The following is a 56,436-nucleotide window of genomic DNA, read 5'->3' on the forward strand; positions in this document are numbered from 1 at the left end:
GGAAAACGACGGCGCGCGCCGCGCCTTCCTGCTTTCTTCCGGCGAAGAAGTGAAGATCGGCTCCATCGAGAAGATGTCGAAGTCGAAGAAGAACGTGGTCGACCCTGACGATATCATCGCATCCTACGGGGCGGATACCGCGCGCTTCTTCGTTCTCTCGGATTCGCCACCTGATCGCGACGTCATCTGGTCTGAAGCCGGCGTGGAAGGTGCAAACCGATTCGTCCAGCGCGTCTGGCGCATCATCGGCGAAGCAGCCGAACAGCTGAAGGGCGTGAAGCCGAAGCCGGCAACCGAAGGCGAAGGGCTGGCGGCCTCCAAGGCGGCCCACAAGACACTGAAGGCTGTCCAGGAAGATCTGGACAAGCTCGCCTTCAACAAGGCCATCGCCCGCATCTACGAACTGGTCAATGCGCTGGCCGGTCCGCTCGCCGATGTCGCTTCCGGCGGTAAGTCTGACGACGTCAAGGCAGCAGCGCGCGACGCCGTCGAAATCCTCATCCGCATCATCGCCCCGATGACGCCGCATCTGGCGGAAGAATGCTGGTCGGCGCTGGGTAATACCGGCCTCGTGGCCCAGACGCCGTGGCCAAGCTTCGTCGCTTCGCTGGTGGAGGAAAACGACGTGGTCATGCCCGTGCAGGTCAATGGCAAGAAGCGTGGCGAATTGACAATCGCGCGCGATGCGGATCAAGATGCGGTCCGAACGGCCGCCCTTGCGCTGGACGCCGTCAAATCCATTCTTGCCGGTGGCGAGCCCAAAAAAGTCATCGTGGTTCCGCAGAGGATTGTGAACATTGTTGTCTGACGTTTTTTCAAGATGGAGCCGCGCCGCGGCAGCGATTTCCGTCGTGACGATGGCTGGTCTTCTGGCAGGCTGCCAGGTGCGCCCGCTTTATGGCGAGGCCTCCGGAACCAAGGAGAGGCTGGCGGCCGTCAGCGTCTCCGAGACCGGTGGCAGGGTCGGGCAGGAAGTCCGCAATCAGCTGATCTTTCTGATGGCCGGCGGCGCGGGCCAACCAGCCACGGCGCAATATAACGTCAAAGTTTTTGTAAGCTCGAGCGCCACGTCAACGGAAGTGCAGAATTACGACCTGACGACCCGCGCGAACAACAATTACGATGGCCCCTATCCCGGCCGTGTCGTGATGAGCGGTCAATATGTGCTGACGCGCATTTCCGACGGTCAGATCCTGCGCTCCGCACGCCGCAGCGTGACGGCGCAGGTGGACCTGCCGCAGCAGGAATTCGCCAAGATCCGTGCAACTCGCGACGCCGAGAACCGTGCCGCCCGGGAACTGGCTGAAATCATCCGCACCGATATCGCCGCCACACTCGGCCGCTGAGAGCGGCGGCCGTGACGGAGATAAAGTCCCATGAATTCGAGCGCTTCGCCGAAAATCCGGCGGAGCGCTTTCGCGTTTTCGTACTCTACGGCCCGGATCGCGGTCTCGTATCGGAACGGGCGACCCTTATCGCCAAAAAGACCGGTATCGATCCCGACGACGCTTTCGCATCGCTGAAGCTGACCGCATCCGATCTGCAGGGCGACCCTGGCCGCCTGCTCGATGAAGTAAACGCCATCGGTCTTTTCGGTGGTGAAAAACTTGTCTGGATCAAGGGCGCCTCGGCCGAAAAGGCGCTGGTGGACGCCCTCCAGATTCTGGCGGAAACGCCGCCGGAAGCGAGTTTCCTGATCATCGAAGCGGGCGATGTCAAAAAAGGTACCGGACTGCGCAAGATCGCGGAGCCGGCACGCTCCATCGCCGCGATCCCCTGTTATGCCGACGATGCCCGCTCGCTGAATGCGCTGATCGATCAGGAACTATCCGCAGACAATCTGCGCATCGCGCCTGCTGCCCGGCAGAGACTGATAGAATCGCTCGGCGGCGACCGTATCGCTTCGCGCAACGAAATCCGTAAGCTCGCGCTCTATTGCCGTGGCGCAGACGTGATCGAAGAAGACGACGTTCTCTCCATTATCGGCGATGCCAGCACGGTTTCCGCTGACGATGCTGTCGACGCCATCCTGAAAGGCGACAGAAACGCCTTTTTCCACGCGACCCAGAAGATCGTTTCTTCGAAAACGCCAATCTTCCTTGTGCTCCAGGGATGCCTCAAGCAATTCCAGCTGCTTGACCAGATGCGGGCCGAAATGGATGAGAAAAAACTGCAGGCCGGTCAGGTCATGCAGACGCTTGGACGCCACATCCACTTCCGCAGAAAACCCATCATCGAAAGAGCGCTGCGAACATGGCAGCCAGCGGCGATCGCCCGCGAGATGAACCGTTTGCAGGCAGCCATCCTGCAAAGCCGTCAGCGGCAAAGCCTGGAGGAAAGCGTGGCCCTTCTGACATTGCTCTCCACCACGCTGCAGTCCGGCCGCGGCGGATAAACAAAAAGCCCTCGTGCTGGGTGCAACGAGGGCTTTTCAAATATTTGTACAGGATCTTCGTAAATCTGAGTTCAGTCGCCCTTGCCGGGCTCAGCAGAGAAATAAAGCTCCAGCTTGCCTTCAACGCCGTCCATTTCCTTGGCTTCCGGCATCGGATCCCGCTTGATTGTGATGTTCGGCCAGATTGCCGCATATTCGGCATTGAGCGTCAGCCACTTGTCGAGACCCGGCTCCGTATCGGGCTTGATAGCCTCGGCGGGACATTCCGGTTCGCACACACCACAATCGATGCATTCATCGGGATTGATCGCGAGGAAATTTTCACCCTCGTAAAAGCAGTCGACGGGGCAGACCTCAACGCAATCGGTATATTTGCAGCGGATGCAATTGTCGGTCACGACATATGTCATGATGAACTCCAGAATATGCAGGCCGGGTCTTTGGGCTTCGGAACACAAGCCGTCGCCCGGAATTCAGACAGGGCAATTTCGCAAGTGACGTAATGCCTTTGACTACAGATAGCAAGGATAAACAATTCTGAAAAACGGGTGTGACTTGGAGGTTTATTCTAATCTTTGCTTCCGTCACTGTCAGACAGAAACCTGTCGAGCGCCCTGCGCTCCTTTTTGGTGGGACGCCCGCTGCCTGGCTGGCGCAACGCCTGCTCGAGAGGCGTCAGCCTGTCTGAAGGTTCCCGTGGCGGTGTTTGGTCGTCATAGAGAAGTCTGGCTTCCTCATAGGGCCCACGCCGTGTTCCGCCGGACTTGACGACGAGCACCTTGTCCATGCGCTCAAAACCGATATCGAGCTTGTCACCCGCCTTCACCGCATGGCTGGGCTGGCGGATGGTAACCCCATTGACCTTGACGTGGCCCGACTGAATGTAGCCCTGAGCCAGCGAACGGGACTTGGCCATACGGGCAAAGAACAGCCACTTGTCCAGACGCTGTCGCGTGCTTTCCAGTGGCTGTTCGCTGCTTCCCATAGGCTTACTTCTTCAGCTGCTCCTTGAGAGCAGCGAGCTTTGCGAAAGGTGAATCCGGATCGAGCGGCTTCTCCTTGCGCGGCGGCTTGGCTTCGAAACGCTGCTGACCCTGCGGCTTTCCGCCACGGTCATTGCGTTCCGGCCGATCCTTGCGCTCCCCGCGATCATGACGATCATTGTTGCGGTTGTTGCCACGGTCGGGACGTCCGCCATCACGCTTGCGCTCTCCGTCGCCACTGCGATTGGCAGCTTCTCGGTTTCCACCGTCACGATTGCCGGGACGGCCTTCACCGCGACGCTCACCCTGTTCGCGGGCTCCCTCACCACGGCCTTGACCGCGATTGCCGGGACGACGGTTTTCGCCACGCTGATTTTCGTTGCGACCACCCGGACGCCACAGAAGGACGGGCTTGGGCTCGGCGGCTTCGGCGTTTTCCGGCGCGGCCTCGGCTGTGGCAGCCTCTTCGCTGGCAGCTTCCGCAACCGGCGCCTCGGCAGCTTCGCCTTCCGCAACAGCCGCCGTTTCGGACACCTGTTCTTCGGAAGCCGGCTCGTGCTCCTCGGTCTCGACGCTTTCCTCTTCAGTAGCAGCCGCTTCTGCGGCAACCGGGGCAGAGGCACCGGCGTGGCTGGCGAGGAAGGCCTGCGCCTCTTCCGCCGTCACCTGATCGGCGCGGTAACCAAGGCCCTTCAGAATTTCTTCCATGTCGTCGAGCGTTGCGCCGAGGATGGAAAGCATGGCCGTCGTTGTCGTGAAACGGCGACCGTCATAGGCGCCTTCCGGACGCGGCTGCTGGCCGGGCTTCCACTGCAACAACGGGCGGATGAGATCGGCCAGGCGCTCGAGAATGTCGATACGCACGGCGCGCTTTCCGAGGAAACGGAAACCGGCGAGCTTATAGAACATGCGCTCGAAGCTGGCATCGGTGACGACCGAGGTGCGGCCGGCGGCAAGCACCGGAATGAGATCTCCGTAACCCGGCTTGCCGAGGCCATCATTCTTCAAAGCCCAGAGCAGCGTGACAAGCTCCGCCGGAGCGGGCTTGAGAAGCGCGGGCAGGAAAACATGGTAGGCGCCGAAACGCACGCCGTAACGGCGCATGGAGGCGCGCGCGTCCTGATCCAGCGACTTCACGTCTTCGGCAACGTCGCGGCGGAACAGCACGCCAAGATTTTCGACCAGCTGGAACGCCAGGCCCTTCGCCAGACCCTGAAGGTCTTCGGCGCGGGAAATATCGTCCAGCGGCTTCAGCACGGTCGCAATCTGATGATTGACGAAACGCTCGACGCGCGCCAGCGCGTGATCACGGGCATTGCCGCTCAACTGCTCGTCGGCAAGCAGGATCACCCGCGGCTTCATGATGTTGTCGCCGGCCGAAAGGCGGGCTACCGGCTCGCCCAACCAGCGAACCAGACCATCGGAGCTCAAAGCGAGATCGCCGTTTCCACTGGCGTGCAGACGCGCGGCACGCGCCTCGTATTCGAGCGCGAGCGCCTTCTGCGCCGCAGCCTGCACGGCCTTCTGATCCGGCCCTTCCATTCCCGGCACCGGCGTGAACCGGAACCCGGCCAACTGGCCGACGTGATGTCCTTCTACAAAGACATCACCATTTACACTGATTTCAGCTTCAAGCATCGCATTCTCTCTCAGGCGCCTCATGAGCACAGATGTCCTGCGATCAACAAAGCGTTTCGTCAACCTTTCATGTAGCGCATCGGACAATCGATCCTCGATTTCCCGAGTCTTTTCTTGCCAGTGTGTCGGATCGGCAAGCCATCCTGGGCGGTTCGATACATAAGTCCATGTTCTGATCTGCGCAATCCTCGCAGACAAGGTATCGATTTCTCCATCCGTCCGGTCGGCGCGACGCACCTGCTCGGCCATGAAATCCTCGTTCACCGCCCCGCGTTTGACGAGGTCGAAATAGAGCGTGGAGATCAGGTCGGCATGCTGTGCGGGAGCGATGCGGCGATAGTCGGGCAGCGCGCAGGCTTCCCAGAGTTTTTCCACCCGCGAATCGGTGGTCGTCACATCGATGATCTCGGGATAACGCGACAGATATTCCAGCGCCTGCTGGTCGATTGCCGGCAGGGCGCGCGAAAGTCCCTGGATCGCCGGCGCGGCATCAAGGCTCAGGCGAAGATTGGCGATTGAGGAAAAATCAAAATTTTTCGTCCGCCACTGCAGCACCTTCACCGCGTCGAACTGATGGGTTTCGATCCGCTCCACCAGTTCGTCATCGAACGGATCGACACGCCCTGTCACGCCGAATGTGCCATCGCGAAGATGGCGGCCGGCGCGGCCGGCAATCTGGCCGATCTCGCCCGGATTGAGATTGCGGAACTGATAACCGTCGAATTTGCGATCCTGCGCGAAGGCGACATGATCGACATCGAGGTTGAGACCCATGCCGATGGCGTCCGTCGCGACAAGATATTCGACATCACCGGACTGGTAGAGACCCACCTGCGCATTGCGCGTGCGTGGCGAAAGCGCACCCAGCACCACGGCAGCACCACCGCGCTGGCGGCGCACCAGTTCGGCAATGGCATAGACCTCATCGGCGGAAAAAGCGACGATCGCCGTGCGCTGTGGCAAGCGTGTTATCTTCTTCTGACCCGCGTAGAAAAGCTGCGACAGGCGCGGACGTTCCACCACGGTAATTCCGGGCAGCAGCTTTTCGAGGATAGGGCGCATCGTGCCCGCGCCGAGCAGCAGCGTTTCCTCCCGCCCGCGCAGATGCAGCACCCGGTCGGTGAAGATATGCCCGCGCTCAAGATCGCCCGCCAGCTGCACCTCGTCGATCGCGACGAAGGCGGCCGTCGTCTCGCGCGGCATGGCTTCAACCGTGCAGACGGAATATTTGGCTTTGGGAGGTGAAATCTTTTCTTCGCCGGTAATCAGCGCCACATTCGGCGCACCCACCTTTTCAACGAGGCGGGTATAGACCTCCCGCGCCAGAAGACGCAGCGGCAGGCCGATGACACCGCTGCCATGCGCGACCATCCGCTCGATCGCGTAGTGGGTCTTGCCGGTATTGGTGGGGCCGAGAACGGCCGTGACACCGCGGCCGCTCAGGATCATGGGGCGAAAATTCAACGTACTATCCGCGAATCGACTTCAACTGCTTGCCGTGCCGCTCACCATTGCTGATGCTGGCCGCACGCACCACACATGGCAACGCCCGCTGACAAAGGCAATAGGCCTTGCCCGCAAAGTGGCGCAAGGCGACCGATCGACGGAATTTTCCGTGCAGATTCAGCAGGTTGAAGAAACAAAAAGAATCCGGCGAAAATGGAATCGATTCGGCTGCGGAACAGTCTGCGAACGAATCGAATACGAATCGCTGACTCCGCAAGATTCAGCTTTTGTTCTCCGCAATATCTGGTTGGCGAGCGCGCGGCCCATACCAGATTATGAATCCGGATAAGTCCTTGCCCGGATTCATCTTTACGGCAGGGCGTCGGGCCAGAAAATACCGGGATAGGCTGTCAAGCGACAATCCCGGAAAAGCCGATCCGAAGCATATGCGAAGGGCCGGATCAAAGCGCCTCGCCGGCAAGCAGACGCGGGGCATTCGCATCCGTCGTGCCGGCGGCCTGACCGATGAAATAGGATTTCAGACCCGGCAAACGATCCACGACGCCGAGACCGAAATCACGCATGACGCGGATAGGACCAATATCATTGGAAAAAAGCCGGTTCAGCACATCGGTCGTCACGCCCATCCGCAATGTATCGAAACGCCGCCAGGACTGGTAACGCTCCAGAACATTGAGAGAGCCAATATCGAGGCCCAGACGGTCTGCCTCGACGACCGTTTCCGCGAGCGCCGCCACATCCTTGAAGCCAAGATTGAGGCCCTGCCCGGAAATCGGGTGAATGCCATGCGCCGCGTCACCCGCAAGCGCAAACCGTGGCGCGACGAAGGAGCGCGCCAGCGTCAGACCCAACGGGAAGGCGCGGCGGGGACCGACGGGACGCAGAGGACCAAGCTTGTGACCGAACCGGCGCTCCAGCTCTTCTTCAAACACCAGATCGTCGGAGGCCACCAGCCTGTCGGCATCGGCCGTGCGTTCGGTCCAGACGAGCGAAGACCGGTTTCCTTTCAAGGGCAGGATGGCGAAGGGGCCCGATGGCAGGAAATGCTCCTCGGCGCAGCCCTCATGCGGTCGCTCATGTTCAACGGTCGTCACGATACCGGACTGATCATAAGCCCAGTGCACGGTCTTGATACCAGCCATGTCCCTGAGTGCCGAGCGAACCCCGTCACAGGCAATCAGCAATCGCGATTCGAGCGTCGACCCGTCGGAAAGGCTGATGGCCGTCGATTGCGGCCCCGCGGCGAAATCGGAAACACTGAGACCGTGGCGGATTTCTATGCCAAGGCGTTCGCACAGGCCCCGCAACGCACCCACCAGAGCGACATTCGGAACCATATGGGCAAACGGCCTGCCCTCCTCTACGGCACCGTCGAACGTCAGGAACACGGGGCGCACCGGATCGGCGGTCTTCGAATCGGTGACGATCATCTTGTGGATCGGCTGGGCTTCCGGCTCGATCTCGGTCCATATGCCGAAAACATCGAGCATCCGGGTGGCCGCGGCGATGATGGCAGACGCACGCACATCCTTTACCCAGACATCCTCGGGAGCGGCCTCGACCACCTGCACATTCAGATGCCGGGCCGCCTGCTTGATTGCAACAGCAACGGAAAGACCGACATATCCGCCGCCTGCCACCACTACGTCCAGCATCACGCTTCTCCTCAAATCTTGTGCACGCATCATCGGCGCACTATAGACCATGTGACGTCTTCCTACAGCCGGAGCAGGCCGAAAAAATGTCGCATCCCTCGCAAACGTCAGACCCGATGGCCAATCTCATCGCCACGCTCGATCTCGAGAAGCTGGAGGAGAACCTGTTCCGGGGCGAAAGCCCGCAAATCGGCTGGCAGCGGGTTTTTGGCGGTCAGGTCATCGCGCAGGCCCTGATTGCCGCCCAAAGGACCGTGGATGACGACCGTTTCGTGCACTCGCTGCATGCCTATTTCATGCGCCCGGGCGATCCGCTGGTGCCCATCGTATACCAGGTAGAACGCATTCGTGACGGCGCGAGTTTCTGCACCCGCCGTGTCGTCGCCATTCAGCATGGCAAAGCGATTTTTTCCATGTCGGCTTCGTTTCAGATTTTTGAGGATGGTTTCGACCATCAGATCAAGATGCCGGATGTGACGCAGCCCGAAAAGCTGATGAGCGAAGAGCAGATGCAGGCGGCCTTCCTCGCCAAGGCGCCCGCTTCAATTCGCAAATACTGGAGCAACAAGCGCCCAATCGAGATAAGGCCTGCTTCGCTGACCCACTATATCTCGAAAGAAAAGCTGGAACCGCAGCAGGATATCTGGGTCCGCGCCGTCGGCGACGTGCCGGATGATCCGCGCCTGCAATCGGCCATTCTCGCTTATCTCTCAGATATGACCCTGCTCGACACCTCGCTCTATGCTCATGGAACGACGATCTTCGATCCCTCCATTCAGGTGGCGAGCCTCGATCACGCCATGTGGTTCCACCGCCCATGCCGGCTGGACGACTGGCTGCTCTACACACAGGATAGCCCCAGCGCATCAGGCGCGCGCGGTTTGACCCGTGGCAATATTTTCACCAGACAGGGTGAACTGGTCGCGTCAGTGGCGCAGGAGGGTTTGATCCGCAAAAGGGCAAATGATTAAATAATGTGCTTTTTCTCAAAATCGCACATTTAATAGACGCAAATTTTGGCGACAAATGCCCCTTTTTCAGACGCCTTTCATATAAGTTTTATATTTCAATACGTTAGATACACACTCAAAACTGGCACGCCCTTTGAATGTATGTCCTCAGTCGCTGTTACTGATCTGCCAGCGGCAGGAGAGTCGGCTCCGTGCCGAGGACAAAACAAAGGATGGGAAACCAGATGAAAATTGTGATGGCCATTATCAAGCCGTTCAAGCTGGATGAAGTGCGCGAAGCGCTCACCGGCGTCGGCATCCAGGGCCTGACCGTGACCGAGGTAAAGGGTTACGGACGCCAGAAGGGGCATACCGAGATTTATCGCGGCACGGAATATGCGGTGAGCTTCCTTCCCAAGCTGAAGATCGAGATCGCAGTTCCATCCGACGTCGTCGACAAGGCCGTCGAGGCGATCGCGTCTGCGGCAAAGACCGGGCAGATCGGTGACGGCAAGATCTTCGTCTACTCTATCGAACAGGCCGTGCGCATCCGTACCGGCGAAACCAACACAGAAGCGCTTTGAAGCACGGCTGACAGGGGAGTTTTCCAACTATGCAACTCAACAAGTTTTCAACGCTCGGCAAGCTGGGCGCCGCAGCGGCGGCCCTGATGGCCCCGGCCATCGCCTTTGCCCAGGATGCCGCGCCGGCAGCAGCCGCAGCGCCCGTTCCTGAAAAAGCCGACACAGCATTCATGTATGTCGCGACAATCCTCGTGCTGTTCATGATCCTTCCGGGTCTGGCGCTGTTTTACGGCGGCCTCGTCCGCACGAAGAACATGCTCTCCGTTCTCATGCAGTGCACCGTCATCACCGCGGTCATGATGCTCATCTGGGTCATCTACGGCTACTCTTTTGCCTTTGGCGGCGGCACCGGCCCCTATTTCGGCGGTTTCGGCAAGCTGTTCCTGTCGGGCGTTTCGCTTGACAGTACCTCGGCAACCTTCTCTGAGGGCGTAGTGATCTACGAATACACCTTCATCGCCTTCCAGATGACCTTTGCGGCCATCACGCCTGCGCTGATCATCGGCGCCTTCGCAGAACGCGTGAAGTTCTCCGCCGTCATTCTCTTCACCATCCTGTGGGCCACCTTCGTTTATTTCCCGATCGCTCACATGGTCTGGGATGCGAACGGCCTGATCTTCGGCATGGGCGCTCTCGACTTCGCCGGCGGCACGGTCGTTCACATCAATGCCGGTGTTGCGGGCCTGATCGGCGCGATCATGGTCGGCAAGCGTACCGGCTTCGGCAAGGACATGATGGCTCCGCACTCCATGACGCTGACGCTCGTCGGCGCAGCCATGCTGTGGTTCGGCTGGTTCGGCTTCAACGCCGGCTCCAACCTCGAGGCATCGGGTGGCGCGGTTCTCGCAACCATGAACACCTTCCTCGCAACAGCAGCCGCCATCGTTTCCTGGTCGCTGGTTGAAAGCTTCACCCGCGGCAAGGCTTCCATGCTGGGCGCCGCTTCGGGCATGATCGCCGGCCTCGTCGCCGTAACACCTGCGGCCGGTTCTGTCGGACCGATGGGCGCGATCGTTCTCGGCCTCGTCGTCTCGCCGATCTGCTACTTCTTCGTCTCCGTGGTGAAGAACAAGTTCGGTTATGACGACACCGCCGACGTCTTCGGCGTCCACGGCATTGGCGGCATCATCGGCGCGCTCGGCACCGGCATCTTCACCTCGCCGCTGCTCGGTGGCACCGGCAAGGCCGATTTCTCCATCGCTTCGCAGGTCTGGACGCAGTTCGTCGCCGTCGCCATCACCATCGTCTGGTGCGCCGTCGTCTCGGCGATCCTCTACAAGATCGTCGACGTGATCGTTGGTCTCAGGGTTCCGGTCGAAGCCGAGCGCGAAGGTCTCGACCTCGCAACCCACGGCGAAGCCGCCTACCACTCCTGATATCAGGGAAAAGGGGTTCTCCATCCCCGCTCCCGAAAGAAGGCCCGCTTCGGCGGGCCTTTTTCTTTGAGGCAACCCATAAACGCTCAAAAAACCGCATGGTTAATACGACATTAACCAGCAAGCGGTTAGTTTTCCCTGTCAATCCGGGATTTGGTCACCAGCCGAATCTTGCCGAAACCAAGAAAAGCGACGGGTTCAGGGACATGGGCAGAATGCATTCTCCGACATTCGATGGTCGTCACACACGCTTCGTGCTGACGGCGTTTTTCGTGCGTCAGATCATGGCACTGGCCGGTTTCGCTCTGCTGGCCACGATCGCGCTAGGCATTGCCGCACTCGCCACATGGAATGTGGCGGATCCAAGCCTCTCCTATGCGACGGGAAACCAGCCTACCAATCTTCTGGGTTACGGTGGTGCGATTTTCGCCGATATCGTGATGCAGTTCCTCGGGCTTTCCGCAATCATCTCACTCCTGCCGGTTATCGCCTGGGCGATCGCACTGATCGCCGGTCGAAAATTCCACCGCATACCCGTCCGCCTTGTGGCCTGGATCGCTGGCGCCATTGTCTGCGCCGCCTCGCTGGGCTGTTTTCCTGCTCCCGTCACCTGGCCGCTTCCGAACGGCATCGGCGGCGTCATCGGTGACATGATCCTTCGTTTTCCGGCCCTTTTCATCGGCGCTTACCCCACCGGCACGATCGCCACGGTACTGGGTGTCATATTCGCGGCACCGGCTGCCTGGCTTATGTTGTTTGCCGCCGGCATTGTGGGCGGCCTGGACGATGAACTGGAGCGGGAAGAAGCTGCTCCTGTCGCCACCAGCAAGGCCCGCGCAGCCCGTGAGGCCGAAGAGGATGACGAAGACGACGGCGAAGGCTTTTTCGCCAATATGCTCGCCTTCGGCGCGCTGGCGCATTACTGGTACATCACCCAGGCGCGCTTGCGCCGCATGTTCGGCCTGAAGTCGAAGTCCCTGCACGATGAATTCGAACATCCCTATGACTTCAACGAATATGAATTCGGCACGCTGAACGAACCCTCTCGCCTCAAGACCGCAATCAACCGCCTCGACCAGCGCGCAGAGCCGTCTTTCGAAGAACGCGCCGCATCGCGTCGCCAGATGTCACCTCCATCCATCGCGCTCGATCATGACGAGGACATGGATGACGAACCGCCCTTCGACGCGGACGGACGCCGCCTGCCGGACGGCATTCTCTCCGACGACGAGGCCGACCAGAAATTCACCGCCAGACAGGCGACGGGACGCGGACAGCCCAGAATAACAGCGCCTTCCGCGCGCCCGAAGCCCAGCGAACGCGTGGCAAGGGAGGCGCAGGCCTCCTTCATCGCCGCCGACGGTTTCCAGCTGCCAACCGTTCACCTTCTGGCGGAGCCGAAAAATGTCGTGCGCGACAATATGCTGAGCGAGGAAGTGCTGGAACAGAACGCCCGCCTTCTGGAAGGCGTTCTCGAGGATTTCGGGGTCAAGGGCGAAATCATCCATGTCCGCCCCGGCCCGGTCGTCACGCTTTACGAACTGGAACCGGCGCCCGGCATCAAATCCTCGCGCGTCATCGGTCTTGCTGATGACATTGCCCGCTCCATGAGCGCGATTGCCGCCCGCGTCGCCGTCGTCCCCGGCCGCAACGCCATCGGCATCGAACTGCCGAACCAGACGCGCGAAACCGTGTTCCTGCGCGAACTGATCGGCAGCCGCGATTTCGAAAACAGCAAGGCCAAGCTCGCCATGGCGCTCGGCAAGACCATCGGCGGCGAACCCGTCATCGCCGATCTTGCCAAGATGCCGCATCTGCTGGTCGCCGGCACCACCGGTTCGGGCAAGTCCGTCGCCATCAACACCATGATCCTTTCGCTGCTCTACCGCATGTCGCCGGAACAGTGCCGCCTGATCATGATCGATCCGAAAATGCTCGAACTGTCGATCTATGACGGCATTCCGCATCTGCTTTCCCCGGTCGTTACCGATCCCAAAAAGGCCGTAGTGGCTTTGAAGTGGACGGTGCGCGAGATGGAAGAGCGCTACAAGAAAATGTCGAAGATCGGCGTGCGCAACATTGACGGCTTCAACAGCCGCGTGCAGCAGGCGCTCGACAAGGGTGAAATCCTTACCCGCACTGTCCAGACCGGTTTCGACCGTCAGACCGGTGAGGCGATCTACGAAACGGAAGAATTCGACCTGAAGCCCCTGCCCTATATCGTCGTCATCATCGACGAGATGGCCGACCTGATGATGGTTGCCGGCAAGGACATCGAAGGCGCCGTGCAGCGCCTGGCGCAGATGGCGCGCGCCGCCGGTATCCATGTCATCATGGCCACCCAGCGGCCATCGGTCGACGTCATCACCGGCACGATCAAGGCCAACTTCCCGACCCGCATCTCCTTCCAGGTGACGTCGAAGATCGACAGCCGCACCATCCTTGGCGAACAGGGCGCCGAACAGCTGCTCGGCATGGGTGACATGCTCTATATGGCGGGCGGCGGGCGCATCCAGCGCGTGCACGGTCCCTTCGTTTCCGACAATGAAGTCGAAGAAATCGTCGCCTATCTGAAGACACAAGGGTCGCCGGAATATCTGGAAGCGATTACCGAGGAAGACGACGAGGAAGGCAATGGCGGCGGCACGGCCGGCGCCGGTAATTTCTCCGATTCCGAGGATCCCTACGATCAGGCCGTGGCCGTCGTGCTTCGCGATGGCAAAGCCTCCACCTCCTACGTGCAGCGGCGTCTCGGCATCGGCTACAACCGCGCCGCCTCGCTGATTGAACGCATGGAGCAGGAAGGCATCATCGGTCCCGCCAATCATGCCGGAAAACGCGAAATCCTCGTGCCAACGGAAGCAGACATCATCGAGCGATAACGTCCGCAACCAAGCGGGGCGGAGAAGCGTTATTCCACGCTTTCAACGTCATGAAGCCGCCGCCTTTTATGCGGACAATCGCTGCGATGAAGGAGAATAGAATGAACGACCTCACCACCGGCGAAACGGCCAACGCAAACGCAACGCAAAATGGCGTGACGCGACGTGGCGTGCTGACGGCATTTTCCATGGCTGCGGTGATCGCCGGCCTGTCGCCGCTTGACGCCTTTGCCCAGGCGGCCGGCAATAGCGCGACCGCACAGAAAATCGCCAATCACTTCTCGTCGGTCAAAACCATGATGGGGGAGTTCGTCCAGTTCGGCCCGCGCGGTGAGCAGACCGGCGGCAAGTTTTACATCGAACGGCCGGGCAAGCTTCGTTTCAACTACGAGGACCCTTCGCCCATGCGCGTCATTGCCGACGGCAAGAACGTCGTCATCGGCAATATGAAGCTGAAGACATGGGATCTTTATCCCCTCTCCAAGACGCCGCTCAGCCTGCTTCTGTCCGACAAGATCGATCTCGGTAACCAGAAGGTCCGGAACGTGAAGGAAGAATCGGACCTGACGACCATCGTACTGGGTGACAAGAGCGTTTTCGGCGATTCCACCATTACCCTGATGTTTGATCCGAAGACGTTCGACCTGAGGCAATGGACGACGACCGATGCCCAGAACAAGGACACGACCGTCATGATCTTCAACGTCCAGACCGGCGTAAACCTCGATGAACGCGTCTTCAGCATCAATTACGAGGAAGTCCGCAAAGGCGGCTGAGGCGTCAAGCCTTGGGGAAAATCTTCGAAAGGCGGCCCTGTGGTCGCCTTTTGCGTTTTACCGCTAAAATACATTCCCGTTTTCATCGCGATGTTATAAGCCTGCGCCCCGGAAACATGTCACGGGCCATGCGGTTCGCGGCGATAAAAGCGGAGCACATGCATGTCGTTTTCGATAACCACCTGGAACATCAACTCGGTCAGGCTCAGAATGCCGATCGTTGAGCAGTTTCTGGTGCGTTACAAGCCCGACATTCTCTGCCTTCAGGAAACGAAATGCCCGAATGGCGAGTTTCCGATGAAGCCGCTGAAGGCGCTGGGGTATGAGCACGTTATCATCCATGGCCAGAAGGGCTATCACGGCGTCGCCATCGCCTCGAAGATTCCGCTGACCGAAGATCATCGACAGGACTATTGCGGTATCGGCGACGCGCGACACATTTCCGCGATTTTCCAGGTTGGATCGCGCCGCGTGCGTCTGCATAATTTTTATGTACCGGCAGGCGGTGACGAGCCTGATCGCTCAATCAATCCGAAATTCGGCCACAAGCTCGATTTCATCGAGGAAATGAAGGCGCTGCGTGCCGATGGCGTGCCCGGCACCTCGTCCATTCTCGTCGGTGATCTCAACATCGCACCGCTCGAAAATGACGTCTGGTCCCACAAGCAGCTTCTGAAGATCGTCAGCCACACGCCCGTCGAAACCGAGGGGATGCTTGATATCATGAAGCAGGGTAACTGGCTCGATCTGATGCGTCTGAACGTGCCGGAGACGGAAAAGATCTATACCTGGTGGAGCTACCGCGCCAAGGATTGGGAAGCGGCTGATCGCGGCCGCCGTCTTGACCATATCTGGTCTTCGCAGGATCTTGGCCCCTCGCTTGAAAAAATCGACATATTGCGCGAGGCCCGTGGCTGGAACCGGCCGTCGGACCACGTTCCGGTCACCGCCAAGTTCCGGTTCTGAACCGGCGCGTTTGACTTGGCGTCAGACGAAGCGGTTCTGCAAGCGGGCCGCACCTGCCGCCAAAGACGCGATATTGTCGCGAATGCGCGCCGATACGATATCGGCCACTTCCGGAAACTCCTCCACCAGCCGGTGAAAGAGGATGCGCGTTATGCGGATGACTTCGGAATCCTCAGCCGCGACGGCAGTGAACTTTCTTTCGCAAAGCGTGAAAAGCGCCAGCTCCGATAGCAGCGCCCCTTTGCCCGGCGTCGCCTGCAGCACGGGCTTGCCATCCCGCCCGGCCGTGAAAAGCTCGAACTGGCCCGATGTCACCGCAAAGGCGCATTCTGCCGGTGAGTGTTCCCGGAACAATGTCTGTCCGGCGGATACACGGCGGCGTTCCGCACCGAAGGCGATGAGCCGCAGCTGGTCATCGCTGAACCCAGCAAACAACGGCACTTGCCCCAGCAGCATGATATCGTCCGTCAAGGCCATGTTGATCGTTACTCCGGAAAACGCCTGCATCACTATAGCGGTTTTCCAATATCAGCCCTCAAAATACAAGATGTTAGAACGCCGCGCGCCTTTCGGACGCGCGGCGTGAGCTTTAAACGACGAGATGAAAGTCGCAACGAGGTCCCTGCTCAGGGAACGATCTTGTATCCGCCGTTCTCGGTGACCAGAATTTCAGCGTTGGACGGGTCGCGTTCGATCTTCTGGCGCAGACGATAGACATGCGTTTCGAGCGTGTGTGTCGTCACCCCGGAATTGTAACCCCAGACCTCCTCCAGCAGGACGTCGCGTGTCACGACAGTGCTGCCGGCACGGTAGAGATAACGGATGATCGCCGCCTCCTTTTCCGTCAGCCGGATTTTCTTGCCGTCCTCCGTCGTCAGCAGCTTCTGGCTGGGCTTGAACTGATAGGGCCCGACGGTGAAAACCGCATCCTCGCTCTGCTCGTATTGGCGAAGCTGCGCCCGGATACGGGCCAGAAGCACGGCGAAACGGAAGGGTTTCGTCACATAGTCATTCGCGCCAGCTTCCAACCCAAGGATAGTATCGGAATCGGTGTCGTGCCCGGTCAGCATGATGATCGGCGCCTTGAAGCCGCCCTTGCGCAACAGCTTTACCGCCTCGCGGCCGTCCATGTCCGGAAGGCCGACATCCATGATCAAAAGATCGACCTGGGCGGTCTTGGCGGTCTGCATCGCCTGTGCGGCGTTTGCGCCGCTCAAAAGCGAGAATTCCTCATAGGGAGACAATTGCTCGGTCAGCGTCTCCCGAAGATCGTCGTCATCGTCCACCAGAAGGATAGTGCGAGCCGTCATTCGGATTCTCAGCCTTTCTTACTTTAGCGCATCAGCCCAAAAATCAGGTTCGATTTTCGAGAGGCACGATACGTAGTTTAAAAGAGTTAGAGCGTCCCTTGGGCGTCCGAAAAGACGCCTGGCGCTCTAATTATCAGCCAATTCAGCGGTTTGCCGATAAAAGGTCAACCCATTGCCTTGATATAACGAAGTGCTATGACTTCACGTTAAATAACCTGCAAAGCAAAATCTCGTGAAAAACATGAGCATACAGCCCGCAAGACAACGTAAACGCGCATCGACGCTCATGGTTCGGCCAGCCCCTTCGAAAATCAGCCGCGCCATCGTCCAGCTCGGACACCTCACTTTTCCAGCCGCGATCGGTCGTAATGGCCGCACCGTGCTGAAACGTGAGGGAGACGGAAAATCCCCCATTTCCACTATGCGCCTGCTTCACGGGTTCTATCGCGGCGACCGTCTTCCCGGCATCACCACGGCATTGCCGATGCAGCGAACACGGAAGTCCATGCTATGGTGCGACGAGCCACGCAACGCCAATTATAACAGGCTGGTCAAGGCGCCCTTCACCCCGAGCCATGAAGAGATGATGCGCAAGGATGGCCTCTACGACGTGTGCCTGGTGCTTGACTGGAACATCACCGCGAGAAGCCGCAACCGCGGCTCGGCGATCTTCATGCATCTGATCCGGCCGGGATATGAACCGACCGCAGGCTGCGTCGCCCTGCACCCCCGAGACATGCACCGCATTCTACCGCATCTGCGCAAGGACACAAAGATCCGGATCCTGTAACGTCGAGCCTACAGGCAGCCAACAAAAAACCCGCCATTAAGGCGGGTTTTTTTAGAAGGAAAAAGCCTGATATTAAGCGGCTTCGTCCTGAGAATCGTCCTCTTCAACAGTCTTGCCACGCTTGGGGCCCTTGGCAAGGTTGACCTCCACCAGGCGAACAGCCTCGGTTTCGGACATCTTGTTGACGGCGGCAATTTCGCGCGCCATGCGATCGAGAGCAGCTTCGTAAAGCTGACGCTCGGAATAGGACTGCTCCGGCTGGTTTTCCGCACGGTAGAGATCGCGCACAACTTCCGCAATCGCGATGAGATCGCCGGAATTGATCTTCGCATCATATTCCTGCGCACGGCGCGACCACATGGTACGCTTCACACGCGCCTTGCCCTGCACCACTTTCAGCGCCCGCTCGACAAAATCGCCTTCGGAAAGCTTACGCATGCCGATGCTGACGGCTTTGGCGACGGGAACTTTAAGACGCATCTTGTCTTTTTCGAAATCAATGACAAAAAGCTCAAGCTTCATGCCGGCGACTTCTTGTTCCTCGATTGCAGAGATGGTACCGACACCATGAGCGGGATACACAATCGCTTCACCGGTTTTAAAGCCGTGATGTGCTGGAGATTTCTTCTGCTGGGTCGTCATTCGTTCTAAAAACTCCCTGTTACATACCCGGGGATGCCGGGGTTGGGTCGGTCAGGCCCTGATGAGACGGGGGAACCGTCAGGTGACTCCGCACTGGTCCAGCCGTGCACGCAAAAACACACCTTCCCGTCTTGCGGGGTTCGATAACGTAAACGCTCGATATGTCACGGAAACCGCGTGCAAAAGAGGTGTTGCTTTCGTGGTGTTTTTGGGCACACAAATGCCACGCTGTGGATCAGTGTCGTTGGTGTACCACAAAAATAGGCGCAAATCAATAATTTGCTTCGACCGTGGCCGCAACATCACATGGCGGCCAAAGAACCGCCTAAAAATTAGCCGCAGAAATACTGTCAAAATGCTTCGTGACAGGCCTCATGGCAAAGGGAGCAAAAAAATTTCGTTTCCAAACTGCAGAAACACGAAAGCCTCTTAAACTCTTCGTAATTACACGCCAATATCCGATTCGACTGAAAAGGCAAAATCCGCAAATTGGCGATGCTTTTTTTAAATTAAAGTGTGATTTTTGGAGGAATCCACGTCAAATGGGCTACAGAAACAATCCAAAACGCGAAAAACAGATCGAAAAAGCGCGCCAGCAGGCAATTGCCGAAAATGTCCAATTTCTTGATCCAGGTATTCTTTATGGAAGGGCAAGTGCGGACGATATAGAATATTATTCCGCAGAGATGCTGGCGGCAAGCGCGGCCCACAGTTTCCAGGCGCTTTCGCGCTGGACGGGAGAAGTTCCGTACATCGGCATCTCCCAGGTGGAGGGCGTTTCGCCGCGGGACGTTCCGGTAACGGTTCTGACCATCATCGGCCGCAATATGCCTTTCCTTTACGATTCCGTCATGGGCGAGGTCACCAGCAGCTATCGCGGCCTTTACCTCGCCGTGCACCCAATACTGGTGCGCGACGAAAGCGCGCAGGCAGGCTATCGTCTTGCGGAACCGGAGGATGATCCCGCTGAAAATATCAGCCTCATCCAGTTGCATATCGCCCCACTCACGCAGCAGGCCGCCGCCGCACTGGAAGAGAAGCTGCGCTTCGTCCTGACGCAGGTCCAGTCGGCCTATCGCGACTGGCGGCCCATGCTGGCGAAACTTGACGAGGCGCTGGACGAATTGTCCAAGCGCGGCTCGTCGAGGCGCAAAACGGAACGGACAGAAGCGGTTGAATTCCTCAACTGGCTTCGCAATGACAATTTCACCTTCCTCGGCATGCGTGACTACACCTATTCCGGCAAGGGAAAGAACGCGAAGATCGAACGCGGCGACGGCGTTGGCCTCGGCAGTCTCAGCGATCCGGATGTGCGCGTGCTGCGTCTCGGCAAGAATGCCGTGACGACGACCCCGGAAATCCTTGCCTTCCTCGACGGCCCGGATTTCCTCATCGTCACCAAGGCCAACGTGAAATCCATTGTGCACCGCCGCGCCTATATGGATTATATCGGCATCAAACGCTTCGACGAGGACGGCAATGTCATCGGCGAATTGCGCATCGTCGGCCTCTTCACCGCCACCGCCTACACGCGCTCGGTCAAGCAGATACCCTTGCTGCGCGCCAAGGTCGCGGAAGTCGAACGCCATTTCGGCTTCGATCCGAACAGCCACTCCGGCCGCATCCTGCAGAACACGCTGGAAGCCTACCCCCGCGACGATCTCTTCCAGATCGAAACGGATCTTCTGATCCGCTTCGTTGAGCAGATCATGGAACTGAGCGACCGGCCGCGCGTGCGCGTGCTTGCGCGTATCGACCGTTTCGACCGCTTCGTTTCCGCCATTATCTTCGTTCCGCGTGAGGAATATAATTCCTATGTGCGTGAGAAGATCGGCGATTATCTGAGCAGGGTCTATGACGGGCATATTTCCGCCTATTACCCCGCCTTCCCCGAAGGCGCCGTCGCCCGCGTGCACTTCATCGTCGGGCGCACGGAAGGCAAAACCCCACGCATTGCCCAGGACAAGCTCGAAGACGCCGTCAGCGATATTGCAGCGCGCTGGATAGACCACTTCATTGCCCTGTCGGAGCCCGGTGCGCCGGTGCTGGAGGTGGATCAGGCCTATCAGGAGGCCTTCACGCCGGAAGAGGCGATCGGCGACATGCCCGATATTCTGGGTGCCGCGAAGGGTGAGCCGGTCCGCATCGAATTTTACCAGCAGGAAGGCCAGTCGGCCGACACGCTGTCCTTGAAAATCTTCCACCGCGACGGTCACCTGCCGCTTTCGCGCCGCGTACCGCTGCTCGAGAATCTCGGCTTCAACGTCATCAGTGAGCGCACCTTCGACATCGGCGTGGTTTCAGATGGCGAGAGGCGCGATATCGTTCTGCACGATATGGAGCTCTCCGTCGCAGCCGGCACGACGCTCGATCTGCCGCATTACGGACCGAAGCTCGAAGAAGCCTTCCTTGCCGCCTTCTCCGGCAAGGTCGATAACGACAATTTCAACCGCCTGATCCTCACCAGCGGTTTGACAGTGCGCGAAGTTTCCGTCCTGCGCGCCTATGCCCGTTATCTGCGGCAGACCGGCATTGTTTATTCGCAGGAGCATATTTCCGAAACGCTCTATAAATATCCTGATATTTCGCGGAATATCTTCGCGCTGTTCAAGGCCGGCTTCGATCCGTCTGTTGAGGAAAAGAAGCGGGTGAAGAAACTCGCCGAGATACACAAGGCAATCGAAGCGGCACTGAGCGGCGTTCCCAATCTCGATGAGGACCGCACCCTCCGACGTTACGTCAACGCCATCGACGCGACGCTGCGCACCAACTACTTCCAGAAGAATCCCGATGGCACGCCGCGTGACATTCTGGCGTTCAAGTTCGATCCCAAACATCTTGATGGCCTGCCCGACCCCCGCCCCTTCCGCGAAATCTTCGTTTACGGAACCGAGGTCGAAGGTGTGCATCTGCGCTTCGGCAAGGTCGCACGTGGCGGTCTGCGCTGGTCGGATCGGGGCCAGGATTACCGCACGGAAGTGCTCGGTCTCGTCAAGGCGCAGCAGGTCAAGAACGCAGTGATCGTTCCCGTTGGCGCCAAGGGCGGCTTCTTCCCGAAGAGCCTGCCCGCCGGCGGCTCCCGCGACGAGGTCTTCAATGCCGGCCGCGAGGCCTATAAGACCTATATCCGCACCCTGCTGTCCATCACCGACAATATCGTTGAGGACGCCATCGTGCCGCCGGCCGACACACTGCGGCTCGATGGCGACGATCCTTATTTCGTTGTCGCCGCCGACAAGGGAACCGCCACCTTCTCCGATACGGCGAACGGCCTTGCCCACGACGCCGGCTTCTGGCTGGACGATGCCTTCGCATCGGGTGGCTCGGCCGGCTACGACCACAAGAAGATGGGCATCACCGCGCGCGGCGCATGGGAAACGGTAAAACGCCATTTCCGTGAAATGGGCACCGACATCCAGACCACGCCATTCACCGTGGCGGGCGTGGGTGATATGTCCGGCGACGTTTTCGGCAACGGCATGCTGCTGTCGGAAAAGATCAGGCTGATTGCGGCCTTCGATCACCGCGATATCTTCATCGACCCGGATCCGGATACCGACAAGTCCTTTGCCGAGCGCAAGCGGCTTTTCGAACTGCCGCGCTCCAGCTGGCAGGATTATGATCGTTCGGCCCTCTCCGGCGGCGCGATGATCATTTCGCGCTCCGAAAAATCGGTGACGCTGACGCCGGAAGCCGTGGCTGCCATCGGCATCGACAAATCGGTCGCCACGCCTTTCGAGATCATGACCGCCATCCTGAAGGCGCCAACCGATCTTCTCTGGTTCGGCGGCATCGGCACCTACATCAAGGCGGCGGTGGAAACCAATGCCGAGGTGGGCGACAGGGCGAATGACCCCATCCGCGTCAATGCAACAGAGCTGCGCGCGAAAGTCATCGGCGAAGGCGCCAATCTGGGCATCACCCAGAAGGGCCGCATCGCCTATTCGCTCGCGGGCGGGCGTTGCAATTCCGACGCCATCGACAATTCGGCGGGCGTGAATTCCTCCGACGTCGAGGTCAACATCAAGATCGCGCTCGCCTCCGCCGTTAATAGCGGCCGCCTGACGATGCCGAAGCGCAATCAGCTTCTCGCCTCCATGACGCCGGAGGTGGCGCAGCTGGTGCTGCGCAACAACTACCTGCAATCCCTGGCGATCTCGCTCACGGAGCGGCTGGGCCTCGCCAACCGGGAAGAACTCGGCCGCCTGATGAGCGCATTGGAGGCCACCGGACAGCTGAACCGCAAGGTAGAAACCCTGCCGAACAATGCCGAACTCAGCGAAAGATATGCCTCCGGCAAACCGCTGACCCGGCCGGAAATCGGCGTGCTTCTCTCCTATGCCAAGTTGACCCTGTTCGATGCCTTGGTGGCAAGCCCGCTTCCGGACGAACCTTATCTCCAGCATCTGCTGGTCGATTATTTCCCCGCCAAGATGCAGAAGAACTATGCCGACGATATCAAGGCGCATCGTCTGCACCGCGAAATCGTCGCGACCGCACTCGCCAATGCCGTGGTTAATCGCGGCGGCCCGGGCTTTGTACAGAAACTTGCCGATGCGAGCGGTCTTCTGGCCGCTGATGTCGTCAAGGCGGCGGTGATAATCGAGGACGGTTTTGGTCTCAAACGTCTTTGGAGCGAAGTCGACGCGCTTGACGGCAAGATCGGAGGTGAAGTCCAGAACGGGCTTTATGCGACGATCACACGTATCTTCTCGGATGCGAGCAGACTTTACCTGCAAACCGGGAGTGCGGGCGCGGCGACGGGCGACATGGCGACCGAGATCGAGCGTCTGAAAACCGCGATCAAGACGCTGTCGCCAGCGGCAGCGAAATATCGCCGGGAGCTTGGCGTCACGGAAATCGACGGCGTTCCCCAAGCTCTTCTGGAGGAACTCGATACGCTTTCGCTGCTGGTCTATGTGCCTGAAATCATGCGCATCGCCGAAAGTGCGGGCACGACGCTCGCCCGCGCCGCCGAAAGCTATGCCACCGTCTCCTCGACTTTCCGTGTCGCGCGTCTGCTGGATGCCAGCCAGCGCATTACGCCGGCGGATCATTACGAGAGTCTGGCTCTCCTGCGCAGCCAGGATCAGATCTCCTCGTCGAGACGACGGATCGTCATCTCCGCGCTGACGGAATATGCCAAGGAAAAGGATCCGGTTCAGGCCTGGTATGCGGCAGACCGCGTGCGCGTCAACCGTATCGTCTCCGAACTCGGCGCGCTCAGCGACAGCGGCGATACCAATCTTGCCCGTCTGACGGTCGCGGCGGGGCTGCTTGGCGATATCGTTCAGGCACGCTGAGCGACAACCTTAAAAAACGCCATCCGGGTCACCGGCCCGGATGGCGCAGGCAAGATGAATGCACCGGCATCGCGCCTTTTATTTCCCGATTTTCCGATAGGACGATGAATGACTGTCCCTTCCCCCAATGCGGAAACAGTGATTACCAAACGCGGCATCTGGGGCTGGGTGATGTTCGACTGGGCGGCACAGCCGTTTTTCACTGTTGTCACAACCTTCGTTTTCGGGCCTTATTTCGTCGCCCGGCTCACCGATGATCCGATTTCGGCGCAGGCGACATGGAGCAACATGGCGACGGTGTCGTCGATCATCATCGCTCTCTTTTCACCCATTCTCGGTTCCATCGCCGACCAGTCAGGTGCACGCAAACCCTGGATCGCCTTTTTTGCCGTCATCAAGATTACCAGCCTCTTTTTCCTCTGGTTTGCCGCACCGGGTTCACCGCTCATCCTGCCGATCGTCTGCATGATCCTCGCCTCCATCGCGGCGGAATTTTCCATCGTTTTTAACGATTCCATGATGCCGCGGCTGACCAATCCGCAAAATGTCGGGCGCATTTCCAATCTCGCCTGGGGGCTCGGTTATCTCGGCGGCATGGTGGTATTGATTGCCGTGGTGACGCTTCTGGCCGCCAACCCGCAGACCGGGGTGACCATTGCCGGTATCAAGCCGCTTTTCGGCCTCGATCCTGCAACCGGCGAAGATGCCAGAATAACAGGCCCGCTCGCCGCGGTCTGGTATCTCATCTTCATTCTGCCGATGTTTATCCTGACCCCCGATGCTGAAAAGGGTCTGCCCTTCGCAGCCGCGATCCGCTCGGGATTGGGGGAGTTGAAGATTACGCTGCGCGAACTGCGTTACCGCCCCATGCTGTTGCGGTTTCTGATCGCGCGCATGCTCTATCAGGATGGCGTTAATGGCGTTCTCATTCTGGGCGGCGCCTTCGCCGCTGGCATGTTCGGCTGGGCGACGATGGAAATCGGCCTTTTTGGCATTCTGCTCAATGTCGTCGCCATCGCGGGCTGCTTTGTCGCCGGGCGCGTCGACCAGAGACTGGGGTCACGCGTCACCATCCTCATCAGCCTGGTGCTGTTGCTGCTCGCCACGCTGGGCATCGTCTCCACGGAAAAGGGCTCTACCCTGTTCGGTTGGGTACAACTATCAACCGCTGACAATGGCGGCGTCTTCGCCACCGGCGCGGAAAAGGCCTATCTCCTTTATGGCGTTTTGATCGGCCTTGCCTTTGGCCCGGTCCAGGCCTCGTCGCGCTCTTATCTCGCCCGCAACATCACTGTCGCAGAAGCGGGTCGCTATTTCGGCATCTATGCGCTTTCCGGGCGCGCCACGAGTTTCATGGCGACGCTGTCATTTTCCATAGCCACCTATATAAGCGGCTCAGCCCATATCGGCATGGCCACGCTCATCGTATTTCTGGGGGCAGGCTTCCTGCTGCTGTTGCGCGTTCCGGAAAGAGCGGCGGGCTGAAAGTCCGAAGCAGCAGCCGATGCGGTGGTCAAATCCAGCATCGGCCAGAATGAGGTAGAATCAGAGCTGGTCGAGTTTTTGCTGCAATGCGCGCAACTGCGCCTTCAACTCATCGATTTCAGATGCATTCGGTTTGCGGGTTTCTTTCGGCGCCTGCGGCATTGCAAAAGGTGTGAAGCCCTGCATCGCCTGGCGGAAGAGTTCCGTGTTGCGGCGGATCTGCTCTTCCATCATCTGCAGCGGCGCCTGGAAATTGCGGGCCAGCGAACCGTCGCCGAAGGCCTTGGCCATATGCTCCTGCATCTGGCTCTGCTGATCGGAGAAGGTCTTCATCGAATGTTCGAGAAATGTCGGCACCACCATCTGCATCTGGTCGCCGTAATAGGAGATCAATTGCCGCAGAAACGCAGTCGGTAGCAGCGTATTGCCGGTTTTGGCCTCCTGTTCGACGATGATCTGCGTCAGGACCGCATGGGTAATATCCTCTGATGACTTGGCATCCTGAACCTTGAAGTCCTCGCCGCGTTTGACCATCTGCGCCAGATCATCAAGCGTTACATAGGTACTGGTGCCGGTATTATAGAGCCGCCTGTTGGCGTATTTTTTAATGATTGTTTCGCCGTCGTGTTTCGCCATGCCCGCCTCCTCGCGATGATGGTATTTTCTTGTTTTTTGGTGTTATTGCTCTTCCCACCGCAAAGTGTATGCGCAAAACAAGCCCTCTGACAAATGTTTTGTGCATCGCAATAGTTTGTTTTTTGCGCAGCAATTTTTCGCAAGATTCCAGCGTGATTTAGCAACATCTTTTAAAGCAACTTTCGGCATTTGACTTGTATTGAAAGCTTTGCCAGTCTCCGCCCGCAAGTGAGGAGAAAACTGATGACCCTGCCTTCAATCGTGATTGCCAGCGCCGCACGCACCGCCGTCGGCTCTTTCAATGGCCACTTTGCCAATACGCCAGCCCATGAACTCGGGGCGACCGTTATCAGTGCCGTGCTGGAGCGTGCCGGCGTCGCGGCGGGCGAAATCGATGAGGTCATTCTCGGTCAGGTCCTGACGGCGGGCGAAGGGCAGAACCCGGCGCGACAGGCGGCGATGAAGGCGGGCATTCCCCAGGAAGCGACCGCATTCGGTCTTAATCAGCTCTGTGGTTCCGGCCTGCGCGCCGTGGCCCTCGGCATGCAGCAGATCGTTACCGGCGATGCGGCCATCGTTATCGCTGGCGGCCAGGAATCCATGTCCATGGCGCCCCACTGCGCCCATTTGCGCGGCGGCGTTAAGATGGGTGATTTCAAAATGATCGACACCATGCTGAAAGACGGCCTCACCGACGCCTTTTATGGCTACCACATGGGCATAACAGCTGAAAACATCGCTCGCCAATGGCAGCTTTCCCGCGATGAACAGGACCAGTTTGCGGTCGCATCGCAAAACAAGGCCGAAGCCGCGCAGAATGCCGGTCGTTTCACTGATGAGATCGTTGCTTTCACAGTCAAAGGCCGCAAGGCCGATATCGTCATTGACGCGGATGAACATATCCGCACTGGTGCTTCCCTGGAAACGATGGCGAAGCTCCGCCCCGCTTTCGACAAGGACGGCACCGTGACGGCGGGCAACGCCTCCGGTCTGAATGATGGGGCCGCCGCCACGCTTTTGATGACGGAACAGGAGGCGGGAAAACGCGGTATCAAGCCGCTCGCCCGCATCGTCTCCTGGGCGACAGCAGGTGTCGACCCACAGATCATGGGCACCGGTCCCATTCCCGCCTCCCGCAAGGCGCTGCACAAGGCCGGCTGGTCGATCAGCGATATTGGCCTTGTGGAAGCCAACGAAGCCTTCGCAGCCCAATCATGCGCGGTGGTGCGTGAACTTGGCCTTGATCCTGATATCGTCAACGTCAATGGCGGGGCGATTGCCATCGGCCATCCGATCGGCGCCTCCGGTGCACGCGTCCTGAACACCCTGATTTTTGAAATGCGCCGCCGCAACGTGTCGAAGGGTCTCGCAACGCTCTGCATCGGCGGCGGCATGGGTGTCGCCATGTGCATCGAAGCGCTCTGAAACCACCGCCTGACCTGTCAAAAAGCAATTCCGGTTTGGCGCGCAATAGGTTAGAAGCGGCCTCCCATTGGCCGCATTTCTGTGGCCGGTGAGCGCGACGAAAAACTTCTGCAAGATATGGAAGCATCCTCGCATATGCAGGCGCTTCAATGACAGGTCATGGAGGCCGATATGAGCCGGGTTGCTTTGATTTCCGGCGGGACGAGCGGCATAGGCGCCGCAATCGCCCGCGCCCTGCAGGCGGCCGGCTACCGCGTGGCCGTCAATTACGCTTTCACAACGGACAGGGCGGAAGCATTCCAGAAAGAAACCGGCATCCCTGCGTTTCAGTGGGATGTGCGCGACTATGATGCCTGCGTCAATGGCATTGCGAAGGTGGAAGAGACGTTGGGTCCTGTCGAAGTCCTCGTCAACAATGCCGGCATCACCCGCGATGCGATGTTCCACAAGATGACACCGCAGCAATGGCGCGAGGTGATCGACACCAACCTCACCGGCGTGTTCAACATGACGCACCCCGTCTGGCCGGGCATGCGCGACCGCGGCTTCGGTCGCATCGTCAATATTTCCTCCATCAATGGCCAGAAGGGGCAGGCGGGGCAGGCCAATTACTCCGCCTCGAAGGCGGGCGATATCGGCTTCACCAAGGCGCTCGCCCAGGAGGGCGCCAGCCGCAACATCACCGTCAACGCCATCTGCCCCGGCTATATCGGCACGGAAATGGTAAGAGCGATCCCGGAAAAGGTTCTGGCCGAACGGATCGTGCCGCAAATTCCCGTAGGACGGTTGGGTGAACCAGAAGAAATCGCGCGCTGCGTTCTGTTTCTGGTTTCCGACGAGGCCGGCTTCATCACCGGCTCGACCATGACGGCCAATGGCGGACAATATTTCGCCTGAGGCCATCCATCGCCGCCCTGCCGACCGCCTGAACTCAGTAAACTTTCCGTGATCTCGGCTTCGATAAATTTGCGGCGCACAAAAACTTGAAGATGAAAGACAGGAAAGACAGGCAGCCTAAACCAATGAAAATACGATAGTTTTTGTATAGTTTAGAATGAGTCTAGAAAACCCTTGGCGACTCATTAATAGGTTTTTCTTGACATTGGCTGTCCTGTTTTGGTTTAAGAATGAAAACAACGTGTTGCGTCATACAGGCAGTCCATCATGCTGGTTTGCAGCTGCAATTACATCACTGATCACGATATCCGGGACGTCATTAACGAGCTCCTCGACGAGGACTGTTGGCAGCTCATCGTTCCTGCAAAAGTGTATCACGCCATGGAAAAACGCGGCCGCTGCTGCGGCTGTTTCCCGACCGTTGTCGACCTGATCATCAAAACGACTGAAGAATATCATGCCCGTCGCCACTCGACTGAGGCCGATGTTTTTGATTTTATGTCCCGCCTGAAGCAATTCCATGAAGAGAACAGGAGAGCGGACATTGAAAGGCGACAAAAAAGTCATCGAGCGGCTTAACGAGGCCCTTTTTCTCGAACTCGGTGCGGTAAACCAGTACTGGCTTCACTATCGTTTGCTGGAAGACTGGGGCTACACGAAGCTCGCCAAAAAGGAACGTGCTGAATCCATCGAGGAAATGCAGCACGCCGACAAGCTGGTCGCACGCATCATCTTCCTTGAAGGCCATCCCAACCTTCAGACGGTTTCGCCCCTGCGCATCGGCCAGAACGTCAAGGAAGTTCTGGAAGCTGACCTTGCCGGCGAATATGACGCCCGCACCTCCTACAAGAAATCACGTGATATCTGTTATGAGGCTGGGGACTACGTCTCCATGAAGCTTTTCGAAGAACTGCTGATCGACGAGGAAGGCCATATCGACTTTCTCGAAACCCAGCTCGAACTGCTGGGCAAGATCGGCGAAGAGAAATACGGCCAGCTCAATGCCGATTCCGCCAACGAAGCGGAATAAGCACTGGCGACAGGACAGAAAAGGCGGCCTCGGCCGCCTTTTTTATTTGCCGGAAAGGTGCTGAAACTCCGCCACGACCTTTTCGTATACCGCCCGCTTGAATGGAACGATGAGTTCCGGCAGGCTTTCCATTGGCTTCCAGTCCCACGCATCGAATTCGGCCGTGTGCCCTGTCGGCGGCGGATCGATCTGGATTTCGCTTTCGTCGCCCTCGAAACGGAACGCAAACCAGCGCTGCGCCTGCCCGCGATATTTGCCCCTGAGGCCGATACCGATCAATTCGGGCGGCAGATCGTAGTGAATCCAGTCGCTCGCCTCTGCAAGCAGGCTCACCGTTTTCATGCCCGTCTCTTCGTAGAGTTCGCGAATGGCTGCCGTCAAAGGCCGTTCGCCGTCATCGATGCCGCCCTGCGGCATCTGCCACAATTGCGGCGACCCGTCATATTCGGAATTGCCTTCCTTGATACGCCGGCCGGCCCAGACGAGGCCTTCAGCGTTCAGAACCATTATTCCCGCACAGGGACGGTAAGGCAAATCTTCTGCTTTGATTGTCATGGGAAACCCGCACTGTCTCAACGCCGGAAATGGTCGCAGGCAAGGGTTTACTGCCCCGCCTGCCCGGAAACAAGCGCGGAAACACCGACGATCTCAATACCGCGCCCGCCGGCCTCACGCGACCATTTCGAGATAGCCGCAACGCTTTCATCGAAGGCCGACGCAACGCCGATCGCCTGGCCATTACGGCGCGCAATCCGCTCCAGTTCGTCCAGCTTGCGCAGAATGGAAGCTTCGGTGACTTCGCCGTCGAGCAGAACATCGGCAAAGCCCTGCGGCGCGGAAATAGCCTTCGCTATCCCCCCGCTCAGCGACTGCGCCGAGGAGCCATCATCCAGAAACAGCAGGCCACGCTTGCCGACGTCGCGCATGACAGGCTCCAAGGCCGCCTGCTCGGCAAGAAAGCGCCCGCCGAGATAATTCATGACGCCGGTGTAGTTGGTAATTTTCGCCATGGAGCGATGCAGCCGGTCTATATTGACCTTGGCGGGATCACCCGCCAGCAGCGTGTCCGGGCCGGGATTGGTACCCGGATAACCGAAGGGTTCCAGCGGTATCTGAAGAAGAATTTCGTGTCCTTGCCGGCGCGCCTCCTGCATCCAGCGCTGCAGGCTGTTACCGCTGGCTGCAAAACCAAGCGTGACCTCTGGCGGCAGTTCCCGGATCGCTTTTTGCGACCCCGTCTGGCTGAGACCCAGCCCGCCGACCACGATCGCCACCCGGGTGCCCCGTGCGCCAGACCAGGGCCGCGCATATTGCTCCATCGGCCGCAAACCGTCCGCACCAACGACCGGCAATGTGCCGAATGCGGTTTCTTCCAGCAGCTCCTCATTGGGCCGCGTCGCCATACGCGGATCCTGACCATAGGTCTGGCCGCTCATCAGCACCGGCCCGTCGCCCTCGCGGGGGCGGGGGGAGTACACCGATACGACATTGCCATCGGGCATTGTCTCGCGATTGATATTGGCGCCGGAGCGCCCGCTTTGCGGCTGCAGAGCGGCAGCATCACCGGGAGCAGTTACCTCGGCCGGTGCGGTTTCAGGTGTCTTTTCGGCAAGCTGAGGCTGTGCATCCGGCCCCCTCCCCGTCTTCTGCAAATTGCCGGGCGAAAGCGCCGTATAGACGGACAGGCCGCCGATCGAAAAAACCGCAAGCACCGATACAGCCATAATGACGGAAAAGCGCCGGTTAATACCGGCGCTTTTTTTCTGACGACCCAAAAGCGGTTTTCGCAGGTCCGAAGGCAATGAACGATCCGTCCAAACGGTTGGGCAATAGAAACAATGCGCCGGCTGGCCGGCGCACTATCTTACTGCTTGTTGACCACAGCCTTGTCCGGGTTCGGCGGGAAGGACGGATCCGTCTTGGCGCCGCGCAACAGGTCCAGCGCGTAGTTGAGCTGAATGTCGTCCTTTGCTTCCGGCGGCACGTAGGCGGAGGAACCCGAACCTTCATCCGTTTCGCTCTGGCCCTTGATATGGCCGGTCAGACTGGATTCGCCTTCCGTCGTGACGCGACCCTGCAATTCCGGCGGCAAAGGCTGCTCAACCTTGATGTCAGGCGTAATGCCCGTGCCCTGGATCGATTTGCCCGACGGCGTGTAATAAAGCGCCGTGGTGAGACGCAGCGCACCGGCCTCGCCGAGCGGAATGATCGTCTGGACAGAACCCTTGCCGAAGGAACGCGTGCCGACGACGGTCGCGCGACGCAGATCCTGCAGGGCGCCGGCGACGATTTCCGAAGCCGAAGCCGAACCGCCGTTGACGAGCACGATTACCGGCTTGCCATCGGTCAGATCGCCAGCCGTCGCGTTGAAGCGGCGGGTCTCGTCGGGATTGCGGCCACGGGTCGAAACGACCTCGCCGCGCTCGAGGAAGGCATCGGAAACATTGATCGCCTGATCAAGCAGACCACCCGGGTTGAGGCGCAGATCGAGCACGTAGCCCTTCAGCTTGTCAGCAGGCACATCCGCCTTGATCTTCTTGATCGCCTTTTCGAGGTCGTCATAGGTCTTCTCGGTAAAGGAGATGACGCGCAGATAACCGACATTGTCACCCTCGACGCGGGACTTGACGGCCCGCACGGCAATGACATCGCGCATGACGGTGAATTCGAGCGGCTTGTCGGCGCCCTGACGGATGATCGTCAGCTTGATCGGCGTCTTGACCGCGCCGCGCATCTTCTCGACCGCCTGCTCCAGCTTCAGGCCGCGAACCGGCGTACCGTCGATTTCCGAAATGAAGTCGCCGGCGAGAATGCCTGCGCGGGAAGCCGGCGTATCGTCGATCGGCGTGATGACCTTGACCAGCTCGTTCTCCATGGTCACTTCGATGCCGAGACCGCCGAATTCACCCTTGGTCTGGGTGCGCATGTCGTTGGCATCTTTGGCATTCATGAAGCTCGAATGCGGATCGAGCGAGCTGAGCATGCCGTTGATGGCATTTTCCACCAGCTTCTCGTCATCCGGCGGCGTCACATATTGTGCGCGCACGCGCTCGAACACGTCGCCAAAGATCGACAGTTCCTTATAGGTCGAAGGCCCGGCCGCCTGTGCCGGCATGCTCGCCGAATAAATCACACTCATCGCCGTGGCGCCCATAAGCCCACCGATAAGGAGAAGCGAAACCTTACGAATCATTGTGCGCCCTTCCGGTATTTTTTGTGGTCCACCACGGTTGGGAATCAACCGGTACACCATCTTTCCTGAACTCAATGTAGAGCGTTGGCCTGTCGGTTTCCAGCGCCAATGCTGCTGCACTCGCTACTCTTTTTGCACCCATGGAGGCGATGGGCTCTCCGGAGAACACGAACATGCCCTGCCGCGTCCTCACATTGTCCATGCCCGTCATCACCACATGATATCCGTTACCCGTATTGAGGATGATCATCCGGCCGTAACTGCGAAAATCTCCGGCAAATACCACGAAGCCGTCTGCAGGCGCCGTCACGATCGCTTCCGGTCCGCTCGCGACAACAATTCCCTTGGAAAAGTGGCCCGTTCCGTCCGCATCGCCGAAGCGCCGCAGCACCTCGCCGGTCACCGGCAGCTCCAGCTTTCCCTTCAAACTCGCGAAGGGATATGCGGGCGCAATGCGGTTTTTATCGGGCATTCCAGCCTCGGCCGCGGCGCGTTCCTTTTCGCGTTCCGCCTCCGAAAGACGGGCCAGGCGCTGCTCCTCCGCCCGCGCCTTTTCCATCGCCTCACGCACCGAGGTAATCTCGCCTTCGAGCGAACTGACCAGCCCCTCAAGGCTCGTCGCCTTGCCCGCAAGCTCTTCAGATCGCTTGCGTTCCGCCTCCAGTTCGGCCGCCGTCTGGGAATTCTTTCGGTCATTCTCGGCAATCAGAAGGTCGAGGCGTTTTTCCTCTTCCAGACTTGCCGTCATCATACCCGTAAGATCACCCTTTTCGCGAGCGATTGCCTGCCTGACGTCGGTCAATTCTTTGAGAGCGGCGACGAGCTTGTCGGTTTCGCCACGAATGCCCGGCACAACGGCGCCGAGAAGAATGGCGCTGCGCACGGAAGCCAGTGCATCTTCAGGCGAAACGAGGAGAGCCGGTGGCGGATTTCTGCCCATACGTTGCAATGCGGCCAGAACCTCCGCCAGCACGCCGCGCCTTTCCCTCAACGATGCCTTGACGCCATCCTCGCGGACCGAAAGCTTGGCCAGGCGATCCTCGCCGTCGCTGATCTTGGCTTCCAGCGCCTTGCGCCGGGCAGCCGATGCGATCAGCTCCTCGCGGATGCGCGCGCTGTCCTGATTGAGCGAGGCGATGCTTTCTTCGAGCGTCCTTGTCTTGTCTTCCGAAAGGCCGATGCTGTCGACCAGCTCCTCCAGATCCTGCCGGTTCTGGTCGCGGCGCTTTTCCAGCGTCCGCAGCGCATCCGGCGAGGAATCATCGCTGGCCGCCGGGGCGGCGCCCGCATCGTCACGCGAATGGGCCGCACCGCTCCCCATGACGAAAGCAGCAATAACCGCGCCTGCAAGGGCAGCGTGCCGTTTTCGTTGACGCGTGGTGTCCATGTGAGCTTTCTTTGATGCCGAAGCAGGAGCGCCGATATTAGGGATTTTGCCGCGATCTTCCAAGAGGCCTGAGAGAGGCCGCCGCCAAAGTCGTCCGTAGCCAGCGGTGTCGCGAAGCTTCATGTTGAAATTGAGACAACTCCCCGAAAGGAAACCCGTTCAAACGCGGTGATAGGGGTGGCCGGAGAGGATCGTGACGGCCCGGTAGAGCTGCTCGGCAATCAGGATACGAACGATCTGATGCGGCCATGTCAGCTTGCCGAGATTAAGAACAGCCGTCGCCCTGTCGTAAAGCGCGGGGTCAAGCCCATCTGCCCCGCCTATGGCGATCACAAGGTCACGTTTGCCGCTATCACGCAGATCGCCAAAAAATGAAGCAAAGGCGGGACTATCAAGTGCCTTTCCGCGCTCGTCCAACAGGACGAGAACAGCACCATCGGCCAGATGTTTCTCCAGCATCGCGGCTTCTTCGCGTTTGCGGGTCTCCGCATTGGAAGCACGGCTTTCCGCGACTTCGATCACCCGCGAAAACTCCAGCCCGATCGCCGGGCCAGTCTTTGCCAGACGCTCGATATAACGGGCCGCAAGATCCTTTTCGGGGCCGGATTTCAACCGTCCCACCGCAAAAATTGAAATCCGCATCGCAAACCTGCATTCGTCGTGACCCAACAGGGTCACGCTCTTAACAGCATAGCCTGCGGATTCCTATGCGGCCGGTCTGATTTCCGGCCAGAGGCGCCGTTTCCGAAGTCAGATATGATCTTCGGCAGAAACGATGCACTCGCTCAAAGGCTCACCGCATCAATGCAGCGTCTCTTCCGGCATATCCGGCGTCGCCCACATTTTTTCAATGTTGTAGAAGGCGCGGATTTCCGGGCGGAACACATGAACGATGATGTCGCCGGTATCGATCAGCACCCAGTCTCCGGTCTCGAGACCTTCGACGCGGGCGTTTCCGAACCCTTCATCCTTCATGTCTTTCAGAAGATGCTCGCAAATTGCCGAGACATGCCTGTTCGACCGCCCGGAGACCACGACCATGTAGTCTGCAAGCGCCGATTTTCCGGCAATGTCGAGAGATACGATATCTTCAGCCTTGGAGTCCTCGAGGCTCGCGAGGACGGTTTCGAGGGCATGGCCGGCGGCATCGGCGCCACTGTCCTGACCCTTCGGGATAGCAACAAATGCTTTTCCCTTGGCGTGTACTGTTGTCAGAGGTTTTCCTTTCCAAGAATGACAAAACAGGCACTGCGCGACGCGATTCTCTGCGTCACACAATGAAGGTGGCATCAAAGCATTAACTTTTCAAGATATGGGGCCCTCAACATCAGCCGCATACATCGTTTGTGATCGGAGCTGTCATTTTCGGCCATTGCGCAGCGCCGTGGAGCTGAGCGTGGAACGCGGTCCGTGAATGAAGACCCAGGCGGGGGCGCGTTTTTTCCACAGAACCCCGGCATCGTCCTCATCTATCCGCGCCTGGCTGAAGGCCTGCGCCATGGTGGAGGAGAGATAGGACAGGGTCGAGCCCGGTCGATCGATCACCGCGATTGGAAAAGTCTCGGCTATGGTACGCCATTTCTGCCAATGGTGAAAACTCTTCAGATTGTCGGCGCCCATGACCCAGATGAAACGGACGTGGGGATTTTTTGCCTTCACTTTGGCGAGCGTATTGGCCGTATAGCTCATCCCCAGTGATTTCTCGAAAGCCGTGACCTTGATGCGCGGATCGTGGACCAGCTTTTCGCAGGCCGCGATGCGATCTTCGAGGGACGCCAGCTCAGAACGGCTTTTCAGCGGATTGCCCGGCGTGACGATCCACCAGAGCTGATCGAGACCCAGCCTGCGCAGCGCAATCTCGGCCACAAGCGCGTGTCCTGCATGCGGGGGGTTGAATGAGCCGCCGAAAAGCCCGACGACCATGCCGCGTTCCACATGCGGCATGGTGAGATAACGTCTGTCGAGGCGCTTATCAGCCGGCAAATATCACGTCCGTGTCTGGCCGGTGCCATGCACCCGGTATTTGAACGAGGTGAGCTGCTCGACGCCGACCGGGCCCCGCGCATGCATCTTGCCGGTCGCAATGCCGATTTCCGCGCCCATGCCGAATTCGCCGCCATCGGCAAATTGCGTCGAGGCATTATGCAGCAGAATGGCCGAATCGAGTTCGTTGAAGAACCGCTCGACCACATCAGTATCCTCGGCGATCACCGCCTCGGTATGGTTGGACGAATAGGTGCCGATATGGTCGATCGCGCCGGAAATGCCATCCACCACGGCGACCGAAATGATCGAATCGAGATATTCGGTGCGCCAGTCCTCTTCCGTTGCCGGCACCAGACCCGTCACCACATCGCGAACGGCTTGCGAACCGCGCACTTCGCAGCCAGCTTCGATCAAGGCTTTGACGAGCGGCTCCAGATGCGTGGAAACGGCAGCGGCATCCACCAGCAATGTCTCAGCCGCACCGCAAATGCCGGTGCGGCGCATCTTAGCGTTGACGACGATACGTTTCGCCATGTCGAGATCGGCGGATTTGTCGACATAGATGTGGCAGATGCCTTCCAGATGCGCAAAGACCGGAACGCGGGCTTCCGACTGCACCCGGGCCACGAGGCTTTTGCCGCCGCGCGGCACGATGACATCAACCGTGCCATTCAGGCCGCTGAGAAGCGCGCCGACCGCCGCACGGTCGGTCACCGGCACCAGCTGAACGGCATGCTCGGGAAGACCGGCGATCTTCAGACCTTCCACGAGGCAGGCATGGATAGCACGCGATGAATGTTGCGAATCCGAACCGCCACGCAGGATGACGGCATTGCCCGCCTTGAGGCACAAAGCACCGGCATCCGCCGTCACGTTCGGGCGGCTTTCGTAGATCACGCCGATGACGCCAAGCGGCGTGCGCACGCGCTCGATCTTCAACCCGTTGGGGCGATCCCAGGCGGCAATGACTTCGCCGACCGGATCGGACAGCGCCGCAACCGAGCGAATACCTTCGGCAATGCCGGCGATGCGGGCATCGTTGAGCGTGAGCCTGTCAACGAAAGAAGCAGCAAGACCGGCGCTCTCGGCTGCGGTCAGATCCTTCCTGTTGGCGGCAAGGATCGCCTCCCTCGACGCCTCGATGGCGGAGGCCATGGCGAGCAGCGCACGGTTCTTCTGGTCCGTACCGGCGATGGACAACGGTCGTGAAGCAGCTTTCGCCTGAGCGCCGATGGTGATCATCAGCGCGTCGATGTCATGGCTCTGCTTCACGGCCTGTTCAGGCATGGACCTCATCCTTCTTTGCATGTTTAACTTTGACGGCGGCGCCGGTCATTACGAGGTCGTCGCGATGGATCATGGCCGCGCGCCCGACATAACCGAGGATCGCCTCGATCTCGTTGGACTTGTGACCGATGATAAGGCGCGCCTCTTCCGCATCGTAGCCCGCAAGACCACGAGCAACTTCACGACCTTCCGCACCGATAATGGCGATTGCATCACCACGGCCGAAATTGCCCTTCACCAGTCGCACGCCTGCGGGAAGCAGGCTTTTTCCGGCATAGAGGGCCTTTTCCGCGCCGGCATCCACATGGATTTCACCGGCCGGCTGCAATTGCCCGGCAATCCAGGTCTTACGCGCCGTCACCGGTGTGCCTGATGGTGCAAACCATGAAGAGCGCGCGCCGTTTTCGATGGCCTTCAGCGGATTGAGCGTCTTGCCTGACGCGATGATCATGCCGCAGCCCGCAGCGGTGGCAATCTTGCCCGCATCGATTTTGGTGCGCATGCCGCCACGCGACAGCTCGGAGGCCGCACCACCTGCCATGGCTTCAATCTCGGGGGTGATGTCAGCGATCGTTTCAAGGAATTTCGCGTCCGGATCGAGATGCGGCGGAGCCGTATAAAGTCCGTCAATATCCGATAGCAGCACCAGGAGATCGGCACCCGTCATGGTCGCCACACGCGCCGCCAGACGGTCATTGTCGCCATAACGGATTTCGGTGGTCGCAACCGTGTCGTTTTCATTGATGATCGGGATCGCGCCGATCTTCAGCAACTGGTTGATGGTGGCGCGCGCGTTGAGATAACGGCGGCGCTCCTCAGTATCGGAGAGCGTCAGCAGAATCTGACCTGCGACGATTTCATGCCGCGACAGGCTTTCGGACCATGCCCGCGCCAGCGCGATCTGACCAACCGCTGCCGCCGCCTGGCTTTCCTCCAGCTTCAATGCGCCCGAAGGCAAACCAAGCACGGTGCGCCCAAGCGCGATGGCGCCCGAAGATACGACCTGGACATCCGCACCGTTTTTCTTAAGCGCAGCGATATCTTCGCAGATGGCATCCAGCCAGTCTTTCTTCAGACCAGTCTTTCGGTCCACCAGAAGCGCCGACCCGATCTTGATCACGATCCGATGGTGGCTCGCCAGCGGCTTGCGCGTCAGGCTCATAGGCGGTCGTCCTCTTCTTCGGCCTCGCTATCCTCATGCGGCATCGACCGGTCGGGCAGGGCGGTCTCCCCGCCCCCGCTTGCCGAAACGATGATGTCGCGAAGCGCGCGCAGCGCTTCCGTCATGCCGATATGCGCGGCGGCAGACAGAAGAAGCGGCGGACGGCCGCAGGCCTTTTCCAGCTCCTTCGCCTTCTTTTTCAGTTCTTTTTCGTCCAGCACGTCGATCTGCGACAGCGCCACGATTTCCGGCTTGTCGGTCAGCCCGCCACCATAGGCGTCCAGCTCGGCCTTGACCGTCTTATAGGCCTTGCCGACCTTTTCTTCCTGCGCGGAAACCAGATGCAGAAGCACGCGAGTGCGCTCCACATGGCCGAGGAAGCGGTCACCGATGCCCACGCCCTCATGCGCACCTTCGATGAGGCCGGGAATATCGGCCAGCACGAATTCACGTCCGTCGATGGTCGCCACGCCGAGGTTCGGATGGAGGGTGGTAAAGGGGTAATTGGCGATCTTCGGCCGCGCGCGGGTCACGGTCGCAAGGAAGGTGGATTTACCCGCATTGGGCAGACCGACGAGACCGGCATCGGCGATCAGCTTCAGGCGAAGCCAGACCGTCTTTTCTTCGCCTGCAAGGCCCGGATTGGCATGGGTTGGGGCCTGATTGGTGGAAGACTTGAAATAGGCATTGCCGAAACCGCCATTACCGCCGGCGGCAAGACGAAAGCGCTGGCCTTCCTTTGTGAGGTCGACGATCAGCGTCTCATTGTCTTCCTCAAATATCTGGGTACCAACCGGCACCTTCAGCACCACATCCGCGCCCTTGGCGCCGTTTCGGGTCTTACCCATGCCGTGCTGCCCGATCGAGGCCTTGAAATGCTGCTGAAAACGGAAGTCGATCAGCGTGTTGAGACCGTTGACAACCTCAATCCAGACATCGCCGCCGCGTCCGCCATCACCACCGTCAGGACCACCAAATTCGATGAATTTTTCGCGCCGGAAAGACACGGCGCCTGCACCGCCATCACCGGACTTGATATAGACTTTTGCTTCATCGAGAAATTTCATCGGACTGCCGTTCTATCGGTTTGCGGGCGCGGCCGCCAATCGCGTTGCGCCAAACAAAAATATCGTCGTTTCGAATACAAGCGCTTCTTCACAAGGTCAAAGACTATCGTGCGGGAAGCCCCTGTGCGAGACAAGGCCGGTTTGGTGCAAACCGGCCTTGTTTTGATTGTCAGCGATGCGGCAGGACAAAATCCTCAGCCGTGATCATCGTGTCGATATGCGCCACCATGGCGGCGCGCGCCGTGGCGTAGATCTGGTGGCAGCCGGTCACCCGGAAGCCGAGTTTTTCCTGCACCCGCAGCGAAGCGGGATTATCCGCAAACACGCCGGAATGAAGGGTCACGCCCGGCATGCGGCGAAAGAACCGCTCGACCACGCCGGCCACCGCCTCGGTCATGTAACCCTTGCCCCAGTAGAAGCGGTTGAGCCAGTAGCCGAGATGCCACTCGCCGTGCCGCAACTCCACCGAGACGACGCCGATCAGGGTATCGTCGCCACTTGTGATGGCGAAATCCCAGTCGGGCAGGGTGCCGGAGGTGCGCAAGACCAACCATTCCAGCGCATCCTGCTTGTGATAGGGCGCCGGAACGCGGGCGAGCATCCTGGTCACGGCGAAATCGCCCAGCGATTCCGCAATGCTGCCGGCATCGGAAAGCCGCTGCGGCCGCAGCACCAGTCGCCGCGTCTCAATGACGGGGCAGGGGCCGGGCGGCGCCACTGACGGGGCAGCCCGGCGGCGGGTCAGTTCGAGCGCGCTCATCCCATGTCCCCCCAGCTCTTCAGCGAAACCCAGGTCTTGCGGTCCAGCCTGTACCATTCGACCGGCACCATGCCGCCAAGCGCCAGCGAACCGACCATGCCGGAACCCTGAAACTGGAAACCGCATTTCTGGATGACGCGGCGCGAAGCGATGTTGGTGACGCGGCAACGCGCATCGATCTGGTCGATCTCACGCGTGCGGAAGGCCATGTCGATCAGCGCATGCGCCGCTTCGGTCATGTAGCCGCGGTTCCAGTAGGGTTCCCCCAGCCAGTAACCGATCTCCAGCGTCTTTTCGTCTTCCTGGGGTTCGAGCGCGCAGCAGCCCAGAAACTCGCCATTGTCCATACGGGTAATCGCATAGACGCACTTGCCAATCTCGCCAGCTTTGGAGCGTCGCACAAAATCCGCGGCGTCTTTGGCCGTGTAAGGGTGCGGCATACGCGACACCATGGTCGCGATATTGGCATTGTTGGCAAGATGGGCAAGGGCGTCGATGTCTTCTTCGTGAGGCTTGCGTAAAACCAGCCTCTGCGACAGTAAAACGGGGCAATCGCTCCTTGACCGATCGGGCCTCGGCCGCTCTTCGGGTGACCGTGATTGGTCAACCCTCAACAATTCAGCTTGCATGGTTCAGTCCCTCCATGAGGTTAAAGAAAAAGGGGAGTTGGGTGGTGCCCCATCTCCCCTGTTTTCTTGACTGAACCTGATACGTCTCAGCCGGGTCGATGGGACACCGGCTGCATATGACGCTTACCGGCTTATTCTGCGGCTTCCGCTTTCGGAGCCACGGATACGAATACGCGGCCGTTGGCCTTCGTACGGAAGTTCACGTTACCTGCAGTCAGTGCGAAAATCGTGTGGTCCTTGCCGATGCCAACATTGGCGCCCGGATGCCACTGCGTGCCGCGCTGACGCAGAATAATGTTGCCTGGAATGACAGCTTCGCCGCCGAACTTCTTTACGCCAAGGCGCTTGGATTCGGAATCGCGACCGTTACGCGAGGAACCGCCAGCTTTTTTGTGTGCCATTGGAGTTCTCCTTTAAACCTTGTTTCCCGTGTCGCGCCGATCAGGCAGCAACGATGTCCGTGATGCGGACGACAGTGTGATGCTGACGATGGCCGCGCGAACGCTTGGAGTTCTGACGACGACGCTTTTTGAAGGCGATGACCTTCTTGCCGCGGTTGTGTTCGACAACTTCAGCCTTGACGATGGCACCCTTGACAAAGGGAGCACCGAACTGTGCGTCAGCGCCTTCGCCGATCACGAGAACTTCGGTGAATTCTACAGTTGCGCCTGCCTCTGCTTCCAGCTTTTCGATGGTCAGCACGGCGTCGGCCGCTACGCGGTACTGCTTACCGCCGGTCTTGATGACTGCGAACATTTTTTATCCTTTCATGTTCGTTCCGGCTCTGCCCGCAAATGCAAGCTGGCCGTCTTTTTATCAGTCGGAATAGCGGAAATCCGTCGGGACCAAATGCCCCTTTGAAAGTCTGCCGGTGAAACCGCCTTTTTGAAGGACGGAATAAACGGAAGGCGCATTACGCCATCAATTTGGGTGCCGATTACGCGAGGTGCCCGTTTATGTCAAGATGACGAACGTTTGAAAAGTAACTGTAACGCCAAGAATTTTATGCTTTTTCGGTGGGCGTAGCAGTCAGGCCTCGAAATTTGCGCAGCAAGTGTTTATATGGGCCTTCCAACAAGGAGCAGAAATGGCCCGCATAGACCAGACCGACGATTGGCGGGACCGCCATGCGCCGACACTTTCCGCCTTCGAGTCGCTTGCGATCGAGGCATATGGCCACCTGCCAGAAGAATTCCGCGCATTGACGAAGGATCTCATCATCGAGATCGCCGATTTCCCGACCGATGACGTGTTCGAAGACATGGCGCTCGAAACACCCTTCGATCTTCTCGGACTGTTCGAAGGACGCGGTATCTCCGAACGTTTCACCATGGAAACGGGTGAGATGGTGAACCGCATCACGCTCTATCGTCGTCCCATTCTCGACTATTGGGCCGAGAACGAGGAAACCCTGGGCGACATCATCACCCATGTCCTCATCCACGAGATCGGCCACCATTTCGGCCTCTCGGATGATGATATAGAGCGGATCGAGGAAAGCGCCGACGAGGCCGCGGCGGAGCGCTGAGCCCGCCGGCGGCTACGCCTCTTATTGCTCGCCGAGCTTCATATCCGGGTGGTATTCCTTGCCCTCGACCACCTTGGTCACGGCCTGGCCGCAATGCATGACGCCGCTTGCCGCGTTGAAAGCATAGCTGGGTGAACCGGCTAGCTCCCATCCCTTGTTCAGCGCCTCGGTGACCCGGTGACAGAACTTGGAGTCGTCCGGACCGGTTATGAAACGATAGACCTTCACGTTTTTTTTGCCTTTCTCTGTGCGATGATATCGGCCATGGCGACCAGCCTTTCGGCCTGGCTTACATGCAGCCGTTCGATCATTCGCCCGTTCATGTTGATGACGTTCAATTCCACAGATTCGGGCTTCGCGAAAGCGGCAATAATCTCTTTGGCCTCAGCAACAGACGCCTCGTCCGGAGCAAAATGCCGGTTGGCGAGCTCGATCTGGGCCGGATGGATCAACATCTTGCCGTCGAACCCCATCGCACGACCCTGCTCGCATTCGCTGGCAAAAGCCGCGAGATCGCGAAAATCGTTGGACACGCTGTCGATGACATCAAGGCCGTAGGCGCGGGCGGCAAGCACCACCTGCATCATCCATGGCACGAGGTAAGTTCGCCCCGGCAGTGCCGGAACACGCGTTTCCTTGCGCAGATCGTTCAGGCCGATGACAAAGGCGGCAAGCCGCGCATCCGGCGTGTGGGCAGCGTCGGCGATGGAGGCGGCGTTCAAAACACCGAGCGGCGTCTCAATCATCGCCCAGATTTTCAAGCCCTGGGGCGCATCGGCCTCCGCCAGAAGGTCGGCCACATTATGAATATCGGCCGGCTGCTCCACCTTCGGCAATAAAACCGCATCCGGCCGGCAGGAAAGCACGAGTTTCAAATCCGCCATGCCATCCGGCGTTGAGAGCGGATTGATACGGATAATGGTCTCGCGTCCGGCGAAAGGCGCATCCGAAAATAGCCTGCCCAGATTTTCCCGCGCCTCGCCCTTCATGTCGGGCGCGACGGAATCCTCCAGATCAAGGATTACCCCGTCGCAATCGAGATCGCGGATTTTTTCGAGCGCCCTGACATTGATGGCCGGAACCGACAGCAGCGAACGGCGCGGTCTCACAGGAATATTTTCGAAAAAATTAGTCATGCCGCACTTGTGTCAAGCTTTTGTGACATCTGCAACCTGACAATCCACTGAATCCTCTTGCAAGCCGGAAGAAGAAGGCCCACATTCGTCTGGAAAGAAAGGTTGAATCATGCAAGGCATCCGTTCATTTTTCATCGCCGCATCCGGCATCGCAATTCTGGCCATGGCCGCCCTCTTCACGGCGTCGCTTACGGTCGCTTTCATCGGCGTGCTCGCCGTTCTGAGCGCCGCCCGTCTGCTTTCAGCGCGTCTGAAGCCGGCCCCCATTCCGGTCAAGCCCCGCAACCAGCGCGACATGCGCGTCTGGAACGATGGCAAGGGCACGATTATCGATCTCTGAGATCGTTTAATCCGGTCAAAATGCGAGGACGCCGCAGAAGGCGTACCGAAGAACGCGGGTTTGCGCTTCTAAAGCGATGCGTTTTGCAGTATTTCCCGGCAGAACACATCCGGCGAGCTTCGGCCCGCGCCGGATTTTGTTGAAGGGAAAACGGGAAGCGACAGATGGAAAAGTTCACGAAGCTGACGGGCGTCGCCGCGCCCATGCCGGTTGTCAATATCGACACCGATATGATTATTCCGAAAGACTATCTGAAGACCATCAAGCGCACCGGCCTCGGCAAGGGCCTCTTCGCCGAGTCGCGCTATCTCGAGGATGGCTCGCCCAATCCCGATTTCGTGCTGAACAAGCCTGCCTACCAGAACGCCCAGATCCTTGTCGCCGGCGACAATTTCGGTTGCGGCTCCTCGCGCGAACATGCGCCATGGGCGCTTCTCGATTTCGGCATCCGCTGCGTGATCTCCACCAGCTTCGCCGACATCTTCTACAATAACTGTTTCAAGAACGGCATCCTGCCAATCGTCGTCAGCCCCGAGAATCTGGAAAAGCTGCTGGACGATGCGTCGCGCGGATCGAACGCCGTTCTTTCGATCGATCTGGAGCGTCAGGAAATCAGCGGCCCCGATGGCGGCACGATCACCTTCGAGATCGATGAATTCAAGCGTCATTGCATGCTGAACGGGCTTGATGATATCGGCCTGACGCTGGAACATTCCGGCGCCATCGACACGTTTGAAAAGGCGAACGCCTCGGCCCGTCCCTGGGCCTGACCACATTTCCGATCTTCAAAAAAGCCGATCCCGTACCAAACAGTACCGGATCGGCTTTTGCTTTGCTTGAAAAGCCGTTGAGGCGGAGATAAGAAGCCCCCGATCCCGTCCGGCTGTGACAAGACTTTGCATCTGCAGGACGGAAACGAGTTTGACGCCGCGCTCGCCGCAACCGAAAACCCTTCGTGATGTTTTCCGGCGCGCCGCCCAAGGAGGGTTCTCATGACAGTCCGTTCGCTTTTCCTGCTGCCCGGTGACGGTATCGGCCCCGAAGCCATGGCCGAGGTCCGCAAGCTGATCGATTATATGAACAGCGCGCACAATGCCGGCTTCACCGTCTCGGAAGGTCTGGTCGGCGGCTCTTCCTATGACGCCCATGGCGTGGCGATTTCCGATGCGGACATGGAAAAGGCGCTTGCCGCCGATGCGATCCTGTTCGGCGCCGTCGGCGGCCCGAAGTGGGATGGCGTTCCCTACGAACACCGCCCGGAAGCCGGCCTGCTTCGCCTGCGCAAGGATCTCGAACTTTTCGCCAATCTGCGTCCCGCCATCTGCTATCCGGCGCTTGCCGCCGCTTCCTCGCTGAAGCCGGAGCTGGTCGAAGGTCTCGATATCCTCATCGTCCGCGAACTGACGGGCGGCGTCTATTTCGGCGAGCCGAAGCAGATCATCGATCTCGGCAACGGCCAGAAGCGCGGCATCGACACGCAGATCTACGACACTTTCGAGATCGAGCGCATTGCCAGCGTCGCTTTCGAACTCGCCCGCACCCGCGACAACCGCGTCTGCTCGATGGAAAAGCGCAACGTCATGAAATCAGGCGTTTTGTGGAACCAGGTCGTCACCGAAACCCACGCCGCCAAGTTCAAAGACGTTCAGCTGGAACATATGCTGGCCGATGCCGGCGGCATGCAGCTGGTGCGCAAGCCCAAGCAGTTCGACGTGATCGTCACCGACAACCTCTTCGGCGACATGCTCTCCGACGTCGCCGCCATGCTGACCGGTTCGCTCGGCATGCTGCCGTCGGCCTCTCTCGGCGCACCTGACGCCAAGACCGGCAAGCGCAAGGCCATGTATGAGCCGGTCCACGGTTCGGCCCCTGATATTGCCGGCAAGGGCATCGCCAACCCCATCGCCATGATCGCGTCATTCGCCATGTGCCTGCGTTATTCGTTCAACATGGTGGATGAGGCGACAAAGCTCGAAACCGCAATCGCAAACGTGCTCGACAAGGGCATCCGCACCGCCGACATCATGGCCGAGGGCAGCCGCCAGGTCGGCACCTCTGAAATGGGCGATGCCGTTCTCGCCGAATTCAAGGCGCTTTCGGCGTAACGCCTGACGAAACCGGTTGGGCAGGCGGCACGTTCACCTGCCCATCTTCCTTTGGCAGAAGATGCTCATATCTTTTGTCAGTCAGCGTCTTCAGAAATGCGACAATGGCGTCCACACGCTTGTCGTCCAGCGCCGGCGCGGATGTCAGTTCCGTCATGGCGATATTTTCAGGCACTTCCGGTGCATCCCATGTCTTGCCGGTTTCCGGATTGATCTGCCGGCTGGGCTTCTTGCTTTTGTATTTCACGTAAAACAGCACCACCGTGCGTAAATCCCTAAATACGCCGTTGTGCATGTAAGGACCGGTGACGGCGACGTTGCGCAGCGTCGGCACCTTGAACTTGCCGCGCTGGGCGGCATCACCGGCAACTTCAGGATTTTGCGCGAGACCCAGATCGACCGCGCCCGGCTTTGAGCCGTTTACGGCCCGAACCGATATATTGGCGGGAACGCCGATGTTGAAATATTTGTGGTTGGTGAAGAGGCCGTCTTCCAGCCCCCTGGCGCCGCGGATTTCGTGGCAGGTATTGCAATTGGTGAATTGCGTCGAGGAGATCAGGACCCGACCCAGCTCTTCCTGATCGGTCAGCTTCTCCTCGCCGCGCAGGAAACGGTCATATTTGGAATCGAAGGTGGAAAATTCATCGGAGCGCTCGAAGCTCGCCAGCGCCTTCGTCATCGCTGCATAGGCAGTGTCGTCGCTCGCAAAAACATCCTTGCCGAACTGCGTGCCGAAAGCCGCGACATAGTCCGGGTTTTCCCTGAGCCGTTTGACGACCGACGCCTTGTCCGGCATGCCCATTTCGAGGGGATTAAGCGGCGGACCGCCCGCCTGATCTTCGAGCAGAGAGGCGCGGCCATCCCAGAATTGCCCGCCGACATACTCTCCCGCCGCATTCCTGCCGAAAGGCGGCGTGAAACGGGCATAAGCTGCAGTCGGCGCGTTGCGGTCGCCCAGCGAAATCCCATCGTCGCCGAGAGAGACGTCCCGCCCGACCTTGTCGCTCTCCCGCGCATCGGAAAAACCGGCAGCCTGCATATGGCAGGTGGAACAGGCCATGGTGCGGTTCATCGAAAGGTTGGGATCGTCGAACAGCGCCGCACCGAGCTTTTCCAGCGTTGCGTAATCTTCACCGCCATGGGCAACCGTGCCGTCGGCGCCCAAAGGGGCCAGCAAAATGGTCGCAGCGAGAGCGGCAGAGACAAAAAATCCGGGTTTCATCATCGGTAGGCACGCTCGATATAAATGCGCGAGGGCAGGTTCGGACCGGGCAATATGAAGCGGCTTTCGGTCCGGTTGCGCTTCACCGAACATGGATCACGGCAGACAACTCCGCTCTTCCACGCCCTATAAAGTGATCTATAGCACTTTCCCGTGATCCAAGCCTACAAACTTTCGCAGCTTGCTCCACTTTGCCGCAGGTCTCATGGACCAAAGCCCTTAACGGTCAACCGCCTCTGGCGATGGCATGGAAAAAGGTGCCTGAGACAAATCCTCTCCTGCCGCCCGATGGCCCGAGCGGACGACCCTGCCCGTCAGCAATCTGGGCGAAGGGTTCATCGCTGCCGGCATCAGTAACCCGCGCATAATGGAATTCATGGCCGCGCAGAACATCCCCCGCCGTGCCGAGAGGGCCGCTTGCCGCAATTGTTGCCTGCCGGTAGCCGAGATTCATCTTGCGCGTCGCAAAGCTGGTGGCGTGCGACAGAAGCCCGGTCATTGCATGGGTCACCCCATCCGCATCTTCCAATGCCTCGCCGAGCACCATGTAGCCGCCGCACTCGCCATGAACAGGCTTTGTCGTGGCAAAGCGGGCAATGCCTGCCTTGAAACCAGCCGCATCCGCAAGCTTCCCGGCAAAAAGCTCGGGATACCCGCCGGGCAGCCAGCATATATCACAGCTGTCGTCGGGCGCCTCATCCGCGAGCGGTGAGAACGGCACGATCTCGGCCCCGGCCGCCTGCCAATGCTTCCTAAGATGCGGGTACAGGAAGGTGAACGCCGCATCCTGCGCCAGCGCGATACGCTGACCGGGCGGTGCAATCGCCGCATCCACCGAGCCTGGAGGCACCTCCACCGGCGTGGCGAGTGAAAGCAGGGCATCGAGATCGATGGATTTTTCCATCGCATCGGCCAGCCGTTCTATATGCGCATCGATCTCCGGATGTTCGCTGGCCTGCACCAGCCCGAGATGCCTTTCGGGCAGGATGAGCGAAGGATCACGCAGCACACAGCCGGCAACGGGAAGGCCGATTTTTTCGATCGCTTCCGTGCACAGTGTCCGATGTCTTTCGCTGCCCGCCCGGTTCAGCACAACGGCCGCCATGGTAACGGCCGGATCGTAGTGGGCAAAACCATGGGCGACGGCAGCGGCCGTCTGCGACTGGCCGGACACGTCCAGTACCAGCAGCACGGGAATGCCGAACAGCCGCGCCAGATCCGCCGCCGAACCCGTGCGATTTTCCGCAACCGGAATGCCGTCGAACAGGCCCATCGCGCTTTCGATCAGAACAAGCTCCGCGCCATCGGTCTGTTGCGAAAACAGATGCCGCAGCAAGTCCGGCCGCATGGCCCAGCTATCCAGATTAAGACCCGGTGTACCCGTGGCGAAGGTGTGGAAACCGGGATCGATGTAATCCGGCCCCGTCTTGATGCCGCGCACCTTGATACCGCGTCGGGCAAAGGCCCGGAGCAGGCCGATGGTCACGCTGGTCTTGCCGGAGCCCGAGCGTGGCGCGCCAATGATGATCGCCCGCGCCGTCATGAGCCGGAAACTCCAAGACGCGCCCGCATCGAAACAATCTCGCCGATAACGATCAAAGCCGGCGCTTCGAAATTTTCCCTGATTGCATCGTCAGCTATGCTTTCCAGCTTGCCGATGAAAATCCGCTCCAGCGCAGTCGTTGCCGACATGATGACGGCGACCGGCGTTTCGCCGGAACGGCCGCCCTGCATCAGAAGACCGGCGATCGTGCCAATATTCTTCAGCCCCATGTAAACGACGATGGGTTCCCGTGTTTTCGCCAGCGCCAGCCAGTCCAGATCCTCTTCCGTGCCCGCTGCGTGGCCCGTGGCGAGAGTCACGGCGCGGCTGATGCCGCGCATGGTGGCGGGAATGCGGGCTGAAGCGAGCGCTGTGAACGACGAGGTCATGCCAGGCAATATGCGAAACGGAATGCCGGCATGGACAAGCGCCTCCGCCTCTTCACCGCCACGCCCGAAAATAAAGGGATCACCGCCCTTCAGCCGCAACACCTTTTTGCCTTGGCCGGCGAAATCGATCAGCGAAGCGGTGATGTCGTCCTGCGTTGCGGAGGGCTTGCCGCCCCTTTTGCCCGCAAAAACAATCTCTGCCTGCGGACCCAGAGCAACAACATCGTCGCTCACCAAAGCATCGCGCACGATGACATCGGCCTGAGACAGCGCGAGCGCCACTTCCAGCGTCAGATAACGCACGTCGCCCGGCCCGGCCCCCGCGAGCCAGACGTGACCGGCCTGGAAGACCGGACCTTTTGCGGCGATGCTGTTCAAAATCTGCGGTATCGACATTCTTCTTGGCTGCTTTTTAACGATGACGGAAAAAGCCGTCCCGGCTATAGAAATTCATATGGATACGGATGGAAAGACCCTTCGCCGCGGCTGGACCACGGGCACCTGCGCGGCGGCCGCCACGAAGGCGGCCTGCGCTGCCCTTTTGACCGGCGAATTTCCTTACCCTGTCGAGGTCGAACTTCCAAGCGGCGCGAGGCCGGCATTTTCCCTCGCCACCGAGGAAAAGGGTGAAAATTTCGCCCGCGCCGGTGTCGTCAAGGATGCGGGCGACGATCCGGACGTCACCCACGGAGCGCTGATCGAAAGCACAGTGCGACGAGGTCAACCGGGAAGCGGCATCACGTTCAAGGCCGGAAAAGGCGTCGGCACCATCACCCGGCCGGGATTGCCCCTGCCGCCGGGCGAACCCGCCATCAACCCCGTGCCACGCAAGATGATCGAAACCGCCATTTACGAGGTCGCCGGAGAGGGTGCCGATTTCGAAGTCGAGATTTCCGTCCGCGACGGCGAGAAACTGGCGGAAAAAACCCTGAACGGCAGGCTCGGCATCGTTGGCGGTATTTCCATCCTCGGCACAACAGGCATCGTTATTCCCTTTTCCTGCTCCGCCTGGATCCACTCGATCTGGCGCGGCATTGACGTGGCGCGCGCGACCGGCTGCGCCCATGTGCTGGGCGCGACCGGCAACACCTCCGAAAAAGCCGGGCAGGCGCTTTACGATCTGCCGGAAACCGCGTTGATCGACATGGGCGATTTTATCGGCGGCATGCTGAAATACCTGCGCAGCCATCCGGTCGAGCGGGTGACGATCGCCGGCGGCGTCGCCAAGATGACCAAGCTCGCGCAGGGCATGCTCGACGTGCACTCCAAGAAGGGACTGGCAGATCTTGATGCGCTGGCGGCATTGGCGACGAAAGCCGGGGGAGACGAAAGCCTCGCCATTGCCATCCGTCAGGCCAACATGGTGGCCCACGCCTTTGAGCTGGCCGAACGCGCGGGGATAGACCTCGGTGCGATCGTGGCGGAAAAAGCCTGGGTGACCGCAGCGGCGGCGCTGAAGACGCCCGCCATTGCGCTTGATATTCTGGTGTTCGATCGTCAGGGCACGCTCAAGGGGCGCACCGCCTCCACGCCGTCTCATCAGCCCTTCGCATCTTCTTTCGGAGATCGGAACCGCCGGACATAGTCGGTGCTATAAAGCGCGCTTTCACGAAAATCCGTCGAGGCAAGTCCACGTCCGACGAAGATCAGGGCCGTCCGCTCCACCGGTTCGGCTGCGAGCTTTCCTTCAATGTCGAACAGCGTTCCCCTGATAACCCGCTCATCCGGCCAGGAGGCGCGAACGACGATAGCAACCGGGCAATTGGAGCCGTAAAGCGGCGTCAGCTCTTCCACCACCTTGCCGATGGCATGAATGGCGAGATGGATGGCGAGCGTCGTACCCGTCGCACCGAAAGCCTTCAGCGTCTCACCGTCAGGCATCTTCGATGCGCGACCGGAAATGCGGGTCAGTACAAGGCTCTGCGCCACTTCCGGCACCGTCAGTTCCCGCTGCAAAGTGGCGGCAGCAGCGGCAAAGGAGGGCACGCCGGGTGTGACTGTATAATCGAGACCCAGTCGCTCCAGACGGCGAACCTGTTCGCCCATGGCGCTCCAGACGGAAAGGTCGCCGGAATGCAGCCGCGCCACATCCTTGCCGGCCTCCGCTGCGGCCACAAATTCCGCCTCGATCTCGTCAAGCGAAAGCGCTGCCGTATCAACGATGCGGGCGCCGGGCGGGCAATAATCGATGAGCGCCTTCGGAACCAGTGAACCCGCATAAAGGCACACCGGGCAGGCGGCGATAAGATCGCGCCCGCGCACCGTAATGAGATCGGCGGCACCCGGACCGGCGCCGATAAAATGAACCGTCATTGTTATTCTCCATGTTCGATGGCGCAGCCGCTATCTCGTGGGGCCTCGTCAGTCGTTGCGATGGCCACCGTCACATCGCCAACCACAAGACGCGGCGCGACCAGCCTTGCATTCTCTCCGGCGGCGGCAAGCGCCGCCGCTTCACTGACACTCGGCGAGCCGGCATGATCAAGGCTTGCCTGTGAAAATGTCATTGTTTTCGACGCGACCGCGTCGAGCCGCTCCTGCGATACGATTTCCAGCGACAGTGACAAGCCTTTTGCCGCTTCCGCAAGACCGGCTTCCCCGGCTTTGAGCGGCGCAGTCGCCAGGCATTCTGCGGTCATGCCAAAAGCATGCTCCGCAGCACGCACGGCGGCCATGACAGCATCCGGACCCGCGCCCTTGCGACAGCCTATGCCAGCCACTGTCACCATGGCTTGACCCAGCTCCACTGCGTCACCGGCATTGCCGGACGCCAGCCCGACATGGAGCCGACAGCCACCACCCGCGATACATCCAGACGGATCATCGAACCGCCAAGCCGCGCATGGGCGGCAAGCAGCACCGCCTCCATTTCCAGCGTCACCGCGTTGGCAACCAGCCGCCCGCCCGGTTTCAGGGCCTCCATAGCCCGCTCCAGCACGCCCGTTTCACTGCCGCCGCCGCCAATGAAAATCGCATCCGGCTGGGGCAAGGCTTCAAAAGCTGCGGGGGCCGCGCCGATCATGACCTCAAGCCCTGGCACACCGAAAGCTTCGGCATTGCGGGCGATACGCTCCGCCCTTTCCGGATGCTGCTCTATGGCGATGGCGCGAAGCGAGGGATGCGACAGCATCCATTCGATACCGATCGAACCCGAACCGGCACCGATATCCCACAGCAATTCGCCCCGCCGTGGCGCGAGAGAGGACAGTGTCACGGCGCGGATCTCGCGTTTGGTGATCTGCCCGTCATGTTCGAACAGGCTGTCATCCAGTCCCTGTGCAAAAGGCAGGATACGGGCGCCCTCAGCCGCGACGACATCAATCGCCACCACATTCAGCGGGTCGATGTCTTCAAAGGCGAAATCAGCCGCCCTGACCTGCCGCTGCTGTTCCCGCTCTCCGCCTAGGGCTTCGAGCAAAACGAATTCCGACTGACCGAAATCCAAATCGGACAACAATTCCGCGATCAAGGCCGGGGCGTGAGCATCCGAAGTGAGCGTAATGATGCGCGCACCGGCATGGAGATACGGCCGCAGGAGATCGATGGAACGGCCGTGCAGCGAAACGCATTCAACCGATTGCAGCGCCCAGCCAAGTCGCGCCGCCGCCAGGGAGAAGGCGGAAGGCGAGGGATGACAAACCGTCTCATGCGCCTCGACATGCCGCAGAAGCGTAACGCCGACGCCATAAAAGAACGGATCACCGGAGGCGAGCACACAAACCCGCTTGCCACGCAGCGCCACGACATCGCTCATATCCGTGTCAAACGGCGCCGGCCACCGCCGTGCTTCACCACGAATGGCCGCAGCCGCCAGCTCCAGATGGCGCTTACCGCCGAAAACAATCTCGGCCGCCTCTATCGCCTGGATGGCGTTCCGGCCGAGCCCCTCAAGCCCGTCCTCACCAATGCCGACGATGGAAAGCCACGGCTTTTCTTTCTTTTCGGTGGAAGCCTTATTTTTTGTGGAAACGTTGCCGGTTCCGGAATATTCAGACGTCATGACATGCTCCATACTCATCCTTGGCGGCACGGCGGATGCCCGCATTCTGGCCGGCAGGCTGGCAGAGGACTCCGGCTACCGAATTCTGCTCTCCATGGCCGGCCGAACGCTCTCGCCGGTCGAACAGCCGGTGCCGATGCGCAGCGGCGGTTTTGGCGGCGCGGTCGGACTTGCGGATTTCATTCGCACCGGGGGTTTCGATATTCTGGTGGATGCCACGCATCCCTATGCGGCGAAGATTTCCGCCAACGCCGTTGAGGCGGCGCGGCTTGCCAAAGTTCCGCTCGTGACGCTTTCGCGTCCCGCCTGGCAGCGCCAGCCGGGTGACACATGGCATGGCGTCGACAGCGCCGGGCAGGCTGTTACTGCGCTCGGCGGCGAAGGCCGGCGCGTGTTTCTGGCTTTGGGACGGCAGGAGCTGCTTCCTTTCGAAGCCGCGCCACAGCACAGCTATCTCATCCGCAGCGTCGATCCCGTCGAGCCGCCGCTGAAACTGCCGCATGCGCGCTACATTACCGCACGTGGTCCTTTTGCGCTGGATGATGAAATCCGCATGCTGGAAGAAAACCGCATCGAGACATTGGTCTCGAAAAACTCCGGTGGCAGCGCCAGCTATGGAAAGATCGAAGCCGCAAGACGGCTCAGCCTGCCGGTCATCATGATCGAGCGGCCGCGAAAGCGAAACGACGCGTCCATGAATGATGTGACGGTGCCGGATATTGCAGCAGCGCTCACCGCCATCCACCATCAGCTCTCTCTTCTCGAAAAACGCGGCGAATAAACCAGCGGTTCTTTGCCGGATCGTTCAATCAGACGGGTTTCAACCGAACCGACGATGATGCAGGTGGCCATGTCAGCCATGTCGCTCGATGCTTCCGAAAGAGGCGCAACCCGGATACGCTCATCCGCACGGCCTGCTGCCCGACCGAAGATCACCGGCACAGAACCGGGCAAATGCGCCCGCAACAGATCAAGAGCGGTACTGAGCTGGTGCGGACGCGCCTTGCTGACGGGATTGTAAAAAGCCATCACAAATCCTGCATCCGCCGCCGCAATCAGCCGTTTTTCAATGATGCTCCAGGGCTTCAGATTGTCCGACAGCGAAATGGCGCAGAAATCATGGCCAAGCGGCGCGCCGGCCTTTGCAGCGACTGCCAGCATGGCGGTCACGCCGGGGACGACGGAAAAATCGATCTCGCGCCACTCGGAAGGACCGCTTTCGATCGCCTCGCAAACTGCCGCCGCCATGGCGAAAACGCCGGGATCACCGCCGGACACCACGCAGACCTTGCCACCGGAGGCCGCAAGCCGCAGAGCCTGCTCGGCGCGGGAAATCTCCTCGCGATTATCGGAAGCATGGCGACGCTGGTGCGGCCCGAGCGACAGGCGGTCGAGATAGGGAATATAACCGAAGAAATCTTCCGAGGCCTCGACAGCGGCAAGTGCTTCCGGCGTCACCTGCGCAGCACTGCCGGGGCCGAGGCCGACAACGACGAGCCTGCCGGTCATGGCTTTTCACCTGCAGCGGGTCGCGTTTTCCAGCCCGGCACCAGAACCAGCGAAAAATAAGGCGCTGGCGATGCATCGCGTTCGATGAGCCGCACCGCATGGCTGTTGGCCATTGTGCCGCGCTCGACATAGAGCGCTTCTTCAAGTTTACCGGCCTTTTCCAACGCCCGGCGAATCTTTGGCAGGTTGCGCCCCACCTTCATGATCACCGCACCATCCGTGCCAGACAGACGTTCCGTCAGAACATCTTCGCCGAGCGTGCCGGGAAGGACGCTCAAGATATCGTCGCCTTGCACCAGCGGCAGACCGGCCATGGACCAGCAGCCGGACATGGCCGTGACGCCAGCAACAACCTCCGCCGGGTAGGACGGGGCGAGCCGCAAATGAAGGTGCATGTAGGAACCGTAAAACAGCGGATCACCTTCCGACAGCACGGCAACATTGCGCCCAGCTTCGAGATGCACAGCAATATCCTTCGCCGACTGATCAAAAAAGGCGGCGATCGCATCACGGTAATCGCTGCCGTTTTTGTCGCTTTCGACAGTTACCGGATAGACCAGCGGCATTTCCAGCGTACCGGGGCGGATGAAGGCTTCGACAATGCCGCGACCGTTGCCGCTGCCACCCTTTTTGCAGAAGAAGGCGAGCACATCGGCATTTTCGATGGCGCGTACGGCTTTCAGCGTAAGGAGTTCGGGATCGCCGGGACCAGTACCGACGCCAACGAGTTTACCCCTGGGGTTTTCAAAAAGAGCAGCGCTCACAGGCCGGCCCTCGCAACCGCGTTGATGGCGGCAGCCGTCATCGCCGAGCCACCCATGCGTCCCTTGACGATGGCATAGGGAATGCCGAGCGAACTTGCCTCCAGCGCGTCTTTCGATTCCGCCGCACCGACAAAACCAACGGGCATGCCTATGATGGCGGCGGGGCGCGCCGCGCCTTTTTCCAGCATTTCCAGAAGATAGAACAGTGCCGTCGGCGCATTGCCGATGGCGACCAGCGCGCCATCCAGCTTCTCGGCCCAGAGATCAAGTGCGGCGGCGGAACGGGTATTGCCGATCTTTTGCGCTATCTCCGGCGTGCGCGGATCGCGAAGGGTGCAGATCACATCATTATCAGCCGGGAGACGGGCGCGCGTCACGCCGTGGGCCACCATTTCAGCATCACAGAGAACGGGCTTACCGGCAAACAGGGCACCGCGTGCAGCAGCGACGAATTCAGGCGAAAACCGGAAATGGCTGGCCGCCTCCACCTGCCCGCAGGCGTGGATCATGCGAATGGCGATATCCGCCTGCTCTTCGGTAAAGGCGGATAAATCCGCTTCCTCGCGAATGATGGAGAAGGAGCGCTCATAGATCGCATTGCCATCGCGAATATAGTCATAGTCAGTCATCGGTCATCCTGTCGAAGCGCCGCACCGATCGCCCGTTTGCCCAGCCGGGCAAACAGGGTAGCGGCGGTTTCCCCGGGCTTATGTTCTTTTTCGTAAAGACGGGCAAGCCGCGAAAGCGCCGTCCTCTGATGCCGGAAAGGTAAAATCCCATCCGGCACGTCGCCGGCGCGACCTGCAATAGAAAAGGCCAGGCCATCGTCGTCGCCGGAAAAAGTGAGAAGCGACGGCGCTGGGTGCGCGCAACCCTTGCCACAGCCGGAAATATGCAGCGTGAAGGAGCCATCTAGTAACGAAGCGCATTCCTCCGACGCAAAGGCGGCCAATTCACGGGTGGGAAGAAAAGCCGAAGCGCAGCCCGGCGCGCCGGGACAGACGGCGATGGAAGAGCGTACGTCACCTGCTGTCGTTATGAAACCGGACGCCCCTGCAATCTCAAGCAGGGCGTTGCAAGCGGATGACGATCCAAAAAATAGCAGGCTATGGTTTGGGGATGGCCGTAAAGCCTTGATGTCTAGCGTACCGGCCCGTTCGCAGAGATACGACAAATCGCAGGCCCGGATTTGCCCAAAAGCAGGCGCGACAGCAACTGCGAAGCAATCCTTTCCCGTCC

The 56,436-nt window shown here is 59.6% G+C and carries 57 protein-coding genes (2 of these 57 cut by a window edge); 23 read left to right on the forward strand and 34 right to left on the reverse strand.

Translation table 11 applies throughout. The features are described 5' to 3' along the window. The 3 genes in view from leuS to holA are tightly spaced (at most 11 nt apart) and all read left to right on the forward strand, a layout consistent with a single transcriptional unit that may run on beyond the window. A protein-coding gene (gene leuS, locus CFB10_RS09920) for a leucine--tRNA ligase (protein WP_020010782.1) crosses the window boundary here: on the forward strand, nt 1–808 show its end. Its footprint begins 1,823 nt before the window's first position; the window shows 808 of its 2,631 coding nt (coding positions 1,824–2,631); its start codon lies beyond the left edge, outside the window; its stop codon occupies nt 806–808. Next, nucleotides 801–1,346, forward strand: coding sequence for an LPS assembly lipoprotein LptE (gene lptE, locus CFB10_RS09925; RefSeq protein ID WP_051091641.1), 546 nt, complete (start codon nt 801–803; stop codon nt 1,344–1,346). The genes leuS and lptE overlap by 8 nt, the downstream gene beginning before the upstream one ends. Before the next feature lie 11 nt (nt 1,347–1,357). After that, complete coding sequence (gene holA / locus CFB10_RS09930) at nt 1,358–2,395, forward strand: DNA polymerase III subunit delta (protein WP_020010780.1); 1,038 nt, start codon at nt 1,358–1,360, stop codon at nt 2,393–2,395. Nucleotides 2,396–2,466: 71 nt separating this feature from the next. Here holA and fdxA read toward each other — a convergent pair whose 3' ends face one another. The 3 genes from fdxA to CFB10_RS09945 form a co-directional block, all read right to left on the reverse strand. Then, nucleotides 2,467–2,805 carry a ferredoxin FdxA gene (gene fdxA, locus CFB10_RS09935; protein WP_026363742.1) on the reverse strand — a complete coding sequence of 113 codons (339 nt, stop codon included), beginning with the start codon at nt 2,803–2,805 and terminating at the stop codon, nt 2,467–2,469. 158 nt (nt 2,806–2,963) lie between these two features. Then, nucleotides 2,964–3,380: an RNA-binding S4 domain-containing protein gene (locus CFB10_RS09940; RefSeq protein ID WP_020010778.1), complete on the reverse strand. Its 417-nt coding sequence runs from the start codon at nt 3,378–3,380 to the stop codon at nt 2,964–2,966. 4 nt (nt 3,381–3,384) lie between these two features. Next, on the reverse strand, nt 3,385–6,465 hold the full coding sequence (locus CFB10_RS09945) for a helicase-related protein (RefSeq protein ID WP_020010777.1): 3,081 nt from the start codon (nt 6,463–6,465) through the stop codon (nt 3,385–3,387). Between CFB10_RS09945 and CFB10_RS09950 the strand changes: the two genes are divergently transcribed. After that, the gene (locus CFB10_RS09950) at nt 6,440–6,811 is read left to right on the forward strand and encodes a hypothetical protein (protein WP_244559859.1); all 372 of its coding nucleotides are present in this window, start codon (nt 6,440–6,442) and stop codon (nt 6,809–6,811) included. The genes CFB10_RS09945 and CFB10_RS09950 overlap by 26 nt on opposite strands. 112 nt (nt 6,812–6,923) lie before the next feature. Here the strand turns inward: CFB10_RS09950 and CFB10_RS09955 are convergent, their stop codons facing one another. Next, on the reverse strand, nt 6,924–8,249 hold the full coding sequence (locus tag CFB10_RS09955; RefSeq protein WP_371258479.1) for a ubiquinone biosynthesis hydroxylase: 1,326 nt from the start codon (nt 8,247–8,249) through the stop codon (nt 6,924–6,926). On the opposite strand from CFB10_RS09955, the gene tesB reads away from it, so the two are divergent. The 6 genes from tesB to CFB10_RS09985 all read left to right on the forward strand — a co-directional run bounded on the left by tesB (nt 8,225) and on the right by CFB10_RS09985 (nt 15,672). Then, entirely contained in the window at nt 8,225–9,109 is an 885-nt protein-coding gene (gene tesB / locus CFB10_RS09960; protein WP_026363740.1) for an acyl-CoA thioesterase II, read from the forward strand. The two genes, CFB10_RS09955 and tesB, sit on opposite strands and share 25 nt — an antisense overlap. Nucleotides 9,110–9,321: 212 nt before the next feature. Continuing rightward, nucleotides 9,322–9,672 (forward strand): P-II family nitrogen regulator, encoded by a 351-nt coding sequence (locus CFB10_RS09965; RefSeq protein WP_004444057.1) that lies wholly within the window; start codon nt 9,322–9,324, stop codon nt 9,670–9,672. A gap of 29 nt (nt 9,673–9,701) precedes the next feature. Continuing rightward, on the forward strand, nt 9,702–11,048 hold the full coding sequence (locus CFB10_RS09970; protein WP_020010773.1) for an ammonium transporter: 1,347 nt from the start codon (nt 9,702–9,704) through the stop codon (nt 11,046–11,048). Nucleotides 11,049–11,263: 215 nt separating this feature from the next. Next, complete coding sequence (locus CFB10_RS09975) at nt 11,264–13,930, forward strand: DNA translocase FtsK (RefSeq protein WP_020010772.1); 2,667 nt, start codon at nt 11,264–11,266, stop codon at nt 13,928–13,930. 50 nt (nt 13,931–13,980) lie between these two features. Further along, entirely contained in the window at nt 13,981–14,706 is a 726-nt protein-coding gene (locus CFB10_RS09980) for an outer membrane lipoprotein carrier protein LolA (protein ID WP_020010771.1), read from the forward strand. Between the two features lie 162 nt (nt 14,707–14,868). Then, complete coding sequence (locus tag CFB10_RS09985; RefSeq protein WP_020010770.1) at nt 14,869–15,672, forward strand: exodeoxyribonuclease III; 804 nt, start codon at nt 14,869–14,871, stop codon at nt 15,670–15,672. A gap of 21 nt (nt 15,673–15,693) precedes the next feature. Here the strand turns inward: CFB10_RS09985 and CFB10_RS09990 are convergent, their stop codons facing one another. Then, complete coding sequence (locus CFB10_RS09990; RefSeq protein ID WP_026363738.1) at nt 15,694–16,149, reverse strand: cyclic nucleotide-binding domain-containing protein; 456 nt, start codon at nt 16,147–16,149, stop codon at nt 15,694–15,696. A gap of 149 nt (nt 16,150–16,298) precedes the next feature. Beyond that, nucleotides 16,299–16,982: a response regulator transcription factor gene (locus tag CFB10_RS09995; protein WP_003505216.1), complete on the reverse strand. Its 684-nt coding sequence runs from the start codon at nt 16,980–16,982 to the stop codon at nt 16,299–16,301. 286 nt (nt 16,983–17,268) lie between these two features. Here CFB10_RS09995 and CFB10_RS10000 point away from each other — a divergent pair, with 286 nt between their 5' ends. After that, nucleotides 17,269–17,772 (forward strand): L,D-transpeptidase, encoded by a 504-nt coding sequence (locus tag CFB10_RS10000; protein ID WP_026363737.1) that lies wholly within the window; start codon nt 17,269–17,271, stop codon nt 17,770–17,772. Nucleotides 17,773–17,844: 72 nt separating this feature from the next. Here the strand turns inward: CFB10_RS10000 and CFB10_RS10005 are convergent, their stop codons facing one another. Beyond that, nucleotides 17,845–18,414, reverse strand: a complete 570-nt coding sequence (locus CFB10_RS10005) for a CarD family transcriptional regulator (protein ID WP_003505223.1) — start codon at nt 18,412–18,414, stop codon at nt 17,845–17,847. A gap of 542 nt (nt 18,415–18,956) precedes the next feature. Here CFB10_RS10005 and CFB10_RS10010 point away from each other — a divergent pair. Next, the gene (locus CFB10_RS10010) at nt 18,957–23,717 is read left to right on the forward strand and encodes an NAD-glutamate dehydrogenase (protein ID WP_020010767.1); all 4,761 of its coding nucleotides are present in this window, start codon (nt 18,957–18,959) and stop codon (nt 23,715–23,717) included. A 108-nt stretch (nt 23,718–23,825) separates the two neighbouring features. Beyond that, complete coding sequence (locus CFB10_RS10015) at nt 23,826–25,202, forward strand: MFS transporter (RefSeq protein ID WP_020010766.1); 1,377 nt, start codon at nt 23,826–23,828, stop codon at nt 25,200–25,202. Nucleotides 25,203–25,262: 60 nt separating this feature from the next. Here CFB10_RS10015 and phaR read toward each other — a convergent pair whose 3' ends face one another. Further along, complete coding sequence (gene phaR, locus CFB10_RS10020) at nt 25,263–25,838, reverse strand: polyhydroxyalkanoate synthesis repressor PhaR (RefSeq protein ID WP_003520279.1); 576 nt, start codon at nt 25,836–25,838, stop codon at nt 25,263–25,265. Between the two features lie 243 nt (nt 25,839–26,081). Between phaR and CFB10_RS10025 the strand changes: the two genes are divergently transcribed. From CFB10_RS10025 to bfr, 4 genes are all read left to right on the forward strand, one after another. Continuing rightward, complete coding sequence (locus CFB10_RS10025; protein ID WP_020010765.1) at nt 26,082–27,263, forward strand: acetyl-CoA C-acetyltransferase; 1,182 nt, start codon at nt 26,082–26,084, stop codon at nt 27,261–27,263. 171 nt (nt 27,264–27,434) lie between these two features. After that, the gene (phbB, locus tag CFB10_RS10030) at nt 27,435–28,160 is read left to right on the forward strand and encodes an acetoacetyl-CoA reductase (protein WP_026363736.1); all 726 of its coding nucleotides are present in this window, start codon (nt 27,435–27,437) and stop codon (nt 28,158–28,160) included. Nucleotides 28,161–28,427: 267 nt separating this feature from the next. Continuing rightward, nucleotides 28,428–28,739 (forward strand): bacterioferritin-associated ferredoxin, encoded by a 312-nt coding sequence (locus CFB10_RS10035; RefSeq protein WP_003505234.1) that lies wholly within the window; start codon nt 28,428–28,430, stop codon nt 28,737–28,739. Next, a complete protein-coding gene (gene bfr, locus CFB10_RS10040; protein ID WP_003505236.1) occupies nt 28,705–29,190 on the forward strand; it encodes a bacterioferritin in 486 nt (161 codons plus the stop codon). Before CFB10_RS10035 ends, bfr begins: the two co-directional genes overlap by 35 nt. 42 nt (nt 29,191–29,232) lie before the next feature. Here the strand turns inward: bfr and CFB10_RS10045 are convergent, their stop codons facing one another. The 14 genes from CFB10_RS10045 to rplU form a co-directional block, all read right to left on the reverse strand. After that, nucleotides 29,233–29,745: an RNA pyrophosphohydrolase gene (locus CFB10_RS10045; RefSeq protein WP_026363735.1), complete on the reverse strand. Its 513-nt coding sequence runs from the start codon at nt 29,743–29,745 to the stop codon at nt 29,233–29,235. Between the two features lie 47 nt (nt 29,746–29,792). Further along, nucleotides 29,793–30,992 (reverse strand): divergent polysaccharide deacetylase family protein, encoded by a 1,200-nt coding sequence (locus CFB10_RS10050; RefSeq protein WP_026363734.1) that lies wholly within the window; start codon nt 30,990–30,992, stop codon nt 29,793–29,795. A gap of 62 nt (nt 30,993–31,054) precedes the next feature. Next, on the reverse strand, nt 31,055–32,383 hold the full coding sequence (locus tag CFB10_RS10055) for a S41 family peptidase (protein ID WP_003505242.1): 1,329 nt from the start codon (nt 32,381–32,383) through the stop codon (nt 31,055–31,057). After that, on the reverse strand, nt 32,373–33,770 hold the full coding sequence (locus CFB10_RS10060; RefSeq protein WP_026363733.1) for a murein hydrolase activator EnvC: 1,398 nt from the start codon (nt 33,768–33,770) through the stop codon (nt 32,373–32,375). Before CFB10_RS10060 ends, CFB10_RS10055 begins: the two co-directional genes overlap by 11 nt. 159 nt (nt 33,771–33,929) lie before the next feature. Then, nucleotides 33,930–34,412, reverse strand: coding sequence for a 23S rRNA (pseudouridine(1915)-N(3))-methyltransferase RlmH (rlmH, locus tag CFB10_RS10065; protein ID WP_026363732.1), 483 nt, complete (start codon nt 34,410–34,412; stop codon nt 33,930–33,932). Nucleotides 34,413–34,571: 159 nt separating this feature from the next. Next, nucleotides 34,572–35,060, reverse strand: coding sequence for a ribosome silencing factor (gene rsfS, locus CFB10_RS10070; protein ID WP_081629552.1), 489 nt, complete (start codon nt 35,058–35,060; stop codon nt 34,572–34,574). Nucleotides 35,061–35,129: 69 nt separating this feature from the next. Next, nucleotides 35,130–35,714 carry a nicotinate-nucleotide adenylyltransferase gene (locus CFB10_RS10075; protein WP_020010756.1) on the reverse strand — a complete coding sequence of 195 codons (585 nt, stop codon included), beginning with the start codon at nt 35,712–35,714 and terminating at the stop codon, nt 35,130–35,132. Nucleotides 35,715–35,756: 42 nt separating this feature from the next. After that, entirely contained in the window at nt 35,757–37,043 is a 1,287-nt protein-coding gene (locus tag CFB10_RS10080; RefSeq protein ID WP_020010755.1) for a glutamate-5-semialdehyde dehydrogenase, read from the reverse strand. Then, complete coding sequence (gene proB, locus CFB10_RS10085; RefSeq protein WP_020010754.1) at nt 37,036–38,205, reverse strand: glutamate 5-kinase; 1,170 nt, start codon at nt 38,203–38,205, stop codon at nt 37,036–37,038. The genes CFB10_RS10080 and proB overlap by 8 nt, the downstream gene beginning before the upstream one ends. Then, the gene (gene obgE, locus CFB10_RS10090) at nt 38,202–39,272 is read right to left on the reverse strand and encodes a GTPase ObgE (RefSeq protein ID WP_020010753.1); all 1,071 of its coding nucleotides are present in this window, start codon (nt 39,270–39,272) and stop codon (nt 38,202–38,204) included. The genes proB and obgE overlap by 4 nt, the downstream gene beginning before the upstream one ends. 169 nt (nt 39,273–39,441) lie before the next feature. After that, complete coding sequence (locus CFB10_RS10095) at nt 39,442–40,032, reverse strand: GNAT family N-acetyltransferase (RefSeq protein WP_020010752.1); 591 nt, start codon at nt 40,030–40,032, stop codon at nt 39,442–39,444. Further along, a complete protein-coding gene (locus CFB10_RS10100) occupies nt 40,029–40,661 on the reverse strand; it encodes a GNAT family N-acetyltransferase (protein WP_003505256.1) in 633 nt (210 codons plus the stop codon). The genes CFB10_RS10095 and CFB10_RS10100 overlap by 4 nt, the downstream gene beginning before the upstream one ends. Before the next feature lie 131 nt (nt 40,662–40,792). After that, complete coding sequence (rpmA, locus tag CFB10_RS10105) at nt 40,793–41,062, reverse strand: 50S ribosomal protein L27 (protein ID WP_003492686.1); 270 nt, start codon at nt 41,060–41,062, stop codon at nt 40,793–40,795. A gap of 40 nt (nt 41,063–41,102) precedes the next feature. Next, nucleotides 41,103–41,417, reverse strand: coding sequence for a 50S ribosomal protein L21 (gene rplU, locus CFB10_RS10110; protein ID WP_003516451.1), 315 nt, complete (start codon nt 41,415–41,417; stop codon nt 41,103–41,105). Between the two features lie 331 nt (nt 41,418–41,748). Between rplU and CFB10_RS10115 the strand changes: the two genes are divergently transcribed. Then, complete coding sequence (locus CFB10_RS10115) at nt 41,749–42,189, forward strand: metallopeptidase family protein (protein WP_020010749.1); 441 nt, start codon at nt 41,749–41,751, stop codon at nt 42,187–42,189. Between the two features lie 21 nt (nt 42,190–42,210). Here the strand turns inward: CFB10_RS10115 and CFB10_RS10120 are convergent, their stop codons facing one another. After that, nucleotides 42,211–42,417 (reverse strand): DUF1737 domain-containing protein, encoded by a 207-nt coding sequence (locus tag CFB10_RS10120; protein ID WP_003492695.1) that lies wholly within the window; start codon nt 42,415–42,417, stop codon nt 42,211–42,213. Continuing rightward, complete coding sequence (locus CFB10_RS10125) at nt 42,414–43,325, reverse strand: CoA ester lyase (protein WP_020010748.1); 912 nt, start codon at nt 43,323–43,325, stop codon at nt 42,414–42,416. Before CFB10_RS10125 ends, CFB10_RS10120 begins: the two co-directional genes overlap by 4 nt. Nucleotides 43,326–43,434: 109 nt before the next feature. Here CFB10_RS10125 and CFB10_RS10130 point away from each other — a divergent pair, with 109 nt between their 5' ends. The 3 genes from CFB10_RS10130 to leuB all read left to right on the forward strand — a co-directional run bounded on the left by CFB10_RS10130 (nt 43,435) and on the right by leuB (nt 45,770). Continuing rightward, a complete protein-coding gene (locus CFB10_RS10130; RefSeq protein WP_020010747.1) occupies nt 43,435–43,665 on the forward strand; it encodes a hypothetical protein in 231 nt (76 codons plus the stop codon). 164 nt (nt 43,666–43,829) lie between these two features. Next, complete coding sequence (gene leuD, locus CFB10_RS10135) at nt 43,830–44,435, forward strand: 3-isopropylmalate dehydratase small subunit (protein ID WP_020010746.1); 606 nt, start codon at nt 43,830–43,832, stop codon at nt 44,433–44,435. A gap of 222 nt (nt 44,436–44,657) precedes the next feature. Continuing rightward, the gene (leuB, locus tag CFB10_RS10140; protein ID WP_020010745.1) at nt 44,658–45,770 is read left to right on the forward strand and encodes a 3-isopropylmalate dehydrogenase; all 1,113 of its coding nucleotides are present in this window, start codon (nt 44,658–44,660) and stop codon (nt 45,768–45,770) included. Here leuB and CFB10_RS10145 read toward each other — a convergent pair. The 3 genes from CFB10_RS10145 to cobA form a co-directional block, all read right to left on the reverse strand. Then, entirely contained in the window at nt 45,751–46,995 is a 1,245-nt protein-coding gene (locus tag CFB10_RS10145; RefSeq protein WP_020010744.1) for a cytochrome-c peroxidase, read from the reverse strand. The two genes, leuB and CFB10_RS10145, sit on opposite strands and share 20 nt — an antisense overlap. A 223-nt stretch (nt 46,996–47,218) precedes the next feature. Continuing rightward, the gene (locus CFB10_RS10150) at nt 47,219–48,535 is read right to left on the reverse strand and encodes a cobyrinate a,c-diamide synthase (protein WP_020010743.1); all 1,317 of its coding nucleotides are present in this window, start codon (nt 48,533–48,535) and stop codon (nt 47,219–47,221) included. Continuing rightward, the gene (gene cobA, locus CFB10_RS10155; protein WP_020010742.1) at nt 48,532–49,320 is read right to left on the reverse strand and encodes a uroporphyrinogen-III C-methyltransferase; all 789 of its coding nucleotides are present in this window, start codon (nt 49,318–49,320) and stop codon (nt 48,532–48,534) included. The genes CFB10_RS10150 and cobA overlap by 4 nt, the downstream gene beginning before the upstream one ends. A gap of 58 nt (nt 49,321–49,378) precedes the next feature. On the opposite strand from cobA, the gene CFB10_RS10160 reads away from it, so the two are divergent. Next, complete coding sequence (locus CFB10_RS10160; protein WP_026363729.1) at nt 49,379–50,509, forward strand: cobalt-precorrin-5B (C(1))-methyltransferase; 1,131 nt, start codon at nt 49,379–49,381, stop codon at nt 50,507–50,509. Here the strand turns inward: CFB10_RS10160 and cobM are convergent. The 3 genes from cobM to CFB10_RS10175 are packed head-to-tail and all read right to left on the reverse strand — an operon-like array spanning nt 50,464 to nt 52,924. Continuing rightward, a complete protein-coding gene (cobM, locus tag CFB10_RS10165; protein WP_020010740.1) occupies nt 50,464–51,237 on the reverse strand; it encodes a precorrin-4 C(11)-methyltransferase in 774 nt (257 codons plus the stop codon). The genes CFB10_RS10160 and cobM overlap by 46 nt on opposite strands. A gap of 2 nt (nt 51,238–51,239) precedes the next feature. Further along, nucleotides 51,240–51,653 (reverse strand): cobalamin biosynthesis protein, encoded by a 414-nt coding sequence (locus CFB10_RS10170; RefSeq protein ID WP_020010739.1) that lies wholly within the window; start codon nt 51,651–51,653, stop codon nt 51,240–51,242. Continuing rightward, the gene (locus tag CFB10_RS10175) at nt 51,647–52,924 is read right to left on the reverse strand and encodes a bifunctional cobalt-precorrin-7 (C(5))-methyltransferase/cobalt-precorrin-6B (C(15))-methyltransferase (protein WP_020010738.1); all 1,278 of its coding nucleotides are present in this window, start codon (nt 52,922–52,924) and stop codon (nt 51,647–51,649) included. The genes CFB10_RS10170 and CFB10_RS10175 overlap by 7 nt, the downstream gene beginning before the upstream one ends. Here CFB10_RS10175 and CFB10_RS10180 point away from each other — a divergent pair. Continuing rightward, a complete protein-coding gene (locus CFB10_RS10180; RefSeq protein WP_020010737.1) occupies nt 52,923–53,705 on the forward strand; it encodes a cobalt-precorrin-6A reductase in 783 nt (260 codons plus the stop codon). The two genes, CFB10_RS10175 and CFB10_RS10180, sit on opposite strands and share 2 nt — an antisense overlap. On the opposite strand, the gene CFB10_RS10185 is transcribed toward CFB10_RS10180, so the two are convergent. The 4 genes in view from CFB10_RS10185 to cobG are tightly spaced (each overlapping or abutting the next) and all read right to left on the reverse strand, a layout consistent with a single transcriptional unit that may run on beyond the window. Continuing rightward, nucleotides 53,672–54,433, reverse strand: a complete 762-nt coding sequence (locus tag CFB10_RS10185; protein ID WP_020010736.1) for a precorrin-3B C(17)-methyltransferase — start codon at nt 54,431–54,433, stop codon at nt 53,672–53,674. The genes CFB10_RS10180 and CFB10_RS10185 overlap by 34 nt on opposite strands. Then, nucleotides 54,430–55,197, reverse strand: coding sequence for a precorrin-2 C(20)-methyltransferase (locus CFB10_RS10190; RefSeq protein WP_020010735.1), 768 nt, complete (start codon nt 55,195–55,197; stop codon nt 54,430–54,432). The genes CFB10_RS10185 and CFB10_RS10190 overlap by 4 nt, the downstream gene beginning before the upstream one ends. Beyond that, entirely contained in the window at nt 55,194–55,826 is a 633-nt protein-coding gene (locus CFB10_RS10195; protein WP_020010734.1) for a precorrin-8X methylmutase, read from the reverse strand. The genes CFB10_RS10190 and CFB10_RS10195 overlap by 4 nt, the downstream gene beginning before the upstream one ends. Continuing rightward, on the reverse strand, nt 55,823–56,436 hold the 3' end of the coding sequence (gene cobG / locus CFB10_RS10200) for a precorrin-3B synthase (protein WP_020010733.1). 742 nt of this gene lie beyond the right edge of the window; only the last 614 of its 1,356 coding nucleotides appear in the window; the start codon falls outside the window, past its right edge; the stop codon is at nt 55,823–55,825. The genes CFB10_RS10195 and cobG overlap by 4 nt, the downstream gene beginning before the upstream one ends.

Origin of the sequence: Agrobacterium sp. 719_389 (genome assembly GCF_900188475.1) — a bacterium.
Lineage (GTDB): Bacteria > Pseudomonadota > Alphaproteobacteria > Rhizobiales > Rhizobiaceae > Agrobacterium > Agrobacterium radiobacter.

Bases quoted from the DNA above. Each gene is read 5' to 3' on its own strand.
- leuB (WP_020010745.1), top strand. From the start codon at position 44,658: ATGACAGTCCGTTCGCTTTTCCTGCTGCCCGGTGACGGTATCGGCCCC.
- CFB10_RS10035 (WP_003505234.1), top strand. From the start codon at position 28,428: ATGCTGGTTTGCAGCTGCAATTACATCACTGATCACGATATCCGGGAC.
- CFB10_RS09990 (WP_026363738.1), bottom strand. From the start codon at position 16,149: ATGGCCTTGACGGACGATATCATGCTGCTGGGGCAAGTGCCGTTGTTT.
- CFB10_RS10055 (WP_003505242.1), bottom strand. From the start codon at position 32,383: ATGATTCGTAAGGTTTCGCTTCTCCTTATCGGTGGGCTTATGGGCGCC.
- CFB10_RS09975 (WP_020010772.1), top strand. From the start codon at position 11,264: ATGCATTCTCCGACATTCGATGGTCGTCACACACGCTTCGTGCTGACG.
- CFB10_RS10095 (WP_020010752.1), bottom strand. From the start codon at position 40,032: ATGAGCGCGCTCGAACTGACCCGCCGCCGGGCTGCCCCGTCAGTGGCG.
- phaR (WP_003520279.1), bottom strand. From the start codon at position 25,838: ATGGCGAAACACGACGGCGAAACAATCATTAAAAAATACGCCAACAGG.
- CFB10_RS10170 (WP_020010739.1), bottom strand. From the start codon at position 51,653: ATGGTGACAGTGGCTGGCATAGGCTGTCGCAAGGGCGCGGGTCCGGAT.
- CFB10_RS10180 (WP_020010737.1), top strand. From the start codon at position 52,923: ATGACATGCTCCATACTCATCCTTGGCGGCACGGCGGATGCCCGCATT.
- rsfS (WP_081629552.1), bottom strand. From the start codon at position 35,060: ATGCCACCTTCATTGTGTGACGCAGAGAATCGCGTCGCGCAGTGCCTG.
- CFB10_RS09980 (WP_020010771.1), top strand. From the start codon at position 13,981: ATGAAGCCGCCGCCTTTTATGCGGACAATCGCTGCGATGAAGGAGAAT.
- CFB10_RS10060 (WP_026363733.1), bottom strand. From the start codon at position 33,770: ATGGACACCACGCGTCAACGAAAACGGCACGCTGCCCTTGCAGGCGCG.
- CFB10_RS10075 (WP_020010756.1), bottom strand. From the start codon at position 35,714: ATGCCGCATGTGGAACGCGGCATGGTCGTCGGGCTTTTCGGCGGCTCA.
- CFB10_RS10015 (WP_020010766.1), top strand. From the start codon at position 23,826: ATGACTGTCCCTTCCCCCAATGCGGAAACAGTGATTACCAAACGCGGC.
- CFB10_RS10045 (WP_026363735.1), bottom strand. From the start codon at position 29,745: ATGACAATCAAAGCAGAAGATTTGCCTTACCGTCCCTGTGCGGGAATA.
- CFB10_RS10160 (WP_026363729.1), top strand. From the start codon at position 49,379: ATGGATACGGATGGAAAGACCCTTCGCCGCGGCTGGACCACGGGCACC.
- leuD (WP_020010746.1), top strand. From the start codon at position 43,830: ATGGAAAAGTTCACGAAGCTGACGGGCGTCGCCGCGCCCATGCCGGTT.
- CFB10_RS10115 (WP_020010749.1), top strand. From the start codon at position 41,749: ATGGCCCGCATAGACCAGACCGACGATTGGCGGGACCGCCATGCGCCG.
- CFB10_RS09970 (WP_020010773.1), top strand. From the start codon at position 9,702: ATGCAACTCAACAAGTTTTCAACGCTCGGCAAGCTGGGCGCCGCAGCG.
- CFB10_RS10025 (WP_020010765.1), top strand. From the start codon at position 26,082: ATGACCCTGCCTTCAATCGTGATTGCCAGCGCCGCACGCACCGCCGTC.
- CFB10_RS10000 (WP_026363737.1), top strand. From the start codon at position 17,269: ATGGTTCGGCCAGCCCCTTCGAAAATCAGCCGCGCCATCGTCCAGCTC.
- proB (WP_020010754.1), bottom strand. From the start codon at position 38,205: ATGAGCCTGACGCGCAAGCCGCTGGCGAGCCACCATCGGATCGTGATC.
- cobM (WP_020010740.1), bottom strand. From the start codon at position 51,237: ATGACGGTTCATTTTATCGGCGCCGGTCCGGGTGCCGCCGATCTCATT.
- CFB10_RS09985 (WP_020010770.1), top strand. From the start codon at position 14,869: ATGTCGTTTTCGATAACCACCTGGAACATCAACTCGGTCAGGCTCAGA.
- CFB10_RS10150 (WP_020010743.1), bottom strand. From the start codon at position 48,535: ATGACGGCGCGGGCGATCATCATTGGCGCGCCACGCTCGGGCTCCGGC.
- rplU (WP_003516451.1), bottom strand. From the start codon at position 41,417: ATGTTCGCAGTCATCAAGACCGGCGGTAAGCAGTACCGCGTAGCGGCC.
- CFB10_RS10185 (WP_020010736.1), bottom strand. From the start codon at position 54,433: ATGACCGGCAGGCTCGTCGTTGTCGGCCTCGGCCCCGGCAGTGCTGCG.
- CFB10_RS09995 (WP_003505216.1), bottom strand. From the start codon at position 16,982: ATGACGGCTCGCACTATCCTTCTGGTGGACGATGACGACGATCTTCGG.
- cobA (WP_020010742.1), bottom strand. From the start codon at position 49,320: ATGTCGATACCGCAGATTTTGAACAGCATCGCCGCAAAAGGTCCGGTC.
- CFB10_RS10145 (WP_020010744.1), bottom strand. From the start codon at position 46,995: ATGATGAAACCCGGATTTTTTGTCTCTGCCGCTCTCGCTGCGACCATT.
- CFB10_RS10195 (WP_020010734.1), bottom strand. From the start codon at position 55,826: ATGACTGACTATGACTATATTCGCGATGGCAATGCGATCTATGAGCGC.
- CFB10_RS10130 (WP_020010747.1), top strand. From the start codon at position 43,435: ATGCAAGGCATCCGTTCATTTTTCATCGCCGCATCCGGCATCGCAATT.
- phbB (WP_026363736.1), top strand. From the start codon at position 27,435: ATGAGCCGGGTTGCTTTGATTTCCGGCGGGACGAGCGGCATAGGCGCC.
- rlmH (WP_026363732.1), bottom strand. From the start codon at position 34,412: ATGCGGATTTCAATTTTTGCGGTGGGACGGTTGAAATCCGGCCCCGAA.
- obgE (WP_020010753.1), bottom strand. From the start codon at position 39,272: ATGAAATTTCTCGATGAAGCAAAAGTCTATATCAAGTCCGGTGATGGC.
- CFB10_RS09945 (WP_020010777.1), bottom strand. From the start codon at position 6,465: ATGATCCTGAGCGGCCGCGGTGTCACGGCCGTTCTCGGCCCCACCAAT.
- rpmA (WP_003492686.1), bottom strand. From the start codon at position 41,062: ATGGCACACAAAAAAGCTGGCGGTTCCTCGCGTAACGGTCGCGATTCC.
- CFB10_RS10005 (WP_003505223.1), bottom strand. From the start codon at position 18,414: ATGACGACCCAGCAGAAGAAATCTCCAGCACATCACGGCTTTAAAACC.
- tesB (WP_026363740.1), top strand. From the start codon at position 8,225: ATGTCGCATCCCTCGCAAACGTCAGACCCGATGGCCAATCTCATCGCC.
- CFB10_RS09965 (WP_004444057.1), top strand. From the start codon at position 9,322: ATGGGAAACCAGATGAAAATTGTGATGGCCATTATCAAGCCGTTCAAG.
- CFB10_RS10175 (WP_020010738.1), bottom strand. From the start codon at position 52,924: ATGACGTCTGAATATTCCGGAACCGGCAACGTTTCCACAAAAAATAAG.
- CFB10_RS10010 (WP_020010767.1), top strand. From the start codon at position 18,957: ATGGGCTACAGAAACAATCCAAAACGCGAAAAACAGATCGAAAAAGCG.
- CFB10_RS10080 (WP_020010755.1), bottom strand. From the start codon at position 37,043: ATGCCTGAACAGGCCGTGAAGCAGAGCCATGACATCGACGCGCTGATG.
- CFB10_RS10125 (WP_020010748.1), bottom strand. From the start codon at position 43,325: ATGACTAATTTTTTCGAAAATATTCCTGTGAGACCGCGCCGTTCGCTG.
- CFB10_RS10100 (WP_003505256.1), bottom strand. From the start codon at position 40,661: ATGCAAGCTGAATTGTTGAGGGTTGACCAATCACGGTCACCCGAAGAG.
- fdxA (WP_026363742.1), bottom strand. From the start codon at position 2,805: ATGACATATGTCGTGACCGACAATTGCATCCGCTGCAAATATACCGAT.
- CFB10_RS09940 (WP_020010778.1), bottom strand. From the start codon at position 3,380: ATGGGAAGCAGCGAACAGCCACTGGAAAGCACGCGACAGCGTCTGGAC.